The following is a 55359-nucleotide window of genomic DNA, read 5'->3' on the forward strand; positions in this document are numbered from 1 at the left end:
GGGTGCGGGAGGAGATCTGTCGGGTCATGGTGTTGTTACTTTGTATCAATTGAGGGGCGTGGGACGGCCAGGAAGGACGGCGGTCGGAGAAGGTGGGGCGGGCAGGACGAGGATGTTATATTATTCCATAACGCGTCGCCGCCCCTGCTGGAAGTCATGCCACCCAGAACGTCCCGCCAGTTCCTCGACCGCTTCGGCGCCGCCGGCTCGCTGCTGTGCGCGGCGCATTGCGCGGTCCTGCCGGCGCTGCTGGCGCTGGCGCCATCGCTGGGGTTGTCGTTCTGGCTGAGCGACGGCATCGAACAGGCGGTGGTGGTCTTCGTGACCTTCCTCGGCCTGTTCAGCCTGCTCTGGGGATATCGGCGCCACCGGGCGCTGCGCGCGCTGGCGCTGCTCGTCCCCGGGCTGGCGCTGCTCTGGGCCGGGCTGCTGCATGCCGAGCTGCATCATTCGCGGGTGCCGCACGCGGTGGTGATGACCGTCGGCGGCGTGCTGGTGGGCCTGGCCCACCTGATGAACCTGCGCCTCAACCACCGCCACGTGCACGACGCCAGCTGCGCGCATTGAGGGGCGCATGTTAGGCTTTCACTTCACGCGCGGGGGCGCTGTCAAAGCGGCCTCGCCGAACCCGTGTCAGTACGGGGCAATCTGATTTCACACTTGAGGAGTTGACGACATGGGTAAGGGTGACCGCAAGACCGCCAAGGGCAAGCGCTACAACGCCAGCTACGGCAATGCGCGTTCGCATTCGGTGAGCAAGGTGGCCGTGGGCGCAGCTGCGCCGGTCGCCAAGAAGACCGTCGCCAAGGCACCGGCCAAGAAGGCCGTCGCCAAGAAGGCGGTGGCCAAGGCCGGTTGATCCCGGTCCGGCAACAGCGAAAAAGCGGCGCTTGCGCCGCTTTTTTTATTTCACCATGACTCCAGCACCGCATTTCGCTGGACTACGCCCAAGCCCGATACAGCAGGTTTATCAATAACTTAGGCGAGTTCAACATATGCCGGTGCTTTCCGAAACCTGACCCGGCTTCCCCTCTGCTGACCCCTATGAGGCTCCTGGAAACCGGGTCTTTCCGAGGAGTCATCGTGGCAAAAATCAAGCTCACCAAGTCCGCAGTCGATGCGGCACAACCTCAGGCGCAGGCCGTCGAATTCCGGGACACGCTGGTGCCCGGCTTCCTGTGCAAGGTTACGCCAGCAGGCCGCAAGGTGTTCATGCTCCAGTATCGGACGAACGCCGGCGAACGCCGCAAGCCCGCCTTGGGCCTCTATGGGGAACTCACCGTCGAACAAGCCCGTTCCCTTGCCCAGGAGTGGCTGGCCGAGGTCCGTCGGGGTGGTGACCCCGGTGCGGCCAAGACCGCCGCGCGCAAGGCCCCGACCGTCGCTGAACTGTGTGTGAAGTTCATGGAGGACCACTCCAAGCAGCGCAACAAGCCCAGCACGCAGGCCGGCTACCAAAAGTGCATCACCCGTAACATCATCCCGATGCTGGGCCGCATGAAGGTGCAGGACGTGAAACGCCCGGACGTGGCCGGGGCGATGAAGAAGATGGCGCACAAGCCCGCGGACGCGAACCGCACGTTCAGCGTGATGCGCAAGATGTTCAACCTGGCCGAAGTCTGGGGCTACCGGCCGGACGGCACCAACCCGTGCCGCCATGTCCCGATGTACCCCAACGGCAAGGCCACGCACCTCATCAGCGACGAGGAGATGGGCAAGCTGTTCCGGTATCTCGACTATCTGGAAACCGATGGGTTGGGGCTGGATCATGCGATCCTTCCGCTGGCCATCCGGTTGCAATTCGAGTTCGCGGGCCGCCGCTCCGAGATCGTCACCCTGCAATGGGATTGGGTGGATTTGGAGAACCGGCGCGTGGTCTGGCCCGACAGCAAGACCGGCGGCATGTCCAAGCCCTTAAGCGAGGAAGCCTACCGCCTGCTTTCCACCGCGCCGCACCAGGACGGTTGCCCGCACGTGTTCTCGTCCCCGAATCATCCGGGGCAGCACCTGACCACGGGCGAGTATTACAGCGGCTGGACGCGCATCCTCAAGCGCGCCGGCGTGACCCACGTGGGCACGCACGGCATCCGCCACCGTTCGGCCACCGACATCGCTAACTCGGGGATTCCGGTGAAGGTCGGCATGGCGCTGACGGCGCACAAGACCGTGGCAATGTTCATGCGTTACGTCCACACCGAGGACAAACCGGTACGCGAGGCGGCCGAACTGGTGGCGAACCGGCGCAAGGCGATCACCGGGGCGCAGCGCCCGGTAGAGGTGGCAGCATGAGCAGGTTCCAACACATGGCTTCTGCTGCCGGAATTGTCGCGACACTGTCACGACAATTTCAGGGTCCCCTCCTTGGCCGGCTGCGGGACTGGAAAAGTATGCCCGTTTCGGGCATACTTTAGAGGTTGCCTGACATGAATGTCCTCAAGCGCAAGGACTTTGCACGGTGGCAGGCGGGCGAGAAGCTGCCCGATGCCGCCTTGTGCCGGGCGGTTCACGAGATGGAGGCTGGCCTGATTGATGCTGACCTGGGCGGCTTCCTCTACAAAAAGCGGGTGGCCCGTCTTGGTGGCGGCAAGAGCGGCGGTTATCGAACGCTGCTGTCAGCGCGAATCGGTAGCCGCTATGTGTTTCTGCATGGATTCCCAAAAAGCGATAAGGCGAACATCACGCAGGACGAAAGGAAGGCGCTGCAGTTCGCCGGAAAGGTGTTTCTGGAGCTATCGGCAGAGGACTTGATGAAAGCGCTGCAGATAGGCGTTCTATTGGAGGTGTGTTGTGACGAGCAAGCTCATTGAATCCCTGCGCGGCGATCTGGCCGCGCTGCACGATGCCGGCGCGATCGGCAAGGTGACGATGCGCGAGTTCGACGCCATCTGCCCGCCGCCAGTACGGGAGTTCAGCGCGGCCGACATCAAGCGGCTGCGCGAGGAACTGAAGTTCAGCCAGCCGGTGTTCGCACTGCACCTGCACACCACGGCATCCACGGTACGCAAGTGGGAGCAAGGCGACACCCATCCTGCAGGGCCAGCCCTCAAACTGCTCAATGTCATCGCGAACAAGGGGCTGCAGGCAATCCTTTGATCAAGACAAATAGGTCTGCACTTCCCGCAGACATCTGCCTCAAATGAAGTTACGATGTTTAACGGTTGTAAAAACATCTATGGAGGTAACGGGTGGCGGAGACGAGAAACGTGTTTATCAGCCATGTCCATAAGGACGATCATGGACTCCAGAAGCTCAAAGATCTACTGGCTCCGAAGGGTCTGGATGTCAGAGACTCCTCGATTCATACAGGGAAGTTCAACAACGCCACTGATGAGCACTACATAAAGACCCAAATTCTGGCACCTGCGATCAACTGGGCTGGCGTCTTCATTTGCTACGTTTCTCCCCAGACAAAAGATAGCGATTGGGTTAACTGGGAGATTGAATATGCTGCAAAGCAGGGCAAACGCATTGTGGGCGTTTGGGAACATGGTGAAAAAGAATGTGATATTCCCGATGCCTTGAAGGAATACGCTGACGCCTTGGTTGGTTGGAACGGCGATGCAATCATTGATGCGATTAATGGCAAAGACACATGGGAAAAGCCTGATGGTGGTTCCTGCAGCACTGTTCCCCTTAAGCGACACCCCTGCTGATGGCTCGCATTCACTCCTACGTGGTGCGCTACGACAGTGGTTTTGCACCCAATCCGTTTTATGGTCACTGTACGCTAGTAACCTGTAAGCCAGGTATTCGCCGCAGTGCCGAAGTTGGTGACTGGGTCATCGGCAGCGGCAGCAATGCCCATGGCGTGGGTCGAGGTGGACATCTTGTGTACGGCATGCGCGTTACCGAGGTAATGACACTCGACGAATATGCGCTGAATCCCAGGTTTGAATCGAAAAAACCTTTTCGCAACGGAAGCCGGAAGCAAAGTTGTGGAGACAACATCTACTTTAGAGATGGGCCTGAGGCAGCTTGGCAGCAACGAGATTCTTTTCACTCCCGGGAAGACGGAACACTTAATCCTCAGCACGTACAGCGCGACACTGGAGTAAACAGGGTTTTGGTCAGCAATGACTTTGTTTATTTCGGAGGGACGGGGCCAAAGTTCCCTCTAGAACTGCAAGACCGAAATGGTAGACCTCTGTGCAAAAGTGGCATAGGGTTGACTTGCTTTAATGATCCTCAACTGCTTGCCAATCTAGAGAAATGGATACGTAGTTTGGGTGTTGCCGGCTATCAAGGGCCCCCATTCGAATGGCTCACTCTTCGCGGATAATTTGACATGCAAAAAGAAGGATCTCTTCTGCTCTCGGATTATGCAGCAGAAATTGCAGCTACCGATGTGCTCAATCCGACCGATTTTTCCCCAGTTCTTCAAGGTTTATATGGGGAAATAGGCGGAATTATGGCTACGGCAAAAAAGCATATTCGGGAGAAATCCGCCTATCCTGGGTTTAAGAAGGCGGCCGAAGAAGAGTTTGGCGACACTCTCTGGTATCTGGCAGCGCTCTGCAGGCGTATGCAAATTCCCCTTGAAGAGGTTTTTGCCGAGGCAGCGAACCATGGGGATTTTAAGAACGTGGGAGCCGCCAGCGACATGGCCGAGGGCGCGTTGGCTTACATTGCCATGCCAATTGCTGAACCGGGTTCGGTGGATACCACGCTGGTACGTTTAGGTCAGTCAGCCGCAGCATTGTTGGGTAGTTCCCCTACGCATAGTGATCTAGTTTCCTTTGCACGAGCTTATTTGGACGCCATTCGTGCTGCCGAATTGATATTTTCAGAAGTGGCGCGCGGCAATCTTCGGAAAGCTCGCGGGGCCTTTTTAGAGCCACAACCTGCTGATTTAATTGGTCTTGATTTCGATAGCGATTTCGGGGATGAAGAACAACTGCCCAGAAATTTCAAAATTAGAGTCAATCAACGAGGAAGCGGAAAGAGCTATCTTCAATGGAATGGGGTATTTATAGGAGACCCTCTGACTGACAATATTGCTGACCGCGATGGTTATCGATTTCACGACGTCTTCCATTTTTCATATGCGGCCGTACTACATTGGTCACCCGTGATTCGGGCATTGATCAAGCATAAACGAAAAAGCAAGCCGAAGTACGATGAGGAGCAGGATAGTGGTCGAGCCATTGTTGTTGAAGAAGGCCTTACTGCCTGGATTTTTTCTAGAGCAAAGGAATTGAATTTCTTCGAGAAGCAGGAGAAGATTTCTCTGGGAATTCTGAAAACCATTGGTGAATTTGTTAGCGGCTATGAAGTGGAAAAGTGTCCGCTGAAGTTGTGGGAGAAAGCTATCCTTGACGGGTATGCCGTTTTTCGGCAGCTCAAAGAAAATCAGGGAGGTTGGATCATTGGCGACCGTGAACAGCGCACAATCAAATATATGCCGCTGGAGCTTGAGAAATGAAGACTCACCCTTTTGTCGAGGCGGTGGCCTCGCTGCAGTTTGAAAACTGTTTTAACCCGTATTCAGATCGTTGCGAAGTGCATGACCGTCGCGATGCACCTCGGCGCCGAACTGCGGCGCTTTCTGCCATGCTGCGTTGCGCGCTGGAGGAACCGGTCGATGCAATATGGATTGGCCGAGACCTTGGATACCGTGGGGGGCGCCGCACGGGGCTGGCCCTGACTGATGACGTTCACATGACCCATCATGCCAAGCGTTGGGACCTCGATTTAGTTGCAGAACGACCTACCGTAGGAAGCGCAGTGGCTGAGCGAACTGCTGCAGTCATATGGAACATGCTGGAGCACATTGATGCTCGTATCTTCCTTTGGAACGTCTTCCCACTTCATCCGCACGAATCGGGTGATCCGTTTACCAACCGGCAGCACAATGCTCGTGAAAGACGTGCGGGCGAAGAATTGCTGCAGCAACTTATTGACCTATTGCAGCCATCCCGCATCGTTGCCATAGGAAATGACGCTGCCGCAGCAGCTCATCGCATCACGGATACGGTGCCCGTTATTTGTGTGAGGCATCCGAGTTACGGTGGCCAAACACAGTTTCAGGAGCAAATTTCGGAACTCTATGGATACCCACTACGGAATCAATCACTTTTTTGAACGGGCGTTGGCGGTTTCTTTAACCAGTTGCAATCGATGCTGCGAGCCAGCTGATCACATTGTCGCGGATATGGCTAGCGTCCCTTATCATCGATGGCCATCGTGAGGTGAGTGTGAAAGAGCCGAGCGAAGTCCACGTCGGCAAGATCTCCATCGGCGAAGTAGCCTCGATCCTTGGAGAGATTCAACGCCGCTCCCCCCGGTGAAGGGACAGGCAATACCTTGGCGGCTGGGTGAAAGTGTCTGAACAGTTCGTGCTCCGCCTCTACGCCCTCCATGCCCCCGATGAATACTGCCGCAACTAAGTCTTCACGTGACAGCATTTGCTCGCGCATCATCAACAGGCTCGCTTCCCGCTCATTGGGAATCGCTTCGGTATAAACGACATTCTGGAAGTGCTTGTTCTCTTCGGGATAGCGGTCCTCAAAGAATCTACTCTGATACAAGATCACTGACTGGGAGTAGTCCACACCCAAGTCTTCACAGATTGTCCAGATCATCGGCGTAATGGCAGGATGGCCGCCCCAGACAATCTTGTGCCGACGAATCACAGCCATTGCCAACTCTCGTACTGCACATTGGATAAGGAACGGATTAGCCGTTTCATGATAAGTGCCTCGGCCAACAAGCGGCACGCTGGCCGAAAGGAAGATGGCGCTCATGCTCAAGCCACCCAATCTGCAAATTGCCAACCTGCCTCGCTCGACTTGACCCATCGTGCGGAATGGATGTACTGGCCAAGCCAGTCCAAATGTCCTAGCCATCGAGGATGCAAGCCGACGTGATCGTAGACAACGGCGACTGACTGATCAGGTGAATTTGTCGAGGCCTCATGCAGTGTTGTCGATGTAGGAACACCAACCGTGGGATACACCACCACTGCCCGACCATCTGGCAGTCGGATATGAACGGCCCTGTTACTCCCCACTCCGATTACTTGACCACCGATCGTTTGAATGGCATTTCGCAGATTGCTCACAAGATTGACGGAACGCACGGCATGGCTCTGACTGCGGACTTCCTCAAGTTGCAAGCAGATGCGCTCTACCGCCCCGTCGGCCAGACGCCCTGTGCCCGGGTCTACTTCTTCGGGCAATAGTTCTGCCCGGCTTGCAGTAGCTGTGCGCGCAGAAGGTGTGGCATCCGGCCAGCCGACCCGAAGAACGCTGATGCCCTTGGCCAACGCGCGTCCGAACTCCGCGCTCGTCCAGCGACTTTCGAAATAACCTGGCGTGTCGAGCATCACGAGCACATCAGAATCGCAGAGCCGATGCCACAGCATGGTCTGGAAGTCCTCCGCAGGTGGAATGCCGTGCGTGTCGAGGAATACGTCGAAAAGTCGAACTGACAAAGCGTCAAACAGTTGCAAAGCAGCTTCTCGGGCTTCACCTCGGCGGTAGCTCACAAAAACCCGCCGCTGCCGAGGGAGTAATCCTGCACATTCCAGCAATGCGGTCGCAACGCGTTGTGCACCACCTGCTGCATACGCTAGGCAGTTGAGCGGTTGCAACATTGCAGGAATCTCTGCGCTGACTCTACTGACATCCGACGCCACCGGCAGCAATGGGATGCCACGCTCTAACAGCTTTGCAACATTGGCAATAGGAGCATTCTCACCTCCAAAAAAAACTGCGGCGGCTGATCTTTGCTGCGGCGGCTCGAACGATTCGGGACAAATATCCCATCCGACCTCATGACCCAGCCTCAGATTGAACATGCCTACGGCGTGAGCCACGATATTCTCAAGCTCAGAAATCTGAGCAGCACTTGGTGCCCCAAGTATTGCAAGCTGATATAGAGAAGGCATGTTTACCTTAGTCGAATAATTTTTAGAAATCGGGCGAAAGCATCCCACTCAGGCACGATTCCTGTGGGCCTCCAGGCAAATTAATACCGTTGCCATTCTGGAGCCAACAGTCCATCCAAGAATCTAGATCGAACGGAAACAAAAGAATCCTTGCCTACATCATTTCCCCGCACGGCCATATCTTCAATCGCTTCTGCATCATCAAGTTTAATTTCTACCGGAGTCTGTTGATTAATCCGAAGATGGCGTGTTGGGCCTAAAAAACCATCGGCCAAAACTAGTGCCCCATGCTCCTGGGCAGCAAAGAAGAGATCGGCACTATTGGGTGCCCATCCAGCTTTCCCTTTTCCAAGGGACTCCGTGAAATCGCTTTCACTGCCCATTGTGCCGACACTTAAAACATCTATTCGATCCAAGGGTATTTTTAGATAGCGAACAGCTTCTGCCAGTGCGGGGAGAATTGGATTGTTCGCCCAAACACCACCATCAAGAAAAGATTCAGGCGCAACCGGCCCATCCCAGACAGATTCGTCAAAATATGTAGGGGCAGCTGAAGATGCAAGTGCGGCATCGACCGCTGAGATATCTCGAAATGCTGTTCTATCTGGGGTATGGGCTGTGACAATAGCTTCAGCTTGTCCATGTTTGGCTCTTACTGTAGGAATAACGAGCCTGCAGCATGAGGCATCAGTTATTCTCCTATCACCATACACTTTGCACAGTAAATCTCGGAGCGTGGAAGATTCGTGCTTGGATTTCAACCAATGTCGAAGCTTCCTATCTTTTGGGAAAATTAACGGTCCTTGCTCTTGGTAGAATTTCAATATATCGCGCGGAGCTATTCCGAGGGCAAGCCCGATTGCGAGTATTGCACCTGTCGATGTGCCAGCCACTAAATCGAAATGCGATACTAGATTGTTACCGCCACCACTCCTGAGCATGTCATCCCACTTAGCCAAGACGGCGGCAGTAAACGTCCCTCGCAATCCTCCCCCATCAAGAGCAAGAATTCGAAAATTACGCCCCCGTGAAACACTGCGCCGCACGAGCGGCAGAAGCTTTAGCTGATTGACAATGGTTTCTACAATACGTTCGATAGACGTATCGTTCGCAATTTCTCGGTTTGCATTCTCAGATAGTCCATTTTGCAATCTTGAAGGCAAGCTCGGGTTGTCCTTTAGATAACCCGCAATTGCTCCCCCAAATCCTGCAACAACGAAACCTGGCTTTCCGAGTTCTAGCATCGCATCAAGCTCAGTGGGGACCCCTGCTTTGGCCTTATTTATGTCCCACCACTTACCTCCAACGCAGACAACCGCATCCGATCGCTCGGCCATCCAGTCTCGCATTGGAGTTAAATCACTATTGCTTACTCCATCAGCTTCTGCGGGAACTATTTGCACCGCTGCGAATTGGCGTTGGATTTCTATTTCTGCAATTTGTTCATCTGTTTCGGCAAATTTTTGAGCACGAACCAATGTTAAGGCTCCTACCTCACCTCCCGCATGAAGAAAATCTCTCGCGGCATCTTCTAATGGTTTAGACAAGGACGGGTGACTGCCATGAATCACTGAACCTCCCTCGCTAAATATTCGCGATGCTAGTGCCTTCACAAACAAGCATATTTCTTCTTGCCGCTCATCTGGAGCAGATCCTGAGAGGTGAATTCGCACCCCTGCAAGAGGTTGTCTTGGAATCATGCGTTAAACCTGGTTGGCTGGAACGATTAAATTACGAGTAATTTCCCCTGATCTCAATGGCTTTTTCGATCCAGTCCTCAAGGTTTTCCTTGATGTGACTGTACACATTAGTACTGGAGGAATATGGCGGATTGTAAGTTTTTACGATTTCATCCATGGAGACACCATTTATAGTGAATTTTGAAAATGGATTGCTTCCCTTTTCCGCTTGATCTCCGTCGCTATCCTTGAGATTGTGGATGTAGATCCCAAGCACCCCCTTCTTATCCTTCCACGCTTTCTTTATTTCGTAGTTAATCCATTTTCTCCCAGCCGTATTCTCTCCAACAAGAATGATTGCAACCGTCTTTCCTTTTAATTGCTCATCAATCCACTCTTGAATTGCATCATCTCCGCCTGCCTTCACATCTTCCCAGTCGTTATCGGAAGCGGGCTTGTTTCCATCTATAACACCCATGCTTCTGACTTGGGCAGCTCTCCAGTTGTCTGGCTGGTAGTGAAAGCTGTAAAAGGCTCTACGCGTCATTTTTTCTCCTGATGCTTCTTTGCGGCTAAAGATACGATTTCCATCCAAGTCACAATTTACAACAAGTATCTTCATTTGTTGAAATTTGGGGTGACTTGCGTGGGCATCCCCGGCCAAGTGGACATGGCCGGTCGCGCTGTCGTGCGCGTAGCGCATCGAGCCGCCGCACCCTTCGGCCACGGCGTCTCGCCCCCTTCGGGCTTCCATCGTTCCCTCGCTCCGCTTGGCTGACGCCTCCGGCCCGGCTTCCAGATCCGGGCCTGCGCGCTTGCGCTTGCCGTGCGGTCGGCACACAGGGAGGGCCGTTGCCATGTCCAGCCGTCTTCCCTGACTCCATCACCTTGTCAGCGACCGTAGCCCGCTCCCGTAGGCCGTCAAGGCGCGCAGGGCCGTGTCCTCGGCTGCGCCTGCGGGCCGCACCCACCCTGCGCTTGTTTCCTTGACGGCCCCCGTCCGCGCGCTCCTTTGGCCGCGGGCGATGAACTCAGGAAAGACGGTGGCAACAGGGCCAACCGGGTTCCTCGTGCCGACCGCACCGAACAGCCGAAAGGCTGGGCTCCGAATCTAGGAATCCGGTGTGCGGTTTTCTTCAACAGCCTCAGGAGAAAGACCATGCAACTCGCATCCCGCTTCGCTCACCACTCCCCCGCATTGCGCAGCGAAACCCCGCTGTCCGATGACCAGATTCGCAGGGTGGCCCCGTCCATCTTCGCGGACGCTCCGCATGAGAGCCGTTCCGAGCGGTACAGCTACATCCCCACCGCCGCCGTGTTGACCGAGCTTCGCAAGGAGGGTTTCCAGCCCTTCATGGTGTGCCAAACCCGCGTGCGCAACGAAGGCCGGCGCGAGCACACCAAACACATGCTGCGCCTGCGCCACTCCAACCAGATCAACGCCCGCGAAGCCAATGAAATCATCCTGCTGAACTCGCACGACGGCACGAGCAGCTATCAATTACTGGGTGGCATGTTCCGCTTCGTTTGCAGCAATGGCCTTGTCTGCGGCGACACCATGGGCGATGTGCGCGTGCCCCACAAAGGCGACGTGGCCGGGCATGTCATCGAGGGCGCCTATCAGGTGCTAGGTGGCTTCGAGCATGCGCAGGAATCGCGCGAATCCATGCAGGCCATCACGCTGGATGCAGGGGAATCGGAAGTGTTCGCCCGCGCTGCGCTGGCCCTCAAGTACGACGACCCGACCAAGCCCGCGCCCATCACGGAATCGCAAATCCTGATGCCGCGCCGGTTCGATGACCGCCGCCCCGACCTGTGGAGCGTGTTCAACCGCACGCAGGAGAACTTGACCAAGGGCGGATTGGCTGGCCGCGCCGCCAATGGCCGCAGGCAGCGGACCCGGCCCGTGCAGGGCATCGATTCCGACATTCGCCTGAACCGCGCCCTGTGGCTGCTGGCCGATGGCATGCGTCAGCTCAAGGCCTGAACCGTTCCCCCGCCGGAGGGGCGGTTCCCCTCCATTCCCTTGTTTCACTCGATTGGAGATTCACCATGAACGCCGTTACCTACACCGAAGCCCAAGCCCTCGACACCCGCGCCAACGTGCTGCAAGCCGCCGACCCGAGCAAGCACATGATTCTGGTTCCCCTGTCGCGGCTGGTGCTGCGCCCCACGGGCCGCAACGTGCGCAAGACCCCGCGCATGTCCATTCCCGAACTGGCCGCGAGCATCCAGCGCGTGGGCTTGCTGCAAAACCTGATCGTGATTCCCGCTGCCGATGGCGAGCATTACGAGGTGGTGGCCGGTGGTCGCCGCCTTGCGGCCCTCAAGCTGCTGGCGAAGAAACACCGCATCGCCAAGGATTGGCAGGTGCCTTGCCTGCAAGTGGCCGATGGCACGGCCCGTACCGCGAGCCTCACCGAGAACGTGCAGCGCGAAGCCATGCATCCGGCAGACCAGTTTGAAGCGTTTGCGGCATTGGTGGCCGAAGGCCGCCCCATCGAAGACATTGCAGCGGATTTTTCCGTCACGCCGCTGGTGGTGCAGCGCCGCTTGAAGCTGGCGAACGTCTCGCCGCGCCTGATGGCGGACTACAGGGCCGATGCCGTGACGCTCGATCAGTTGATGGCGCTCTCCATCACCGACGATCACGCCGCGCAGGAGCGTGCGTTCTACGATGCGCCGCTGTGGCAACGCAGCCCCTCCGCGCTGCGCGAACGCCTGACCGAGCGCGAGATTGACGCCTACCGCCATCCGCTCGTGCGCTTCGTGGGGCTGGATGCCTACGAGCAGGCAGGCGGCGGAGTTCGCCGTGACCTGTTCGCGGAGGATGACGCGGGCGTGTACCTGAGCGACGCCGCCTTGCTGGAACGGCTGGCGCAAGACAAGCTGGCAGGCATCGCCGCCGAGGTGAAGGCCGAGGGCTGGGCTTGGGCCGATGCCACGCCCGGCATGACCCATGCCGACCTGCACGCCTTTCAGCGTGCGCCGAGGGAGCGGCGCGCACCCAACAAGCGCGAAGCACAGCGCATCGAGAAGCTGCAAGAGAAAATGCGCGCCATTGGCGAAGCCGTGGACGCCGCGATGGATGCCGAGGACGAGGAGAAGGCCGACGCCTTGCAGGAGGAAGGCGAAGCCCTGGGCGAGCAGTTGCAGGCGCTGGAAGAAGGCTTGCGGGGATACGGCGCGAACGTGAAGGCCGCAGCCGGTGCCATTGTGACCATCGACCGCAACGGCGAAGTCGTGATTCATCGCGGGCTGCTGCGCGAGGCCGAAGCTAAGGCGCTGCGCACGCTCGAAAAGCTGCGCCAAGGCTTCAGCGACCCGGACGCCGCGAACGATGACGAAGGCGAGGAAGACGAAGCGCCCAAGACAGCAGCGATTTCCGACCGACTGGCTCAGCGCCTGAGCGCCCATCGCACCGCTGCACTGCAAATCGAGGTAGCCCGGCATCCACAGGTGGCGCTGGCCGCGCTGGTGCATGGCATGGTGCAGACCCTCTTGCAGGGCCGCTACTACGGTCATGATCTACCGCTGGGCGTGCGCCTGACGGTGCAAGACCGGCTGGAAGGCATGGCCCCGGACTGGCCCGATTCACCCGCCGCCGTGGCGCTGCGCGAATTGCAGCAGGCGTGGGGCGGCAAGCTGCCCGACGACAGCGCCGAACTGTTCGCCGCGCTGCTGGCGATGGAGCAAGGCGAACTGGTCAAGCTGCTGGCCGTGTGCGTGGCTTCGACCGTGGACGTGGTGACGCCGCGTGCCACGGTACAGCAGCCGGGCGCGGAACTGGTGCAGGCTGTGGGCCTCGACATGGCCGCATGGTGGAGGCCGACCGCAGAAGGCTACTTCAAGCACGTTCCGAAGGCAGCGATTCTGCAAGCCGTGGGCGAGTTGGTGCCCGAGAGCGTCAACCGGCTGGCGAAGCTCAAGAAGGCCGACATTGCCAGTGAGGCCGAGCGGCTGGTGAACGGCAAGGGCTGGATGCCTGCCATCTTCAAGACGGCAGACGCGCCCGAGGAAGGCCTGCAGGATGCGGCGCAGGACGGCGCGGAAGCAGCCGCCACCGTGACGCATGAACCTGCCGAGGCATTGACCGCCTGACCCACGCCGAAGGCAAGCGCCCCGCCCGGGGCGCTTTGCCGCAGGGAGCCGAACCATGCCCATCATCAACACCACCAGCCGCCCGCGCATGGCGGCAATCTACGCCCCCGGCACCGTGCGCCCCGCCGCTGGCACGGCGAGGGCGACGTGCGCGGCTATCGTCCGCCCTCGGGTTGGACGGCACGCGCCGACCTCACGGACATTCATCCCATCACGGGCCGTGCCTTGGCGCGGGCCGTGTGGTGGATCATCGAGACGAAGGAATAACCGTCGTCGACACCGCGCCCAGGCCGTTCCGCCCTGGGCGCGGTGAACTTCAAAAATCCGGGCGCGGCGGTGGCCGCGCCCGGTGTTGAGAGCCGACAGCCCAATCAGAACGCCGCCGCCTTTGCAGGCCCGGCTGCGGTGTTGGCGCGTTGATACAGATGGCGCGAAGGCGCAATCACACCTTGATCGGGCCAAACATCCCCGTGTAGATCAGCGTTTCCCAAACCTTCTTGATCCCCTGTCCGGTCTCCTGGCTCACGAACAGCGACGATCGCGCGCCATGGGGGGCGCCCAGGAAATACGAGCGCATCGACTCCCATGTCTCCGCGACCTGGGACCAGGTCCAGCACGGAACCTCTTTCTCCAGGATCAAAGGCACTGCGATGGACAGCGGGATCATCTTGTCCATCGGTAAGGGCTCTTCCCAGTTGCACTTGACCAGTATCGGGGTGGCTTCTGGGTTGTAGAACTGCACATCCAGCTTCTCCGCTGTGATGTAAGCAGCGTGGTGGCGAGGAAGGGCTAGAACCGAGTCCAAGACCTCCTGACCATCGCCATAGGGACAGGTGATGAATCCATTGGCGAAGTACCGCGTGTGGTCGAGGCCTTTGTAGCCGCAGCGATCACTCGGTGTGGTGACGGGGTGGCGGCTATCGTGGTTGCGCACCAGTGGGTGCCATGAAGGGTATCTGTCAACCACCGGCCCGAGTTCATCCACGATGTCCTGCAGCGCTTGCTTGCTTCGCGCTCTTTCAGATTCGTCCGCATCCCGGGGGCGCAGGACAAGGTATTTCTCCACTTCTTCGTACCCGGCTTGCGCCGCTTCGTCTGCTCGAAATGCCATGATAGAACCGTCTTTCCTGATTTATGCGCGATGTTGATGAGTTTCGCATAAAATTGATGTTTTGTGCAAATTATGTCTAATTCATGTGGATCGCCAAGGATGGGGGAGGTTTTGCTGGGTTTTGGCGTGTCGACGCTAGCGCCGCCAAGCTCTCGGGCTGCGCCCCGTGCCGACTTCGCTGTCACGGCCATTCGGCTTCGATCCCTTGTATCTTTGAAGTGCGTGTTCGGCAATGCCGTCACGCCCGGACCTGCCAGGGTTCGGGGTTGGCCGCAGCATGTAGCCCGTCATCCCTCGGTGCCACTTGAGCCCGTGCGTGAGTCCTGGGCGCATGCTCGCGCCCGATCTCTGAAAGCCCGAACAGTTGCGTGAACGCCGTTCGCATTTGCAAGGAAGGGACGCGGAGATCATGGCCAATCAAGTTGCAGTCGGTATCGACATCTCCAAGAAGACCATGGATGTAGCCATCGGGCACGAGCAGTCCACGGCCATATTCAGTAACGATGGTGCTGGGCACCAAGCGCTGATCGCAGCGTTGAAGAACCATCCGGTCTCGCTGATCGTGATGGAGGCGACTGGACAGTACCAACTGGCCTGTGCTTGCGCTCTACAAGCTGCGGGATTCGCTGTCATTGTCATCAACCCTCGGCAGGCCCGGGACTTCGCCAAGGCCATGGGGCGATTGGTCAAGACCGACAGCGTGGATGCCAGGATGCTGGCTGAACTGGCGCAGGTGCTGAACCAGCGTCCTGATCGAGATCGCTTCATCAAACCGATGCCAGACCAGGTACAACAACACCTGCATGCACTGGTGCTTCGACGGCGGCAGTTGGTACGCTTGCTGGTCAGCGAGCGCCAACGCAAACACATGGCGCATCCGGAGGTCGTGCAAGATATTGCGGAACTGATGGATATGCTCGCGACGCAGCTTGAGGCGCTGGATCGAAGGATTGCGGAGCATCTGGCTCAATACCAGTCCGATCTGGCCACATTGCTCAAGAGTGTCAAGGGAGTTGGCCCGGCGACGGCTGCGACGCTGATTTCCGAGCTGCCGGAGCTTGGCCAGCTCAAGGCCAAGCAGATCTGCGCGCTGGTAGGTGTCGCACCGATGAACCGGGACTCAGGCCAGGCTCGCGGTAAACGCATCATTTGCGGCGGGAGGGCTACGGTCAGGAGCGCGTTATACATGGCCGCCATCGTTGCCATGCGGCACAACGCCGTGATACGGCGTTGCTATGAGCGCCTGCTGGCGGCTGGCAAGCCGAAGAAGGTTGCCATCGTGGCCTGCATGCGCAAGCTGCTGATCATCATGAATGCCATGGTCAAAACCGGGCGGCCATGGAATGACCAGCCTGCTCCGGCGTGACTTTCTATATGGTGGGCGGTAGTCACCATGCCCGGCCTGCGCACTGCGCCGACTGGCTTCAGATACCGATCGCCATGACCCAGCCCGCCAGCCCGGCCAGCAGCACCACGAGCGCTGGAGGCACGCGACCCACCGTCAGTAGCCCGAACGCAAGCAGCGCCAGCCCAAAATCCGCCTTGCCGTGGATGGCGCTGGTCCACATAGGGTCGTACAGGGCCGACACCAGAATGCCGACCACGCCAGCATTGATGCCTGCCATGGCCGTCTGGATACCCGCGCGGTGGCGTAGCCCTTCCCAGAACGGCAGCGCGCCGACCAGCATGAAGAAGGCCGGGAGGAAAATGATGCCCAGCAGGGCCAGCCCGCCGATCCAGCCATGCAGCGGCCCGTGGGCGACCGCGCCGAGATAGGCCGAGAACGTGAACAGCGGTCCCGGCACTGCCTGCGCCGCGCCGTAGCCGGCGAGGAAGTCAGCGTTGCTGACCATGCCACTGGGCACCACGGTGGCCTGCAGCAGCGGCAGCACGACGTGCCCACCGCCAAAGACCAGCGCACCAGAGCGGTACACCCCTTCCAGCAGCGCGACCGTGGACGAGCCCGTGGCAGCGGCCCACAGGGGCAGCCCGACGAGTGGCACTGCGAACAGCAGCAGCGCCACGATGCCCAGCTTGCGCGAAACCGGGTAGCTGTGGGCCTGGCCGCCGCCAGGTTGCGCGATCTTCAATCTCCACCAGCCCAGGAATCCCGCCGCCGCGATGGCGGCAAGCTGTCCCGCGGCTGAGGGCATGATCATGGTCAGCAGTGCCGCCAGAATGGCCAGGGCGGCACGGGGCCGGTCAGGACACAACGACTTGGCCATGCCCCATACGGCCTGCGCCACGATGGCCACGGCTACCACCTTGAGCCCATGGATCCAGCCGGACTGGGCCAGCCCGTGGTACTCGGCGATGCCAAAGGCGAACAGGATCAGCGCAATCGCCGACGGCAAGGTAAACCCCGCCCAGGCCGCCAGCAGCCCCAACCAGCCCGCGCGGCCCAGCCCCAGCGCCATGCCCACCTGGCTGCTGGCCGGCCCTGGCAGGAACTGGCACAGGGCGACCAGATCGGAATAGCTGCGGTCGTCCAGCCAGCGGCGGCGCTCGACAAACTCCGAGCGGAAATAGCCCAGATGCGCGATCGGTCCACCGAAGGAGGTCAGTCCCAGTTTGAGGAAGGCGCCGAAGACTTCGACGGGTGAGCCACGTGCGGCTGCGGCCTCATGCTGCAAGGTGTTGGTGGAATCTGTCATCTGTGCATCGCCTCCCCGGTGAATTCTCGGATGCGTTCCTTGGCCAGCGCCAAGCCTTCATTGCCCTTGGGTGTAATCGTGTAGAGCTTGCGCACGGTGCGCCCCTCACGCTCTTGGCGGGAGACGAGGTATCCGTCGCGCTCCATCTTGTGCAGCATTGGGTACAGCGTTCCAGGAGACAGGCGGTAGCCGTGGTGGGCTAACTCGTCGATCATCCATTGCCCATAGATCTCCTGCTCGGCCGCGTGGTGCAGCACATGCAGGCGGATCAGCCCTGACAGCAGGTCGTGGTGCTCCATGGCGCGGGGTGTTGGTTGCTCTTTCATATCGAATAACGATAACGAAAGTCGATATTATCACGGCACGCAGATGCCCCGAAGAGGCGCGCCTCTTCGGGCGCGCTTGGGAGGCTTGACTTTCAAGACAGTTGCTCACGTCTTCGCGCCAACGGCGCTGCGCGCTTTGTTTGCCTCCAGGGGAAAGCCCTGCGGGCTATCCCCGCCGCGCAGGCTTGGCGCCCCTGCATACCTCGAACCGGCGGCGCCGGATCGGCCATGCCAGCGCCGACGCGCGCTATGGCGTGTCACTCTTCTTCGCCACAGTCTCCAACTCCTGGCGCACCTGCGCCAGCAGCTGGTCGGCCTGCTGCAGGTCGTCGCAGGCATAGGCCAGGGTCAGCAGCGTGAGCGGGTGCACCTCCATGACCTCGCACAGCTCGGCCAGCTTGTTCAAGGTGGGGCTTTTGAGGTCGCGCTCCAGCGTGCTCATGTAGGTGCGGCTGGACACGTCGGAGAACGCCTCCTGGCTCAATCCACGCGCTTTCCTGATGGTCTTTAGTGCCTCCGACAATGTATGTTTCGCTGCCAACCTTGGATCTCCCCAAAATCCAAGATGACAGCCGATTGCGCCCTATAGGACTACAATCTATAGTGTTCAACTATGCTCGCCTGCCGCTTTCGTGCTTTTACGGAAATCCGTATCTGTGGCTTCTCACAGAAGCGCAAAGCCGCATCCGTGTCTTTCCTCAAACCCGCCGATGCGGTTTTGCGCTTTCACGCTTCGGCGGTTTTGTGCGAATGAGGGGACGCCCATGAACCAGCTCATCACCGAGGACGAGCGCAGGCTGTTGCTGGAACACGGCCAGGCCCGCGCCGCTGGCCGGGCCATCGACCCGCTGCCCGTGGTGCGGCTGTTCACGCCGGACGCACACGCCACCTGGCTGCTGGTATCGCTCGACCCCGCCGACGGCGATACGGCCCATGGCCTGATCGACTTGGGGATCGGCATGCCCGAGCTGTGCGAGATCAAGCTGTCCGACCTCACATCCATCGTCGGGCCGAGCAAACAGCCCGTGATGCGGGACCGGTATTTCCGGGCGGTGCGCCCGTTGTCGGAGTACCTGCGGCTGGCTCAGGAGAATGGTTCCATCCTCGATTGAGCCGTTCGCGCCCAAGCCAAGCCGGGCGCATTGAGACTATTTCGGTCTTGCTCCAGACCCGTCAGGTCTTAGTCCGCACTGTTGCACCAAATCGGTGCCATCGTGACGTAAACGGTCATGATGCCGGCCGTGCCATCGGGCACGGTGGATATCGCAGGAGGCGCGCATGTTCTCGCGCGCCACCGTCGCATTCAGACGATCCATGCAACCCATCGGATGCATTTCGTCTTGACACGCAAGTTACTAAGCTACCAGCTTATTCACGATTGGATGCTAGTTCGATGCGGTGACGTTTGCGTGTGAAACCGGTGACGGCCGTCCTGCTCTACGGGAGCTTGCGTCATGGCCGAACCGCACCACCTCGCGCACTGGTATCCGACTGCCGCCTACCTCTACGTGCTGTGCCTAGACACGCTGGCGCTGGCCTGGGAATACCTGCGCCGCCATCCTGACTACCAGCTCGACTGGCTGCGCCGTGCGCACCGCCCCGATGCTGCGCATCGCTGGGGCATGCGTCTGCTGGAAGACCCAGCCCTGGATGCGCGTGACGCGCATCCGGCCTGGCTCCCCGGCCATGAGGCCGTGGTGCAACTCCACCCCGATGCCGATCCGCCACCGGATGCCGAGCCGTTCGCGTTTTGGCGTATTCCCGGCCACAAGCAACTGTTGCATGACGGCAAGGGACTGGCGCTGATCGCGCGCAGCCCCGGCCATTGCCTGCGCTATGCGCTGGCGCCTGGCCTGGAGGACGGCATGGCCGTGGCCCATGCCTACCGTGGCCGTGGGGCCACCCACGTGCCTGACACGCCAGCACCCATGGCTCGGCCCCGGCCGCCCCCTGCCGCGTTGATGGAGCTGCACACCCTGCAGGCGCTCGATGCGACCCTGGCGGGCGCGTCCTTGCGCGAGGTGGCTGAAGGCCTGTTCGGCGCGGATACCGCGGCCGGTTGGTACAGCGATGGCGGCTTGCGCTCCAAGGTGCGCCGCCTGGTGCGGCGCGGCGATGCGCTGATGCGCGGCGGCTATCGACGCCTAGCACAGCTTGCGCCGCTTGAGAAGGGCCGTTTTGAAGGCCACGCAAAACGACCCTGAGCAGGAGAGCTTCGTTTTCTGAGACTGCCTCCATCCGGTTGCGCTGTGTGGCCGGAGCCCTGCAACCGATGGAGGTTCTCACCATGCGTCCTGCTCCCTTGCGGCCTGCCGCCGCACCCGCAACCACCCCGGCCGCTGCCGCGCAACCGCAGCGTTATCTGACCAACGACGAGGCCGCCGACTACCTGCGGCTGTCGCCGCGCACGCTGGAAAAGCAGCGCGTGCTGGGTGGCGGCCCCAAGTTCCGCAAGTTCGGCCGGCGCGTCATGTACGCCGTGGCCGACCTCGATGCCTGGGCTTCCGAGCGCAGCTTCGAGAGCACGTCCGATCCCGAATACGCCGAGCAGCACTCGGCGGACAGCCGTGCGCGCTGACCGCTGGAGCGCCGGAGGCCATCGCCATGTCCAGCCCCTTGGGGCAAGTTCGGCAGGAACGCGAGCAGCTCGATCTGTTCCGTGCCCTGCCGGGCGACATGGCGCCGCGCGACAGCCAGGACCTGATGGCCTTTCCGTTCTTCTCGCTGGCGAAGTCGCGGCGCACGGAGCCGATCGACTTCCGCGCCAGCGGCATCACGATCCGCGTGGAGGGCACGCAGGAGCATGGCATCGCCACGATCTGGGATGCGGACGTTCTGATCTGGGCCGCCAGCCAGATCGTGGAAGCGCGCGATGCGGGCTTGCGCCCGTCGCGGCTGATGCAGGCCACACCCTACGAGATCCTGCGCTTTATCGGGCGCGGTACGTCGCTGCGCGACTATCAGCGCCTCAAGGCGGCCTTGGATCGCCTGCAGTCCACCACGGTGGCCACGTCGATCCGGGAGACAACCGGAAGGCGGCTGCACCGCTTCTCGTGGATCAACGAGTGGAAGGAGCTGGCCGATGCCCAGGGCACACCCTTGGGGCTGGAGCTGATCCTGCCGGACTGGTTTTACGCGGGCGTCATGGATGCTGCGCTGGTGCTGACCATCGACCCAGCGTATTTCCGGCTGACCGGTGGGATCGAGCGGTGGCTGTACCGACTGGTGCGCAAGCACGGCGGGCGACAGCCTGGCGGCTGGCAGTTCGACTTCCAGCACCTGTACCGCAAGTCGGGCAGCGTGGCGCGGTACTACGACTTCGCCGCCGACCTGCGGGCACTGGTGGCGCGGCAAGCCTTGCCTGGCTACCAGTTGGGCATCGAGTACGTCTCGGGCATTGCCTCGCCGCTGCTGACGTTCCGGCCCGTGCCGTCCACGGCACGGGGATAACTGCTGCGCAGCCTGTGGACGGACTCGTGCTATCAGGCAACAGAGGTATCGTGCTATCAGGCAACGAATCCTCGTGCTATCAGGCAACAAAATCGGCCGCCAAGCCAATGATGGCGCGGGTTTCGGCCTCTCCTAACTTCCCTAACTTAAATTCTCTAACTTTTAGTAGAAGCGCCGCGTCTCGGTGGACAACCACCCAACCGGCGAGCGAAGGGCACGAAAACCAGCAGCGACAGCCGGGCTCTCCAGCAGGGAGGGCCAGGCTATGATCGTCGCGCTGCTCAACCAGAAAGGCGGCGTCGGCAAGACCACGCTCGCCACCCACATCGCCGGCGAGCTGGCGATGCGCGGGCAGTCGGTCATCCTGCTGGATGCCGACCCGCAAGGCTCCGCACTGGACTGGACGCAGCGCCGCAGCCAGCAAGGTTTGCCACGGCTGTTCAGCGCCGTGGGCCTTGCACGCGAAACGCTGCACCAGGAGGCGCCAGAACTCGCCAGGCGGGCTGATCACGTCATCATCGACGGGCCACCGCGCATCGCCGCCTTGGCGCGCTCCGCGCTGATGGCAGCCGAACGCGTGCTGATCCCGGTGCAGCCCAGCCCTTACGACCTGTGGGCCAGCGCCGAGATGGTGGCGCTGATCCGCGAGGCGCAGGTGTTTCGGCCTGCGCTGCGCGCGGCCTTCGTCATCAACCGGCGCGTAAGCACCACCGTGATCGGGCGTGAAGCACGCGGCGCGCTGGCCGATCAGCCACTTCCTGCGCTGCACTCGGAAGTGCATCAGCGCATCGTGTTCGCCGACAGTGTGGCCGCTGGCCGGCTTGCGCGCGAGATGGCGCCAGACAGCGCCGCCGCGCGCGAAATCACTGCGCTGGTCGATGAACTGCTGCGGTGGCCGTCATGAGCAGTCCTGCCAGCAAGCGCACGGGCAAGCGCATCGGCATCGGCATCGGCGCGCGTCCGCCCGCGAATCCGCACGCCGAGGCGTGGATTCGCCAGGGCAGTGCCGATGACCTCCAGAAAGGCGACCTCTACACGGCCCGCCTGACCCTCGACATCACGCCCGCCATGCGGGCGCGCATCAAGGTATCGGCCTTCACGCAAGGCGTGACGGTGGCCGATCTGTTGCGCGCGCTGCTGGAGCGGGAATTCCCGGAGAAGTCCTCATGAACACACCCGCCTCGACGGCTTCGGCACCGCCGTCCATCCCGCCTGTCGGCGTGGCCGACGGCGTGCCGCTGACGCGCGTTGCGCTCGCATACATCGACCAACGCTTCGACCTCTACCTGCGCTTCGGTGATCCTGCTCGCATCATCCGGTTCGACCGCTGGCGCCGCTGCGCGGTGTTCACACCGAACGCGGTTCTATGCCGCATCCGTTGGCAGGCCAACGACTACGGCACGATCCGCTGGCAGCTCATGGTGATGCAGGCTTGCATGCCGATGGATGGCGCGCAGCGCATCCCCGGCGTGCAACCAGGCGCACGCCTGTTGCTGCACGTCGAGGGTGAGCAATCGGTGCGTGCCGTGCTGGCACGCATCGACGCCATTGAGGCGCTGAGCATCGCACCTGCTGGCACTTCGCCCGCGTACTGGCGCACGCTGGGCAACCGGCTCGCGGCGCGCTTGCCGTTGCCCGAATACAGCGCCGAGCGGCACGCCGCCTGGCTGGCCGGGAGGGCGCTGTCATGACCACGATTTCTGTTCCCACTGCTCTCACGCATCCACACTCGCGCCTGCGCGCCCGCCTCATGCTGGCGGGCCTGTCCGCCTGCGGCCTCGCTGCGCTGGCCTGGGCGTCCTTCGTGCATCCACTGCCGCGCCTGACCTACAACCCGTCCGACAGCGTGGCGGTCGGCTGGTATCGCGTCGATCCGCTCGACCATCGCACCAGCTCGCTGCCACGTCCTTTGTCCGTGGGCAGCATCGTGCTGGTGCCGATGCCCGCAGAGGCTGCCGCCCTCGCTGCGCATCGCGGCTACCTGCCGACGCGCATCCCGTTGCTCAAGCGCGTGGGCGCGATGGCGCCGCAAGAGGTGTGTATCGCTGACGGCAAAGTCCGCATCGACGGCGTGCCTTCAGCCGCCGTGCTGCCTGCCGATCGCTGGGGCCGGCCGCTGCCATCCTGGCAGCAGTGCCGTCGCCTTCAGCCTGGCGAGCTGTTCCTGCTCAGCGTGACCAATCCGGCGTCGTTCGACAGCCGGTATTTCGGGCCGGTCAGCGCAGCCGCCGTGATCGGCGTTGCGCGCCCGGTTTGGCTGGAGTCGCGCCCATGATGGCCGCCGATTCGCTGTACGTCGCCATGCATCTCATCGTGCCATCGGGCGTGTCGTTCCGCTGTTCGTCGCCGTGTCGTCGCGCATGCAGTGCGTGTGCATTCGCACCGCACTTCGCGCTGTCTCAGGCGCAGCCGTCCCACGTGCAGGCGTCTTGCCTCGAACACGGCTGGCCTGCGGCCATCGCCGTGTTCGCCGGTGCGCTGGCTGCTGGTGCAGCCTTGCCACCGGGCCGCAATTGCCGGGAGCGGATGCGGGAGGCAAATGCGGAAGGCAAGACAAAAGGACGCGGCACCGGGCCGCGCCCAAAGCCTGTCTGCACATGGGGGTGGCGCGGCACGGAGCGGCTTCGCCACCGTGCCGCGTGGGGCGCGAGGCCCGCGCCAACGCAGGCATGTCCGCGTGCTTTGCACGACAGGACACGCCGTAGCTTGCGGGGAGCGCATCCATGACCGACCACCGCGACGACGATTTCCGCGTGCGTCCCAGCGCCCCGAAGAACCGGGGCAAGGGCCAGGGCCAGAGCTTCGTTTCCAAGGTGCTCAAGCAGGCGGGCAAGGCCAGCGGCGGCAAGTCCTCGATACGCCATTCCGCCGTGTCCGGCGGCCAGCGCGCAGGCCAGCGGCCCGGCTCGCGCCTGGGGCGCGGCCACACGGCGGCGCGTTTCGCCGGGGCGAAGCTGACGCCCATGTCGCGGCGCGTGACCATCAAGACGCTGCTGGTCAATCACCAACGGGCCAGCCCGCAGTCACTCGCCAAGCACCTGCGCTACATCGAGCGCGACGGTGCGGGCCGCGATGGCGAGCCGGGTCTGGCCTACGGGGCGCAGGCCGACGATGCCGACCTTGAAGCCTTGAAGGAACGCTGTGCCGATGACCGGCACCATTTCCGCTTCATCGTCTCGCCCGAGGATGGCGCCGAACTGGACGACCTGCGCACCTACACGCGGCATCTGGTGAACCGCATGGAAGCTGACTTGGGCACGCGGCTGGATTGGGTGGCGGTGGATCACTGGAACACCGACAACCCGCACACCCACCTGATCGTGCGCGGACGCGACGACACCGGCAAAGACCTCATCATCGCGGGCGACTACATCGCCCACGGCTTCCGCCACCGGGCCGCCGAGCTGGCGACGGAATGGCTGGGGCCGCGCACTGAACTGGAGATCCAGCAGACCTTGCAGCGCGAGGTGGAACAAGAGCGGTGGACGAGCCTCGACTGCACGCTGCAACGCGAGGCCGGCGAGGATGGCCGGGTGCAGATCGAACGCTTCAATGAACCAAAGCTGCAACGCCAGCGCCTGCTGTTGATCGGCCGCCTGCAACGCTTGCAGCGCATGGGCCTGGCCGACGAGACGCAGCCCGGCACCTGGGCCGTCCATGCGGATGCCGAGAAGACCTTGCGCGCCCTGGGCGAGCGCGGCGACATCATCCGCACCATGCAGCGGGCCATGAGCGGCCAGCCGCGCGAGCTGGCGGTGTTCGAGCCCGGCGACGACGGCCGCACCGTCATCGGCCGCGTGGCCGCCAAGGGGCTGGCCGACGAGTTGCACGACCGCGGCTATCTGGTCATCGACGGCGTGGACGGCAAGGCCCACTACGTCGCGTTGAACACCCGCGACGAGCTGGCGAACTATCCCACCGGAGCCGTGGTGGAGGTACGCGGTTCCGCCGTGGTGCGGGCGGCCGACAGGAACATCGCCGCGTTGGCGAGCGATGGCCTCTACCGCACCGATCATCACCTGGCGATCGAGCAAGGCCGAGCTGAGCCCGGCCGCGACCCGCAGGAGGTCGTCGCGGCCCACGTCCGCCGGCTGGAAGCCCTGCGCCGGGCCGGCATCGTGGAGCGCGTGGCCGATGGCTTATGGAGGGTGCCGGACGACCTGGCCGAACGTGGCCGCCAGTACGACTCGCAACGGCTGGGCGGCGTGGCCGTAGAGCTGAAATCTCATCTGCCGATTGAGCGGCAGGCACGCGTGATTGGCGCCACTTGGCTCGACCAACAACTGATCGGTGGCGGCAAGGGGCTGGGCGACTCGGGCTTTGGCGGTGACGCCAAGCAAGCCATGCAGCAGCGCGCCGACTTCCTTGAAGAACAGGGGCTGGCCGAGCGGCGGGGACAGCATGTGATCCTCGCCCGGAATCTGCTGGGCACGCTGCGCAATCGAGAACTGGCGCAGGTCGCCAAGGACATTGCCGCCGAAACCGGCCTGGAGCACCGCCCGACCACAGACGGGCAACGTGTAGCAGGTATCTACCGCCGATCCGTCATGCTTGCCAGCGGGCGCTACGCGGTGCTCGATGACGGGATCGGGTTCAACTTGGTGCCGTGGAAGCCTGTGATTGAGCGGCGACTAGGACAGCAACTTGCTGCGACAGTCCGGGGCGATACGGCGGTTTGGCATTTCACGCGGCAGCGCGGGTTAAGCCAGTGATCCACCTCACGACGATGGCTTTTATGGGGTCGTCATGCCTCTCAACTTGCCGCTACGCGCAAAGACAGGTTACAATTCAAGAGCAATTTTCAAATTCACAGCCAACACTATTGGAGTATCGACCAGTGTAACTATCAGTCTCGCAGCGAGCCGTTTCCTAATTTCAATCTTCGCTCGCACGAGGCTGTATGTATGACTGGCTGTGGTTTGCCAGCCCATAGTCTTGGGCTGTTCTCTATTCCGGGATCGGAAAGAGGCATTCGCGCCTAGTCCCGTTCCAGCCTGCGGCCGAGCCTGCACCGGAATAGATCAATGATGAAATCCTTACGTCAGGACTGGTTCTCCAATGTCCGACGCGACCTGTTAGCAGGCGTTGTTGTAGCGCTTGCCCTTATCCCTGAAGCAATCGCTTTCTCGATTATCGCAGGCCTTGATCCCAAGGTCGGCCTGTATGCCTCATTCTGCATAGCCACAGTGATAGCTTTCACTGGCGGTCGCCCTGGCATGATCTCGGCAGCCACAGGCGCGATGGCATTGCTGATGGTCACCCTCGTTAAAGAGCACGGGCTGCAGTACCTGCTCGCTGCCACCGTCTTAACCGGTGTACTCCAGATCATCGCAGGCTGGCTGCAACTGGGCACGCTGATGAGATTTGTTTCACGCTCAGTTATTACTGGCTTCGTAAACGCCTTGGCCATTCTGATCTTCATGGCTCAACTGCCGGAGCTGACGAACGTAAGCTGGCACGTCTATGCCATGACGGTTGCAGGCCTGGGCATCATTTACCTCTTCCCTTACGTTACTAAGGCGATACCGTCGCCGCTTGTCGCCATCGTGGTGCTGACAGCCGTCTCGATCTTACTCGGCCTCGACATTCGCACAGTAGGCGATATGGGGCAGTTGCCCGACAACCTGCCGGTGTTCCTACTGCCCGATGTCCCGTTGAGCTTGGAGACACTCCAGATCATCTTCCCAGTATCTGCAACTTTGGCCGTAGTGGGTTTGTTGGAATCCATGATGACGGCTTCCATCGTCGATGACCTCACCGACACGAGCAGTAACAAAAACCGGGAATGCGTAGGTCAAGGCGTCGCAAATATCGCGAGCGGCTTTCTTGGCGGAATGGCCGGTTGCGCGATGATCGGTCAGTCGGTCATCAATGTGAAATCCGGTGGCCGCGGCCGTCTCTCCACATTGGCCGCTGGCGTATTTCTTCTGCTGATGGTGGTTTTTATCGGTGACTGGGTGGCCCGTATCCCAATGGCAGCACTCGTCGCTGTGATGATCATGGTGTCCATCGGCACCTTTAATTGGGCCTCGATCCGTAACTTGCGAGAGCACCCTAAAAGCTCCAGTGTGGTGATGCTCGCGACTGTCGCTATGACAGTGGGCACCCACGATCTGGCCAAAGGCGTGCTGGTTGGTGTGCTGCTCTCGGGATTTTTCTTCGCCCAAAAGGTCGGTCGGATCTTCCATGCCTCCTCGCACACGGAGGACGAAGGCCGCATGCGCGTTTACACCATTACCGGCCAAGTGTTCTTTGCATCGGCCGAACGCTTCGTCAATTCATTCGACTTCAAGGAAGCCATTGAAAAGGTGCGAATTGACGTCGGCCGCGCCCATTTCTGGGACATCACTGCGGTTAGCGCCTTGGACAAGGTAGTCATCAAATTCCGGCGAGAAGGTACGGAAGTGGAGGTGACTGGCCTGAACGAGGCCAGCGCCACGATGGTGGACAAGTTCGGGATTCACGACAAGGACGGCGCAGCGGACATGCTCGCAGGCCACTAAGAGGAGAGCAAATCATGAAAAACGAAAATAAAGTGCTTGCTTGCGTCGATCAATCACGCTACGCGGTTCATGTGGCCGACTGCGCTGCCTGGGCGGCACGCCGTATTGATGCTCCGCTGGAGCTTCTGCACGTGATCGACAGCCATCCCGAGCGGGCAACGGATGACGATCACAGCGGCGCAATCGGTATCGACGCTCAAGAGAGTCTGTTGGCACATCTGTCTGCAGAAGATGAAGCACACGCCAAGAGCGCGAGGGAGCAAGGCCGGTTGTTTTTGAACCGACTGCGCGAACGCGCAATCTTGGCAGGTGCAGCCCGTGTCGATGTGCGACAGCGCCACGGTTCTCTGGAAGATACGTTAATTGAGCAAGCGCAAGGCTTGCGTTTGCTGGCGTTGGGGCGAAGAGGCAAAGGGGCCAGAACGCACGAAAATGAGCTAGGCCATCACGTCGAAAACATTATTCGCGCTTTAAAGCTTCCGATTCTTACTGTAAGTGAAGAATTCAAGCCTCCTGAGCGCGTCATGATCGCTTTTGATGGCGGCACTGCAATTCGGCGTGGCATGGAGATGTTGTCCAGCAGCCCTTTGCTGCGAGGCTTGCCCATCAGAATTTTGATGTCTGGAAATCAATTTGGCGGTCAAGCCAAATCGCTTGAATGGGCGAAGCAAACTCTGTCGAGAGCGAGCTCTGAAGTGACCGCTTCGCTAGTGCCCGGAGATGCCGGAGCAGTGGTCGAAAAGGCAGTGAAAGAACAGGAAATTGACCTGCTCATTATGGGGGCATTCAGTCACTCGCCACTGCGCGCTCTTCTGTTCGGAAGCAAGACGGCTGAATTACTGCGTTCGTCACACATTCCAATTCTTCTACTGCGTTAAGTCTTGATCAACGCCACTAATTGGCTGTCAGGTTTGAGCCAAACCGATCACCGTCAACCGGCAATACATCTGGATGGGAAGTTTGAAGCGAACTAGTTGATCTGCGCTGCATAAGGCGATTTGTCCCGCTGATAACAACCTGTCCTTTTAGAAGTTTTCAACACATTGGCGGTTCATGACGAGAGTTTGTTGAAAGGCGCGCGTGAGCGGTGGCCACGCGCCTATGGACAGGGAGATTCCTATGGAATTGCGTCATCTACGCTGCTTCTTGGCCGTCGCAGAAGAACTGCACTTCGCACGCGCCGCTGAAAAACTACACATCGAGCAATCGCCGTTATCGCGCACCATTAAAGAACTAGAAGCTGATGTCGGCGAGCAGCTATTCATCCGTACTAGCCGCAGCACTCGATTGACACGGGCAGGGAAGCTTTTCCTCGAGCATGTTCCTCGCATCTTCACGGCCTTACAGCAGGCTCGCGATAGCGTTAAGGCAGCGGCCAATGGCTTTCATGGGCAACTGCGCATCGCTCTGTCTGACGGCATCACGCCTTCACGTTTACCGACGTTACTCGCGCTATGTCGGCAGGAGGAACCCGAAGTCGATTTGCGCCTTTTCGAGGTGCCGCTTTCTCAACAGATCAAGGGGCTACATGACGATCTATACGATGTTGGGTTTGCGCAGTGGAACAAAGTCGGCCAAGGTATCGTAGCCGAGGCGGCGTGGCGTGATGCGTTAATGGTGGCAGTGCCTGCGCGGCATCCATTGCTCAGGTACAAGCGCATTCCGCTTGAAGAGGTTCTGCGTCATCCACTAGTGCTTTGTGATCCTTCGATTTGCGAAGGGCATGCCCGGCAGGTTGACGGCATGCTTCAGCGAGCAGGCCTGGAACCGCTGATTGCAGAACGTGTTGCGTCCTTCGACCTAATGATGGCGCTAGTGGCAGCAGGCTTTGCCTTGGGTTTAGCCGGAGCGCCACATATCACAGGTAGCCGCGAACCCGGCGTAGTCGCCCGTTCGCTGGCAGGGCGAACTCCCATGCTCGTTACGTATGTGCTGTACCGCGAGGACGAGTTCACCGAATCGGTGACACGATTCAAACAGCGCGTCCACGCAATCGACTCTCCCGAAGGGACGGAAAAACCCACGTTTTAAACCCTATCTGCGAGAGGATGTCGGATCATGATTTTGAAGCTGATTGCCCCGTTCTTGCTGGTTGCTGCAATCACCGCCTGCGGCCCATCCGAGCCGTCGAACCAGGAAGCTATTGTGCCGACCGTCGAAGAGCTGGCCGCCGATCCCGAGCGCTTGAAGGAACTGCGCCTCCAGTGCAAGACCGAGCGCCCGACGATGGGCGACGTGCTGTGCAACCGGGTGGCCGAAGCGACGAACAAGCGCTTCTTCGGCGACGGCAAGGTGCCTTACACGCCATCGGAAACGCCGCCGAAGTTCTGACCGTTGGCGGCTTGCCGCATATCCTGTTTTTCTTTCTTAACACGCCGCAGCGCGCTCATGCCTGCGGCGTTTTTATTGGCTTTGTCCCTGCATGAAACCATGCTTTCTGCATCACCTTGCTGCCGATAACGGTCTTTGACCGGCACTGAACCGACACCGATCCTGACGTCTGCGGCACGCCTTCGTGCCGCGTTTTCCACGGGGAATCAGCGCAGGAGAAATCGGAGGCCAAGGTATGCAGGCTCAAGGTGTGTTGTTCGGGCAGATCGCCGCCGTGTTCGGCATCGTGATCGCCGGTGTGTGGGTTGCCACGCAATGGACAGCCGCAGCCTTGGGCTACCAACTACGCCTGGGCTCGCCCTGGTTCGACTTCCACGGCAAGCCGGTCTATTACCCGTGGAAGCTTTTCGAGTGGTGGTTCTTCTTCGATGCCTACGCGCCGCAGGTCTTCGACACCGGCGGCATGATCGCGGCAAGCAGCGGCCTGCTGGCCGTGGCGGTCGCCATCGCCATGTCGGTGTGGCGCTCGCGCCAGGCGCGCAAAGTGACGACCTATGGCTCGGCCCGCTGGGCCGATGCCGCCGACATTCGCAAGGCCGGGCTGACGCAGCCTGCTGGCGTCTTTCTCGGCCAGCATGACGGCCACTACCTGCGGCACGAAGGGCCGGAACACGTCCTGACCTTTGCGCCGACGCGCTCCGGCAAGGGCGTGGGCCTGGTGGTGCCGACGCTGCTGTCCTGGCCGGCATCCGCCGTCATCCATGACATAAAGGGTGAGAACTGGCAGATCACCGCTGGCTGGCGCAGTCGATTCAGCCACTGCCTGCTGTTCAACCCGACCGATGCCAGTTCAGCGGCCTACAACCCGCTGCTGGAAGTAAGGCGCGGCGCGCATGAGGTACGCGACGTGCAGAACATCGCCGATATCCTGGTCGATCCCGAAGGCGCGCTGGAGAAACGCAACCACTGGGAAAAGACCAGCCACGCGCTGCTGGTCGGGGCGATCCTGCATGTGCTGTACGCGGGGGAAGACAAGACGCTGCGCGGCGTCGCCAACTTCCTCAGTGATCCGGCCAGCCCGTTCGAGCTGACCTTGCACCGGATGATGACGACCAAGCACCTGGGCGGTGCCCAGCATCCCGTCGTTGCATCCGCTGCCCGCGAAGTGCTCAACAAGTCGGACAACGAGCGGTCGGGCGTGCTGTCCACCGCCATGTCGTTCCTTGGTCTGTACCGTGATCCGACCGTGGCGGAAGTCACTTCGCGCTGCGACTGGCGCATCGGCGACCTGATCGCAGCAGAGTATCCGGTATCGCTGTATCTGGTAGTGCCGCCTTCCGACATTTCGCGCACCAAGCCGCTGATCCGGCTGATCCTCAACCAGATCGGCCGGCGGCTCACCGAATCGCTCGATGGCAGTGACGGTATCGAGCGCCGGCACAAGCTGCTGCTGATGCTCGATGAGTTCCCGGCGCTTGGCCGTCTGGACTTCTTCGAGACGGCGCTGGCCTTCATGGCGGGCTACGGCATCCGCAGCTTTCTGATCGCGCAGTCGCTCAACCAGATCGACAAGGCGTACGGGCAGAACCATTCGATTCTGGACAACTGCCATGTGCGCGTGACCTTCGCCACCAACGACGAACGAACCGCCAAGCGTATTTCAGAAACTTTGGGCACCGCCACTGAGTTGCGCGCCCAGCGCAACTACGCAGGCCACCGGCTTGCACCGTGGCTGGGGCACCTGATGGTGTCACGCCAGGAAACCGCACGTCCGCTGCTGACGCCGGGCGAAGTGATGCAACTACCGACCGATGAAGCGGTGGTGATGGTGTCCAGCGTCGCACCGATCAAGGCGAAGAAGCTGCGCTACTTCGCCGACGCCAATTTCAAACAACGGGTATTGCCCCCGCCTGTAGTAACGGCTGGCCCCTACGCCGATGTACCGCCTGCACGACCTGACGATTGGAGCGGCCTGGCAATACCCGCGGTTCCTGCGGCACCGGCCACGGCATCCGCCGATGACCTGGAGGCCTTGGGCTCGACTGACGACGGCGGCCCACGCCGCCAGCCCGAACTGTCGGAAGCCATCGCCTATGCCCCCGAGATGGACGCCCCGACCAGCGATCTGTCGCTGCTCGATGACGACGACATGCCCCCGGTGCTTCCCGACCAGCTCGACCCCGCACTGCAACGCACGGCGCGACTGGCTTCTCTCGACCCCAACGACGGAATCAACCTATGAGCCAATACCGATTGAACCTGTTCATTCAGCACGAGCACGCCAAGCGCCTGGACGAGCTAGCCACGAAGAAAGGCGTCTCGAAGTCCAGCATCGTCGCCGCTGCCTTGGCGTCCTGGCTGTCGCCCGATGCTGGCGACCAGCGTGAGGCCGCCATCGCCAAGCGGCTGGATCGTCTGTCGCGGCAGGCCGAGCGTCTGGAGCGTGACCAGAACATCCAGATCGAAACGCTGGCGCTGTTCATCCGCTACTACCTGACCGTCAGTACGCCGGTGCCCGAAGCCCATCAGGATGCGGCTCGCGCTCAGGGCAAGGCTCGTTTCGAGCAGTTCGTCGAACAGTTGGGTCGGCACCTGATGCGTGGCCGCAGCCTGGTGCGCGACGTGGTGGAAGAACTGCACCCCCAAGGTCGTGAGTTCGGCATGCGCATGGACGACGCGGCGGCGTTGGCCGAAGCCCATCAACGCACAGCGGAGCGTGCGTCATGAGTGCCGTTCCACAGACCCCGCCCGATCCACGCTCATCCGCTGAGGCGTCCCAGGATCGCCGCATCCAGATGCTGCGCACGGCGATGGGGCCGGTGATCGCTGCTGCGCTGGAAGACCCGGACGTTGTGGAGGTGATGCTTAACCCCGACCGGACATTGTGGGTGGATCGGCTGTCCTCTGGCCGTGCGCCGCTCGGCGTCGAACTGCCCGAGGCCGATGGCGAACGCATCATCCGCCTGGTGGCCGCCCACGTCGGTGCGGAGGTACATCGCGGCCAACCGCTCTTGACTGCCGAGCTGCCGGAGACGGGCGAACGCTTCGAGGGCATCTTGCCGCCCGCTGCACCTGGCCCGGCCTTTGCGCTGCGCAAGCGTGCCGTGAGCATCATCGGTCTGGATCGCTATGTGGCCGAAGGCATCCTGACTGCTGGGCAGGCCGAGTTTCTGCGTCACGCCGTGCGCGAGCGGCACAACATCCTAATCGCCGGAGGCACCAGTACCGGCAAGACCACGCTGGCCAATGCCTTGCTGGCCGAGATCGCCGCCACCGGCGACCGCGTACTGGTGCTCGAAGACACCATCGAACTGCAATGCGCTGCCCGTGACCATGTGCCGCTGCGCACCCGCGCAGGCGTGGTGTCGATGCAAGAGCTGGTGCGCGCCACGATGCGGCTGCGCCCGGATCGCGTGATCGTCGGCGAAGTGCGCGGCGGCGAAGCGCTGGATCTGGTGAAGGTCTGGGGCACTGGCCACCCCGGTGGCATCGCCACCATCCATGCCGGCTCCGCCTTGGGTGCGCTGCTGCGCCTGGAACAACTGATCCTCGAAGTGGCGGTGCATCCGCCCCGCGCCCTGATCGCCGAGGCGGTCAATGTCGTGATCCACATCGCAGGCCGTGGACGCAAGCGCCACGTCGAAACCATTTCTCGCGTCGTCGGTTTCGACGGCGAGGGCTACCGCCTGGCGGATGCGCTGGAAGCACCGTTCTCCGAGCTTCCGCCGGTTCCTCTTGCAGCCGCTGCCGCTGCGCCTTCCTCGATCCCTGACCAACCTGGAGAACTGCCATGACGCAGATGCACGTTCCTGCTTTCCGCTTTTCCGTAAATCCGCTTTCCCACCTGTCCAGCCTGGCACGACTGCGTAGCCTGGCCCGCCCCGCACGGCAAGGGCTGCTGCTGGCAGCGCTGCTGCTGTTCCTGGCCGGAACCGCGCAGGCGGCCGGTTCCTCGATGCCGTGGGAAGGCCCGCTGCAATCCATTTTGGAGTCGATCCAGGGGCCGGTGGCTCGCATCGTCGCGGTCATCATCATTATTGCGACGGGCCTGGCGCTGGCCTTCGGTGATACCAGCGGTGGCTTCCGCAAGCTGATTCAGATCGTCTTCGGCCTGTCCATCGCCTTCGCGGCTTCGAGCTTCTTCCTGTCGTTCTTTAGCTTCTCCGGCGGGGCCGTCGTATGAGCACGGCCACCGATCTTCCGGGGTTTGAAGTGCCGCTGCATCGCTCACTGACCGAGCCGATCCTGCTGGGCGGTGCGCCGCGCACCGTAGCGATCGCCAACGGCACGCTAGCCGCCGCCGTCGGGCTGGGCCTGCAACTGTGGATTCCCGGCGTGGTGATGTGGATCGTCGGCCATTCGCTGGCGGTTTGGGGGGCGCGTGTCGATCCGCAGTTCATGCAGGTCTTCGCCCGGCACATCAAACACAAGCCGCTGCTGGACGCATAGGGAGAAGCCGACATGCTGAACCTTGCCGAATACCGCCAGCGGCCAGCGCTCTTGGCCGACTGGTTGCCTTGGGCCGGGCTGATCGCGACGGGCGTGGTACTGAACAAGGATGGCTCGTTCCAGCGCACGGCACGCTTTCGCGGGCCGGATCTGGACAGCGCCACGCAAGGCGAACTAATAGCTACATCAGCGCGGCTGAACAACGCACTGCGCCGGCTTGGTTCGGGCTGGGCCTTGTTCATCGAAGCCGAGCGCCGCCCGGCAGCAGGCTATCCACGCTCCGAATTCCCGGAGCCGTTGTCATGGCTGGTGGATGAAGAACGCCGCGCGGCCTTCGAGGAATCCGGCCAGCATTTTGAGAGTGCCTATCACTTCACACTTGCCTATCTTCCACCAGAAGAGTCCCGCGCCCGCGCCGCCAAAATGCTCTATGAGAACCCGCCAGGCGATGGCGTGGACTGGCGTGGGCGGCTGGAAGCCTTCGTGGCGGAAACGGATCGCGTGTTCGACTTGCTCGACGGCGTGATGCCGGAAATCGCCTGGCTCGATGACAGCCAGACACTGAGCTACCTGCACGCCACGGTGTCCATGCGGCGCTACCGCGTCGGTGTGCCCGACGTGCCGTTCCATATCGACGCACTGTTGGCCGACTGCGCCCTGGTCGGTGGTCTGGCGCCCATGCTGGGCGACCAGCACCTGCGCGTGGTGTCGGTGCGAGGCTTTCCGACTTCGACGTGGCCAGGGATTCTGGACGACCTCAACCGCCTGGGCTTTGGCTACCGCTGGAGCACGCGCTTTTTGTGCCTGGACAAAGCTGAGGCGGAAAAAGAACTCGGCCGCCTGCGCCGCCAGTGGTTTGCCAAACGCAAGAACGTCGTCGCGCTGTTGCGCGAAACGATCTTCCAGCAGGAAAGCCCGCTGGTCGATACCGATGCTAGCAACAAGGCGGCCGACGCCGATGCCGCCTTGCAGGAACTGGGCAGCGATCAAGTCGCTTTCGGCTACCTCACCGTCACTGTGACGGTGCTCGATGCCGACCCGGCCGTAGCCGACGAGAAGCTGCGCATGGTGGAGCGCGTCATCCAGGGCCGGGGCTTCGTGACCATCCCCGAGACCCTCAATGCAGTCGATGCCTGGCTGTCGTCCATCCCTGGCAATGCCTATGCCAACGTGCGTCAGCCCATCGTCTCGACGCTGAACCTGGCGCACATGATGCCGCTGTCAGCGGTGTGGGCCGGGCCGGAGAAGAACGCGCATCTGGATGGCCCGCCGTTGATCGTCACCCGCACCGATGGCGCGACGCCTTTTCGCTTGGTCACGCACATCGGCGACGTGGGCCACACGCTGGTCGCCGGGCCGACCGGCATGGGCAAGTCGGTCTTGCTCGCTACGCTGGCGATGCAGTTTCGCCGCTATCCCGGCTCGCGCATCTTCGCCTTCGATATGGGCCGCTCCATGCGTGCCACAATCCTCGGGCTGGGCGGCGAGCATTACGACCTAGGCAATGACGGGGCGATTGCTTTCCAGCCATTGGCCCGCATCGACCAGGAGGGCTACCGCACCTGGGCCGCCGAATGGGTGGAAGGCCGCCTGCTGCATGAAGGTGTCTCCATTGGCCCGGACGAGAAGGCCGCGATCTGGTCGGCACTCGGCAGCCTCGCCGGCGCGCCGGTGGAGCAGCGCACGCTGACGGGCCTCTCGGTGCTGCTGCAATCGAACGCACTGCGCCAGGCGCTCGCGCCCTATGTGCTGGGTGGTGCCCACGGCAAGCTGCTGGACGCCGATTCTGATCGGCTGGGTTCCGGCAGCGTGCAGGGCTTCGAGATGGAAGAGCTGATGCACAGCAAGGCGGCAGTGCTGGCCGTGCTGGGCTACCTGTTCGCCCGCTTCGATGAACGCTTCGACGGCGCGCCCACGCTGTTGATCCTCGATGAAGCCTGGCTGTTCCTCGATGATCCGGTGTTCGCTGCCCGCATCCGCCAGTGGCTCAAAACGCTGCGCAAGAAGAACGTCAGCGTCATCTTCGCCACGCAGTCGCTGGCCGACATCAAGGATTCAAGTATTGCACCGGCAGTGATCGAAAGCTGCGCCAGCCGGATTTTTCTCCCTAACCCACAGGCGACCGAGCCTCAGATCCGCACGATCTACGAGGGCTTCGGCCTCAACAGCCGCCAGATCGAGATCGTGGCGACCGCGCAGCCCAAGCGTGACTACTACTACCAATCGCGCCTGGGCAATCGCCTGTTCGACCTCGACCTGGGGCCAGCAACTTTGGCCTTCGCCGGGGCATCCACTCCGCAAGACCAACGCGACATGGATCGCGTGCTGCTGGACGCAGGCACACCGGGCTTCGCCGGTGCCTGGCTGCGTCATCGTGGCCTCGATTGGGCCGCTGATCTGCTGCCGTCCTCGCCGGCGGCAGCGTCCTTCCTCGCTTCTCAACCCCAGGAGGTTTCACCATGAAAACCCAACCCCGTTTGCGGTCCGTCTCGCTCGCCGCCGTGCTGTCGGCATCGCTGCTGGCCGTGCAGCCTGCATCCGCGCTGACGGTGTTCGACCCGTCCAACTTCGTGCAGAACACGCTGACCGCCGTGCGCACGCTGGAGCAGATCAATAATCAGATCAACCAGCTTCAGAACGAAGCGCAGATGCTGATGAACCAGGCGCGCAATCTGACGAATCTGGACTTCAACATCGTCAATCGCCTGCGCTCGACGCTGGCGACCACCGAGCGGCTGATCGCCGAGGCTCGCGGCCTGGCCTACGACGTGCAGAGCATGGATGCCACCTTCGCCCGGCTGTACCCGGAGCAGTACGCCGCGACCGTCAGCGGCGACCAGATGCTGCGCGACGCGCAGGAACGCTGGAAGAACACCTTGAACGGCCTGCATACCGCGATGCGGATGCAGGCGCAGGTGTCGCAGAACCTGGCGCAAGACGAAAGCGCGCTGTCCGACCTGGTCAGCCAGAGTCAGTCCGCCACCGGCGCACTGCAAGCCATGCAGGCGACCAATCAGCTTCTGGCCTTGCAGGCCAAGCAGTCGATCCAGGCGCAGCAGCTCCAGATCACGCAGGAACGCGCCGCCGCGCTGGAACTGGCACGCCAAGCAGCGGCTGTCGAACGCGGCCGGGAAGTGACGCGCCGCTTCCTAGGCGACGGCACGCCATACACGCCGCAGCGCGTGGATTTCTACGGCAACTGACGGGAGACGGCCATGCGATGCGTTTCCTTGCTGCTGCCCGTGCTGCTGGTCGCTTGCAGCCAGCAGCCGACCGAAGACCTGGCCGCAGCCTTGGCTGCCAATCCCGCGCGGCTCAAGGTTTTGCGTGCGCAGTGTGCAGCCGACCGGGCTACGGCAGGCGAAGACGCTTGCCTGGCTGCGGCTGAAGCCTTCCGGCGGCGCTTCTTCGCCGGTGAAACCGGGCCTGACGAGTTCCACACGCTGGCCGATCTGCCGCCGATCCCACCGAGCTTCGACACACCCATCAGTGACCAGGACGCCATGCCCTTCGAGGGGGACGTGCCATGAATGACGTGACAGTGATCGACCGATTCCTCGCTACCTTCTCGCGCTACATCGACTCGGGCTTTGGGCTGCTGCAGGGCGAAGTCGCGTTCCTGACCGCCACGCTGATCGTCATCGACATGACCATCGCTGGGCTGTACTGGGCGATGAGCCACGCCACCGGCCAGGGCGATGACTTGATCGCAAAACTGCTGCGCAAGGTGCTTTACGTCGGCGCCTTCGCCTACATCATCAACAACTTCAACTGGCTGGCCAGCATCGTCTTCCGCTCGTTCGCGGGCCTGGGCCTAACGGCCAGCGGCTCGACGATGAGCATGGGCGAATTTCTGCAACCGGGCCGCCTGGCCAAGACCGGCATCGACGCGGCAGCGCCGATTCTTGAGCAGATCAGCGACATGGCGGGCTTCCCCGAGGTGTTCGTGAACATGACGCCCATCGTGGTCATGTTCCTGGCCTGGGCCGTGGTGATCCTGTGCTTCTTCGTGCTGGCGATCCAGCTTTTCATCACGTTGATCGAGTTCAAGCTGACCACGCTGGCGGGCTTCGTGCTGGTGCCTTTCGCCTTGTGGAACAAGACCTCGTTCCTCGCCGAAAAGGTGCTGGGCAACGTGGTGTCCTCGGGCATCAAGGTGCTGGTGCTGGCCGTCATCGTTGGCATCGGCTCGGGCCTGTTTGCCGAGTTCCAAGTGCATCCGGCCGAGCCGTCCATCGACCATGCGGTGGTCATCATGCTGGCCTCGCTCACGCTGCTGGCGTTGGGGATCTTCGGGCCGGGCATTGCCACCGGGCTGGTATCCGGTGCACCGCAGCTTGGCGCAGGCGCGATGGCTGGTGCTGCGATTGGTGCCGCAGGCGCGGCGGTTGCCGTAGGTGCCGCAGCCACCGGCGTGGGCGGTGCTGTGATGGCCGGTGCGCGCATGGCACCGGCTGCCGCCAAGCTCGCCGGGTCTGGTGCGCGGGCTGCAACCTCGGCGGCTGGCAGCGCGAAGTCGGCTTTCCAGGCCGGTTCCGCCGCTGCGGGCGGCGGAGCCAAGGGCGCGATGGCCGGGCTGGGCAGTGTTGCCAAGGGCGGCGCACAGGCCGCTGGCCAGCGCGCTGGTGCTGGCATCAAGGCAGCAGCGGCCAAGGCTGCAGCGCCATTCAAAGCAGGCTGGCAAGGCTCTGGTGCCGATGGCGGCTCAGGCGGTGGCACTGCGGGGCCAGCCGCCGCAGGCGATGCCGCTGGCAACACAGCCAACGCGCAAAAACAAGAGCAGCCCGGTTGGGCCAAAAACCTGCAACGCCGCCAACGACTCATCCAGGCCACCACTACGGCCGCGCACACGCTGCGCGGTGGCGACGGCGGCGGTTCGGGCCAAGGCCCGAGCCTGCGGGATTCCGATAGCTGACTTTCAAGGAGAACTCCATGCGATTCAAACGACCGCAGGTGCGCTATGCCGATACGCCGCAGCCTGCCACTCCGTATCAAGCCGCTGCCCAGGTGTGGGACGAGCGCATCGGCTCGGCCCGCGTGCAGGCCAAGAACTGGCGGCTGATGGCCTTCGGCTGCCTGGTGCTCGCATTGCTGATGGCCGGCGGCCTGGTGTGGCGCTCGGCCCAATCCATCGTCACGCCCTATGTCATCGAGGTCGATCAGTCCGGCCAGGTGCGCACCGTGGGCGAAGCGGCCACGCCGTATCGGCCCACCGATGCGCAGACGGCACACCACATCGCGCGCTTCGTGACGCTGGTGCGCTCGCTGTCCATTGACCCCATCGTCGTGCGCCAGAACTGGCTCGATGCTTACGACTACACCACCGATCGTGGCGCGGCGGTGCTCAACGACTATGCGCGGGTGAATGACCCGTTTGCCCGCATCGGCAAGGAATCGGTGACGGTGCAGATCACCAGTGTGGTTCGCGCCAGCGAGGCGTCGTTCAACGTGCGCTGGACAGAGCGCCGCTACGTCAATGGCGCGGCGACCGGGCTGGAGCGATGGACGGCGGTGGTGTCCATCGTGCAGCAGACCCCGCGCACCGAAGAACGCCTGCGCCGCAACCCGCTGGGCATCTACGTCAATGGCTTGTCGTGGAGCCGTGAACTGGATTCTTCTGAAGGAGCCAAACCATGAATGCACGTTTCCGTAAAACCGCATTGCCGGTGATCCTGCTGGCATCGACTGTCCTGTTTGCGGGCTGCGCCACGCAGGGCAAGCCGCCGCCGGTGATCTCGCTCGATGAGCCGGTGCAGGCTCAGCCATTGCCCGAGCCGCCCACGCCCATCGAAGTGGTGGCAGTGCCCGAACCGTTGGCATTGCCCGGACAGTTGAAACCGCTGCCGGACGTTGATGCGACCCCGGCTTCACCGGAGCCTGCCGACGAGAAGGTGCGCGTTTCGCGTGCCAATGCCGAGGCGCGCATTGCGCCGACCCGTGAGGGCTACGTCAATGCGATCCAGGTCTGGCCCTTCACTGACGGCGCGCTGTATCAGGTCTATGCGTCCGTGGGCCGCGTGACCGTGATCGCGCTCCAGCCCGGCGAGGAACTGGTGACGGTCGCTGCGGGCGATACCGTGCGCTGGATCGTGGGCGACACCTCCAGCGGCAGCGGGGCCGATCTGCGCGTCAATGTGCTGGTCAAGCCTATCCGTTCCGGGTTGAAGACCAATCTGGTCATCACCACCAGCCGCAGGACGTACCTGCTGGAACTGACTTCGACCGACAAGGCATGGATGGCGTCCGTGTCCTGGGACTATCCCAAGGATCGAATGCTGGCCTTGCAGCGCCAGGCCCAAGCCGCCAACGCTGCCGCGCCGGTCGATGCAGGCTTGTCGCTGGAGAACATCCGGTTTCGCTATGCAATCAGCGGCAGCAATCCACCGTGGAAGCCGCTGCGCGCCTTCGACGATGGCGAGAAGGTCTATATCCAGTTTCCTGCAGGCATCGCCCAGGGCGAGCTGCCGCCGCTGTTTGTCATCGGCGCGCAGGGCCATGGGCAACTGGTGAACTACCGCTTCCGCTCGCCGTACTACATCGTGGATCGGCTGTTCGGTGCGGCCGAACTGCGCCTAGGGGCCGACAAGGGCGACGTGGTGCGCATCGAGCGCACGGATGGCATTGCTGGGAGGAACTGAGCATGAGCCAGGACGATACCCCCGACCTTGACGCGCCGCAGGCGGACAAGGTGGCACCCGAGGCGGTGGCGCTGCGCGCCCAACCGCGCCCGGTCACGCGCCTGAACCGGCGCACGCTGGCCATCCTCTCCGGCGGGCTGTCGGTCGGCCTGATGGGCGCACTGATCTGGTCGCTGCAACCGCAGCAACGCAGCGCGAGCGAGTCTACCGAGCTGTACAACGTGGATCGCGTGTCCAAGTCGGAAGGGCTGGATGCGCTGCCGACGGACTATTCCAAGCTGCCAGCGCTGCCGCCCGACGTGCCGGAGCTCGGGCCACCGCTGCCGGGCGATTTAGGGCCAGCCATCGTCAATTCGCAGCAGCCAGTTGCCGCCACCTATGCCGCGCCCGGCTACGACCCCAACGATGCGCTACGCAAGGAAGAAGAAGCAGCGGCAGCTTCATCGGTGTTCTTCCGCACGGGTTCCCCGCAGGCTGCGCCCGTGGCGCAGTCGCAGGTCGCTGCCGCGGCAGGCTTCGCTGCCAATGCCGCTTTCGATCCGCTGGCCGCTGGCCCAGCCTCGACGGCGGCCCAGCCTGCTGATCCGACTGCCGTGCAGAACCGGCAAGACCAGAAAGAGGCGTTCCTGACAGGCGGCTCTAGGGAAACCCGTAACTCCGGCAACCTGCAAATGCCCGCATCGCCGTACCAAGTCATGGCAGGAACGGTGATCGCAGGTGCGCTGGTGACGGGCATCAAGTCAGACCTGCCGGGCGACGTGATCGCCACGGTGACGGAGCCGATCTACGACACGGCCACAGGCAAGTTCCTGCTGATCCCGCAGGGTTCGCGCATCCTGGGCAAGTACAACAGCCAGGTCAGCTACGGCCAGAGCCGCGTGCAGGTGGTGTGGAACCGCATCATCCTGCCGGACACGTCTTCGCTCACGCTCGACAACCTGATCGGCACCGACCCGGCGGGCTATGCCGGTCTGGAAGACGACGTGGACTGGCATTGGGATCGGATTTTTGCCGGTGCCGTGCTGACGACGCTGCTGGGCGTCGGTGCCGAACTGGCCGCACCCGAGAACCGCCAGGACGGTGATCGCGTCATCATCGCCGGGCGCGACAGCCTGCAGGACACGGTGAACCAAGTCGGCCAGGAAGTGACCCGGCGCAACCTCAACATCCAACCCACGCTGACCAGCCGTCCCGGCTTGCCAGTGCGCATCATCGTGAACCGCGATCTGGTGCTGCGGCCCTATCAGCCGCTGTTCTTCAACAAGGGGACTTCGCGATGAGCTCGACCAGGAAACTGCGGCTGGGGCCGCTGCCCAAGACCGAAAGCGTCAAGCTGACCTTCGCTTGCTCGGCCAGCTTGAAAGCCGATCTCGACCGCTACGCCGCGCTGCATGCGCAGGCGTATGGCGAGGCGGTCGATGCCTCGACGCTGATCCCGCACATGCTGGAGGCGTTCATGGCGGGGGATCGGGGATTCAGGAAAGGAAACGCCAACAAGTCCTTGCCGCCGAACCCAAGCTGAAGGTGCACCGGAACCAGATTGACCATCACTCGAACGCGCAGCCCAACGCTGCGCGTTCTTCGTTCTGGATAGGCTGCGAGGGAATGGGCTAAAGTGACCGAGCAGGCCTGCCAGTTCTTGGCAATCTCCATCGCTACAACGCGACTCGGCTTGCTTTCTACAGGCTCTTATGTGGCCCCCAGTCCACAACACCGCATCCCCTGCAAGCGGCATAAAACAGAGCTAACCTATTGCCCCATATATGGTTTCAAGCCTCCCGTGTTTTGCACGAAAGGCTTGACGCTGGCCATTTTTTATGCCCGCTTCCCGGCGGGATGTCGCGGCACTTCGGCAGGCACGCTGCCGGCCGCGTCGTTGGCTCCGGCCGTGGCCGGTTTCGTCGCGCCGGGGTGGGCGTTCGTCGCATTCCCGCCCATGCGGGCGGCGATGCGACAGGATGCCGGCTCCCCCGACGAGGAGACCGACATGCGACTTGCCCTGGCGTTGTTCGCCACCCTTTCCACCGCCGTGCTGCCCGAACCGGTGCTGGCATCGGCGGATGCCGCGCTGGCGCGCGTCGTGGCGCAGCGCCTGCGCGGCGATCGTACCGGCGCCTGCCTGGCGGTGGCCGTAGTGGAACGTGGACAGGTCGCACGCGCCTACCAGTGCGCCGACGACCGCGCACCCGTGCGCATCGGCGCAGACAGCGCGTTCGAGATCGGCTCGGTCAGCAAGACCATGACCGCCGCCCTGCTGGCCGATCTGATCCGTCAAGGCAACGGCTCGCTGGAGGATCCGCTTTCGGCGTGGCTGCCGGCGGGCACCAAGGTGCCCGCTTACGAAGGCCAGCCGATCCTGCTGCGCCATGTGGTAACGCATACCTCGGGCCTGCCGGCGCTGCCTCCGGGGCTGGAGCCGGCGGACCCGGACGATCCCTACGCCCGCCTGGATGCCGCCGCCCTGTTGGCATCGCTGGGCGAAGTGCGTCTGGCAGCCGCGCCGGGCAGCGACTTCGAATATTCCAACTACGCCTCGATGCTGCTCTCGTACGCGGTCGCGCGCCGCGCCGGCAGCGACCTGGAAACGCTGCTCGCGCGGCGCCTGTTCGCGCCACTGGGCATGACCGGCGCCTACATCGAGGCGAAGCCGGCGCAGGTGCGCGCCGCGGTCGGGCATCGTCCGGGCGCGGCCGTGCCGGCCTGGCATTTCGCCACCGACCTGGCCGGCGTCGGCGGCGTGCGCGCCACGCTCGAGGACATGGTCCGCTATGCGCAGGCCCAACTGGGCTGGATCGAGGCACCAATCGTGCCCGCCCTGGCGGCGACCCATGCGCCATTGTCGGAGCAGCCGGCGATGGGCATGAACTGGATGCGGGTGCCGGTGAACGGCCGTACCACGTTGATGCATGAAGGCGGCACCGGGGGTTTTTCCTCGTTCGTCGCGCTCGATCCGGAGCGGCAACGCGCAGTGGTGATCCTGTCAGACACCAGCTGGACCGCGACCGGGGGCTTGGGCAGCCTGGGATTGCACCTGGTCGACCCCGCCTTCCCGCTGGGCAAGCCGCGCCGGGAAGTGGCGGCGGCGCCGGAACTGCTGCAGGCGCTGGCCGGCGAATACCAGTTGCAGGGGGCGATGAAAATGGTTCTCCGCCCGCGCGACGGCCGGCTGTACGTGCAGGCCGACGGACAGGCCGAGCAGGCGATGGGCCACGACGATGCCGGCGATTTCCATGCCCTGCAGGTGGACGCCGTATTGCGCCCGCAACGCAGGGCCGACGGCAGCTACGGCTTCGTCTGGTCGCAGATGGGCGCGGAGATTCCCGCCGTACGCGTCGACCTGCAGCGGGCCCCGCCGCCGGTGTTGTCGGCGCAGGCGCTGGAGGCCTACGCCGGCAGCTACCCGCTGATGCCGGGATTCGTGCTGGAAGTGCGTGGTCGCGACGGGCGGCTGCATGCGCAGGCGAGCGGGCAGGGCGAGTTCGCGCTGGATGCGGTGGCGCCCGATGCCTTCGAAGCGCCGGCCTACGGCATCCAGATCCGGTTCCTGCGCGGCGCGGATGGCGGCGTGCGGTCGCTGGAACTGCACCAGGCGGGACAGGTGCTGCGCGGCACGAGACAATGACCGCCTGCCAGGGAACGGAAACGAGGGTCTTTGCATGGCATCCACGCACGTGCCACCCACGGCGCGGGAGGGCCGCTCCGGCGGACCGGACGCGCGGGTGAGCAGCCTTTCCGGCTATTCGCTGCAGCGGCCGCTGCCGGCCGAGGTGATCGTCGGCGGCAGCGCGGCGTGGAGCCGTTACCGTCAGTACCCGGTATTCAGCGCGCCGTGGCTGGCCAGGCGCAGCCTGCTGTTCATGGCCCTGATCGCGCCCCCGGCCCTGCTGCTCGGCGCGGTCGCCGTGGCCGAAGGGCATGGTTACCGTGCCGGTTTGCTGATGTTCGCGCTGCAGTTCACCGGGTTCTCGCTGATGGCCACCGCCGGGCCGGCGTTCGCCACCTGGGTGCGCCATCGCCACTGGAGCGAGGCGCACGAACGCCGTGGCGTGATGATCGCGGTGCTGCTGGGCGTCGTGTCGAGTTTCGTGGTGGACCACTTCGTGTCGGCCGAAGTCATGCGTCTGGTGGCGACCGGTCAGGACGTACCGGCGGGACCACCCGATGGCGCCGGGATCGGCCCGGTGGGGCGCGTGGTGGCGCTGTCGATCAATATCGTCGTGCTGCTGCTGGTCTACGCGCTGTTCGGGGGCGGGCTGGCGCTGCGCGCCTATTTCAGCGAGCGCCGGCGCTGGGACGGGCACCGCCACCGGCAGGAACTGGAGGATGCGCAGCGGCGCGCGCGCGACGCCGACATGCGCCTGGGCGTGCTGCAGGCGCAGGTGGAGCCGCATTTCCTGTTCAACACCCTGGCCTCGGTGCGCGCGCTGGTGCGCCAGGAACCGGCGCAGGCCGAGGCCATGCTGGACGCGCTGGCCGGTTTCCTCCGCACCACCATTCCCCGGCTGCGCGAGGACAGCATCGCGCTGCGCTCCACGCTCGGGCAGCAGCTGGATATCTGCACCACCTACCTGGCGTTGATGCAGCTGCGCATGGGCGGGCGCCTGCAGTACGGCGTGCAGGCCGATGCGTCCCTGCGCGCGCATGCCTTCCCGCCGGCCCTGCTGATCACCCTGGTGGAGAACGCGATCCGGCATGGGCTCGAAGCGCGGCCCGGCGGCGGCTGCATCGATATCGTCGCGGTGCGGCGGGAGGATCGCCTGCAGGTGGAGGTGATCGACGACGGCACCGGCCTGAAACCGGGGCCGGTCGGTGGCGTCGGCCTGGCCAACGTGCGCGAGCAACTGCTGCAGCGGTTCGGTGACCGCGCGCGCCTGCGCCTGCGCTCGCGCGACGGGCAGGGCGTGGTCGCCGGGATCGAGGTGCCATGGGAGAACGGGACGTGAGCGGGGATGCGGCAGTGCGCGCCACCGGGCTGATCGCCGAGGACGAGGCGCCACAGCGGCGGGCGCTGCACGAACAGCTGCGGCAGGCGTGGCCGGAACTGCAACTGATGGGCGTCTGCGAGGACGGCGAGGCGGCGCTGGAGGCGGTCGCGCGGCACCGGCCCGATGTCGCGTTCCTGGACATCCGCATGCCGGGCGTCAGCGGCCTGGAGGTGGCCCGCGCGGTGGCTGCGCAGGGCGGGCTGGTGGTGTTCACCACCGCCTATGACGACTACGCCGTGCGCGCCTTCGAGACCGGCGCCATCGACTACCTGCTCAAGCCCGTGCAGCCCGCACGACTGGAGCAGGCGGTGGCGCGGGTGCGGGCGCGCCTGACGCAGGCATGCCGCCCCGATGTGCGGACCCTGATCGACGATCTGGAATCGCGGCTGCGGCCGCGCGGCGAACGCCTGATCCGCTGGATCAGCGCCAGCGTCGGCGACAGCGTCAGCATGACGGGCATCGACGAGGTGCTGTATTTCCAGGCGCAGGACAAATACCTGAAGGTGGTCACCGCCGACGGCGAAGTGCTGATCCGCACCCCGCTCAAGGAACTGCTAACCGGCCTGGACCCGGACGAGTTCTGGCAGGTGCACCGCGGGGTGGTGGTGCGGGTGGCGGCGATCGAACGGCTGCGCCGCGACGAGCTGGGGCGGACGACGATCCGGTTGAAGCAGCGCCCGGAGGCACTGCCGGTCAGCGCCGCCTTCCTGCATCGCTTCCGCGGCATGTAGCGGGAAAGCGGCGCCGGCTCAGCGCGCCGGCTGGCGCAGCGCCTGCAGCAGGGCTCGCGGATCACCATCGTTGGGCGCGGCGGTGATGCCGGTCAGCCGCGCCAGCAGCGGGTAGACGTCGACATTGTCGAAACGCGGCAGCACCGCCCCCTGCCGGAACGAGGGGCCGCGGGCGACGAACACCGCTTGCATCGACGGCAGCGACGGATCGTAGCCGTGCGAGCCGCGGTTGCCTGGCGAACGCCGGGCGACGGCATCGCGGGTCAGTGCGTCCCAGCCTTCGTGCATCTGGCAGACGATGGGCGGGACGCGCGGGTGGGTGCCGTAGTGCCAGCGCGCCGGCAGCTGTTCCTTGCGCCAGCAGTCGTAGTGCGCATGCGCGCCGAGCAGCGCCTTTTCCGCTTCCCGCTCGCGGCCCGGCTGCGGGGCGAAGCCGACCGACTGGCCGACCGATACCTCGCGCGCGATCTCCGGCGCGACCATGTCCTCGGTGGCGATCACCTGGCCGTCCGGGACGCTGGCCATGCCATGGTCGGACACGACGATCACGTTGGTGCTGTCGAGCAGGCCGTCGCGGCGCATGCCGTCCAGCAGCTGACCGATGGCCGCGTCCACTTCGCGCAGCGCGGCCGCGTACTCGGGCGAATCCGGACCATGGTTGTGCCCGGCCTGGTCCACCTGCTCCATGTAGGCGGCGACCAGGCGCGGCTTGCGGCCGCCGGGCGCGCCTTCCAGCCAGGACAGCACCCGCTGCATGCGTTCGGGCAGGGGCACGCTCTCGTCGTAGGCATGCCACTGGCTGGCTTGCACGCCCTGGATGGCGGCCTCGCTGCCCGGCCAGGACCAGGTGGCGCTCCGGTAACCGGCCTTTTCCACGCCCACCCAGATCGGTTCGCCGCCCCACCAGGCCGGATTCGTCACCGTGTCGCGGTCGTGCAGGCTGAAACGTCCCAGATCCTCGGCGCTCATGCTGTTGTGGATGATGCCGTGGTGGTCCGGACGCAGGCCGGTGACCAGGGTGTAGTGGTTGGGGAAGGTGAGCGAGGGATAGGACGGCGACATGCCGACCGCACGCACGCCTTCGCGCGCCAGGCGGGCGAGGTTGGGGCTATGGCCGCGCCCGACCATGTCCGCGCGCAGGCCGTCGATGGACAGCAGCAGGACGGTGGGCGGCGCCGTGGCGGCGGCTGCGGGAGTGGACGGGGCGGGGCCGGTCGAGGCGCAGGCAGCGAGCAGGCTGGCGCCGAGCAGCGCGAGGGAAGTGCGGAACGGAATCATGCGCCCATGATAGTCCCGGCCCGATGACAGCTGGCATGCAGCAACGGGCGGCAAGCGATGGCCGCGTGGTCCGTCGCGCCGCGCGACCTAACCGAAGTTGCGCGAACGCCTTCGAGGGAGCGCCGTGGCAGCGGATGCTGGCGCCACGATGTCGGCATCCAGTAGGGCGGCGGCGCCCGTGCGAAGACCGCAGCGATGTCGCCGCGGGCGATGGTGCGCCGTCGCGTTCAATCGAACAGCGAGGGCGCCGCCATCTCCTCGTCCAGGGCGCCTTCCAGCCGCAGCAGGGCGGCCTTGGTCGGCAGGCCACCGCCGAAACCGGTCAACGTGCCGTCGTTGCCGATCACCCGGTGGCAGGGCAGCACGATCGGCAGCGGATTGCGGCCGTTGGCCGCGCCGACGGCGCGGGTCGCGGTGGGGCGGCCGATGCGCTGCGCCAGTTGCCGGTAGCTCCAGGTGGCGCCGAACGGGATCTCGGCCAGCGCATGCCAGACCTGCAACTGGAACTCGGTGCCGACCGGCGCCAGCGCCAGGTCGAAACCGCGCCGCCTGCCGTGCAGGTAGTCCAGCAGTTGCCGGCGCGGTTCGGCGACGGCGTCCGGATCGTGCTGCCACCCTTCGCGGCCCTTGGCGTCGTGGCGGTTGCGCGCGAACAGGATGTGGCGCAGGCCGGCGGCATCGGCGGCGACGGTGAGCGGGCCGATGGGCGTGTCGAAGCGGTCGTAGTAGAGGGTCATTGCGTGGGTTCCTCGTTCGGTTCTGCGGCCAGGTGCCACAGATGGAGTACGGCGTAGGCGCGCCACGGGCGCCATGCCTGCGAGCGGGCCTCGGTGGCGCGTTCGCCCAGGCGCTGGCCTTCGCCCAGCACCTGCTGCAGCACCAGGTCGCCGGCGGGAAAGGCGTCGGGCATGCCCATCGCGCGCAAGGCCATGTAATGCGCGGTCCAAGGGCCGATGCCGGGCAGGGCGGTGGCCTGCCGGACGAACTGCTCCAGCGTCTGCGCGCGGCTGAACTCCAGCCGGCCCTCGACGCAGGCCAGCGCCACCGCGCGCAGCGTGGCCGCGCGGGTACGCGGCAGGCCGATGCTTTCCAGCGGCGCCTCGGCCAATGCCGCGGGCGTGGGGAATTGCCGGTCCAGGCCCTCGGGCATATCCGGCAGGCCATGTCCGAACCGGTCGACCAGCCGCCGCGCCAGCGTGGTGGCCGTGGCCACGCTGACCTGCTGGCCCAGCACGGCGCGCGCGGCGACTTCGAAGCCGTCCCAGCCGCCGGGAATGCGCAGGCCCGGGCGCCGGGCGATGCCGCGCGCCAGCAGCGGTTCGTGCGCCAGGCAGGCATGTACGGTGGCCAGGTCGGCGTCCAGGTCGAATACGCGCCGCACCTTCGCCACGATCGCCGGGATCGCGCGTGCGTCGGTGGTGCCCAGTTGCAGGCGCAGCTCTGGGCGTTTGGCATCGGCGCTGACCCGGATCAGGCTGGCGCGGCCGCCGGCGACGATCACGCGCTGGTAGCTGTCGGCGTCGATGCGCTCGATGCCGGGAATCGCGCGTTTGCGCAGGAAGCCGAGCATCGCCGGAAAATCCAGCGGCGGCCGGTAGGCCAGGCGCAGCACCGGCTCGCCGCCGGCCACCGCGCCGTGGCGCTTGCGCAGCGCGCTCGGCGGCATGCCGCAGCCGGCCAGGAAGGCGTCGTTGAAGCGGCGCAGGCTGTTGAAGCCGGCCGCCAGCGCCACTTCGGTCACCGGCAGGTGGGTTTCGGTCAACAGCTGCTTGGCCAGCAGCAGGCGGCGGGTGGCGTGCAGCTGCGCCGGGGTGGCGCCCAGCCGCGCCACGAACAGCCGCTGCAGCTGGCGCGCGCTCAGTTCCATCGCCTCGGCCAGCGCGGCGGCCGGCTGGTCCTGCAGAATGCCTTCGTCCAGCAGCGCCAGCGCCCGGTGCAGGGTGTGGTCCTGCATGTAGCTGGCGTCTTCCGGCGACAGTTCTGGCCGGCAGCGCAGGCAGGGGCGGTAGCCGGCCGCGGCTGCTGCGGCGGCGGTGGGGTAGTAGCTGACGTTGTCGCGGCGCGGCGGCGGCGCCGGGCATACCGGCCGGCAGTAGATGCCGGTGCTGCGCACGGCGGTGAAGAACAGCCCGTCGAAGCGCGCATCGCGGGCCAGGCGCGCCTGTTCGCATTGTTCGTGGCTGGGCAGGGCGGGACTGTTCATGGCGCCCAGTCTAGGCCGGTCGGCGGATGCGGACTGGCCATTTCCGGACATCAATGCATATGACGGATCGTCAGTTCAGGGGGCATTGCGGCGCGGGCGGCGATGCGCACTAGACTGTCCGTTCCCCGGCGCCCGCGCCGCCCCACGGATCCGATCGTTGTCCATGTTGCCCAGATTCTGGTGGTCGCCTCTGTTGTGCCTCGGGCTGCTGGCCTGCAACCGCGGTGACCAGGGCAAGCCGGTCGCGGCGGCCGATCCGGCTGCGGCGCTGGCCGCCGACGGCGACCACATGGTGTCGATCAACGCCGCCGACGCGCCGCCGCCGCCGGCGCCGGTGAAACCGGCCCGCGACAAGGCCTGGCCGGACGTGGCGCTGGAGAACGGCAAGGCCTGGGTCAGCTGCGACACCGATTACACCGGCGAGGCCGGCGATGGCGCCGCGCTGGAGGCGCTGGACCGCAAGACCCTGGACGCCGCGCTGGCGCCTTGCCGCGAGCGCGGGCTGGTGCGGGTGCGCTACGCCGGCAAGATCAACCCGTCCTTCGCCGCGATGGTCTCGCGCCTGGCGGTGGTGGCCGATGCGATGAAGATCGGCAAGCGTGTGCTCGACCTGGATTCCAGTGGCGGCCAGGTGGAAGCGGCGATCGTCGCCGGCGACAGCATCGGCGAAGCCGGCTGGACCATCTGGGTGCGCGAAGGCTCCATCTGCCACAGCGCCTGCGTGTTCGTGCTGGCTGCCGGCGACAACCGCCTGATCTCCGGCAAGGTCGGCATCCACCGGATGATGCGCATCAGCTCCACCGCCACCTCGCGCGCCGAACTAAACAAGGAACTGCACGAGGTCTACGACAACGTGAAGGATTACCTGCAGCGCAACGGCGTGGCGGTGGGCGTGGCCGACCTGATGATGACCGTGCCCAACCGTAGCCTGCGCCTGCTCACCCGCGAGGAGCTCAAGCAGTACGGGCTGGACGGCACCAACGCGGTGCAGGACGACCTGGAGCGGATCAAGCAGATGCGCAAGTGCGGCGACGATTTCGTGCGCCGCAAGGATGCGTTCCTGGTCGCCTTCGACCGCCAGTGCAAGGTCGAGGGCGCCGACCTGGAAACCGTCACCACCTGCGGGCAGGCGCTCAAGGAACATTTCGGTTTCCCCGACGACACCTGCCCGGACGAGAGCCCGCTGTCGGAGATCGACACCGCGCTGCTGGAAATGCCGACCGACGCCGCGCCCCTGCCGGTAATGGCGCCGGCGGCGGTGGGCGTGGAGCCGCGCCGCGGTGGCCTGTGACGGAGCGGCCGGCGATCCCCGCCGTGCATGATCCGGATCAAGGTCGGCGCCCGCCGCGGGCCGTAGGCTGTACCGGACACCGAATGCGGAGGCCGAAGATGCGTGTTGTCGATGTACTGGTGGTGGGCGCGGGCCCGGCCGGGCTGTGCCTGGCGCGCGGGCTGGCCGATACGGGGCTGTCGGTGACGCTGGTCGAACTGCAGCCGGCCGCGGCGCTGGCCGAACCGGCCTTCGACGGCCGCGAGATCGCGCTGACCCACGCCTCGCGGCAGATCATGCGCGGGCTCGGCCTGTGGGAGCGGCTCGATCCGGCGCAGGTTTCGCCGCTGCGCAGCGCCCGGGTCATGGACGGCACTTCCCGGTTCGCGCTCGGCTTCGCCGCCGGCACGGAGGACGTGGACGAGCTGGGCTGGCTGGTCCCCAACCACCTGATCCGCCGCGCCGCCTGGGAAGCGGTGCAGGGGCAGGCGGGGCTGGAGCTTGTCGACGGTGCAAAGGTGACCGCGATCGAGACCGGCGAGGCGGCCAATACCGTGGTCCTTGACGATGGACGCCGCCTGTCGGCGCGGCTGGTGGTGGCCGCCGACAGCCGCTTCTCGGCGACCCGGCGGATGATGGGCATCGGCGCGCGCATGCGCGACTTCGGCAAGTCGATGCTGGTGTGCCGGCTCGGCCACGAGCGGCCGCACCATCATGCCGCCTGGGAGTGGTTCGGCTACGGCCGCACGCTGGCGATGCTGCCCCTGCCGGGCGACCAGTGCTCGGCGGTGATCACCCTGCCGCCGCAGGGCATCCAGGAACTGATGGCGATGGACGATGCGGCGTTCGGCCACGCCGTCACCGGCTTCTTCGAACAGCGCCTGGGGCGGATGCGGCCGGTGGGCACGCGCCATGTCTATCCGCTGGTGGGCGTGTACGCGCACCGGTTCGCCGCGCACCGCTACGCGCTGGCCGGTGATGCCGCGGTGGGCATGCATCCGGTCACCGCGCACGGGTTCAACTTCGGCCTGCAGAGCCAGCAGCGGCTGGTGAAGGAGATCGCCACTGCGGCCAGCCGCGGCGGCGACATCGGCGCGTCCGCGGTGCTGGACCGCTACGAACGCGGGCACCGGCTGGCGACGCGGCCGCTCTACGAGGCGACCAATGCCATCGCCGCGCTGTACAACGACAGCCGCCTGCCGGCCCGCCTGCTGCGCGGCGCCGCGCTGCGCGCCGCGCACGGCGTGGCGCCTTTCCGGAAGATGATCGCCGCGCACCTGACCCAGCGCGCCAGTCCCTGAGCTACCCGCACGGGTAGGAGCGGCTTCAGCCGCGATGGGGCTTTCCCATTGCGCCCCGCGCGGGGTGCACGCAGGCGATGGGGTTGCATGGAAAGCCCCATCGCGGCTGAAGCCGCTCTTACGCGGCGGCCAGTACCCGGATGCGTACCGCGCCCAGCTCAACCTGCTGGCCCGCGCGGATCTTGCAGGCCTTGCGCAGTTCGACCTCGCCGTCGACGCGGACCTGGCCTTCGCCGATGATCATCTTGGCCTCGCCGCCGCTGGACACCAGGTCGGTCAGCTTGAGCAGCTGCTTCAGTTCCACGTACTCGCGGTCCAGTTCGAAATCGATGGTCTGCATGGGGAGGCCGGCAGGGAAAGAGGGCGATTATCGCGCGCTGGCGCTCAGTCCTGCTCGAACCGGCGCAATTCCTCGATCACCGCCTGCGCCTGGCGCAGGCTGTAGCCGCTGACCGCCTCCTCGGCGCGGCGCGCCAGCCCCGGGCGCTTCGACGTCCGCGTCCAGCGGTACAGCGCGGCGGTGCCGAGCCAGCCGAGCGCGCCGATGCCGGCGCTGGCCCACAGCCAGCCGGATGCGCCTTGCGGGGTGGGCAACCCGGCAAGGCCGGCCAGGGCGACCAGCCCCACCCCCCACATCACCCACCACGGCCAGCCGGCGAGCATGCCGTTGAGCACATGGAACCGGCGCAGCCGCCCCAGTCGATTCTCCAGCTGCAGCACCGGCGCGCCGTAGTCGAGCTGCCGCAGCCTGCCCAGGGCGATGCCGGCCAGCACCGCGGTGAGCAGGCCGAAGCCGTGCACGGCGATGCCGGCGGCCAGGTAGCCGGGGCTGCCGGGGTTGCGCTGCCAGCAGGCGATGCCCAGCAGCGCCAAACCGATGCCCAGCGCCAGCTGCAGCCATTGCCCGCGCCGCAGCGGGGCCAGGCTGTCGTGCAGGCGCCGGCCGGCGCGTTCGCGCAGCCGCTGCAGCTCCAGCGCCTGCTGGCGTTCCAGCTGCCTGCCCAGTTGCTGCCACAGGTCCTTCAGTTCGACGGTTTCCATCGCATGGCTCCTCACAGTTCGTTGCGCAGCCGCGCCTTGAGGCGGCCGATCTTGGTGGCGACATTGGTTTCGCTGAGTCCCAGCACCTCGGCGATCTCGCGCTGCGGGCGTTCTTCCAGGTAGAGCAGCATCAGCGCGCGTTCCAGCGGCGGCAGGGCGTGGATGAAGCGGTACAGCCGTCCGAGCTGCCGGCTGCGCTCGGGGTCGTGCGGGGCCGGGTCGGGCAGGGCGTCGAGGCCGTCTTCGGCGGCTGCGGCCAGCCCGGGAGCGCGCATCCGCCCGCGCAGCTGCGAGATCGCCACGTTCAGCGCGATGCGGTACATCCACGTGGAAAACGCCCGCGACGGGTCGTAGGAAGGCCACGCCCGCCACAGCTGGACGGCGATTTCCTGCATCAGGTCCTCGCGGTCCTCGCGCTGCCGCGCATAGCTGCCGGCCACCTTGGCGAGGATGCCGCGGTGCCGTTCCAGCAGGTCGGCGAAAGGGACGGGGTCAGGTGGCATGGGCGGATCGGCAGGGGAGTTGCCGGGTGATTCGCCGGCCGTGGCGGAATATCACACCTGAACGGACTCCCATCGGCGCTTTCGACAGCGGGCCCGCCAGGGCGCACAATATGCCCCCTTGCGCCCGCCCCATTCGCGGCGGTGCCCCCGGAGTTCCCCAATGTCCCAAGAATCCCCCGCGCCGCTGCTGTTCGCAGATCTCGGCCTCTCAGAGCCTGTGATGAAAGCGGTCGCCGACGTCGGTTACGAGACCCCGTCGCCGATCCAGGCCGCCACCATCCCGGCGATGCTGGAAGGCCGCGACGTGCTCGGCCAGGCGCAGACCGGTACCGGCAAGACCGGCGCCTTCGCGCTGCCGGTGCTGTCCAACATCGATCTTTCCGCCACCCGGCCGCAGGTGCTGGTGCTGGCCCCGACCCGCGAGCTGGCCATCCAGGTCGCCGAGGCGTTCCAGACCTATTCGGCCTCGATGCCGGGCTTCCGCGTGCTGCCGGTGTACGGCGGCCAGCCGTACGGCCAGCAGCTGTCGGCCCTGCGCCGCGGCGTGCATGTCGTGGTCGGCACCCCCGGCCGCGTCATCGACCACCTGGACCGCGGCACGCTGGACCTGTCCGAGCTGAAGACGCTGGTGCTGGACGAAGCCGACGAAATGCTGCGCATGGGCTTCATCGACGACGTCGAAGCGGTGCTCAAGAAGCTGCCGGAAAGCCGCCAGGTCGCGCTGTTCTCGGCCACCATGCCGCCGCAGATCCGCCGCATCGCCCAGACCTACCTGCGCGATCCGGTGGAAGTGACCATCGCCTCCAAGACCACCACCTCGGCCAACATCCGCCAGCGCTACTGGTGGGTGGCGGGCATGCACAAGCTGGACGCGCTGACCCGCATCCTGGAAGTGGAAACCTTCGACGCGATGATCA

59 protein-coding genes and 1 pseudogene (1 of these 60 only partly in view) are annotated in these 55359 nt (G+C 64.0%); 45 read left to right on the forward strand and 15 right to left on the reverse strand.

Going from position 1 to position 55359, the window contains the following annotated elements:
- The first annotated feature begins 156 nt into the window (after positions 1–156).
- The 9 genes from CQ393_RS14100 (at position 157) to CQ393_RS14140 (ending at position 6081) form a co-directional block, all read left to right on the forward strand.
- Entirely contained in the window at positions 157–567 is a 411-nt protein-coding gene (locus tag CQ393_RS14100) for a MerC domain-containing protein (RefSeq protein ID WP_153192305.1), read from the forward strand.
- A gap of 109 nt (positions 568–676) precedes the next feature.
- A complete protein-coding gene (locus CQ393_RS14105) occupies positions 677–859 on the forward strand; it encodes a 30S ribosomal protein THX (protein ID WP_153192307.1) in 183 nt (60 codons plus the stop codon).
- 224 nt (positions 860–1083) lie between these two features.
- Entirely contained in the window at positions 1084–2289 is a 1206-nt protein-coding gene (locus CQ393_RS14110) for a site-specific integrase (RefSeq protein ID WP_019043429.1), read from the forward strand.
- Positions 2290–2423: 134 nt separating this feature from the next.
- Positions 2424–2807, forward strand: a complete 384-nt coding sequence (locus tag CQ393_RS14115) for a type II toxin-antitoxin system RelE/ParE family toxin (RefSeq protein ID WP_019043430.1) — start codon at positions 2424–2426, stop codon at positions 2805–2807.
- The gene (locus CQ393_RS14120) at positions 2788–3093 is read left to right on the forward strand and encodes a DNA-binding transcriptional regulator (RefSeq protein WP_019043431.1); all 306 of its coding nucleotides are present in this window, start codon (positions 2788–2790) and stop codon (positions 3091–3093) included. Before CQ393_RS14115 ends, CQ393_RS14120 begins: the two co-directional genes overlap by 20 nt.
- 110 nt (positions 3094–3203) lie before the next feature.
- Entirely contained in the window at positions 3204–3653 is a 450-nt protein-coding gene (locus CQ393_RS14125) for a TIR domain-containing protein (protein ID WP_236509469.1), read from the forward strand.
- On the forward strand, positions 3653–4279 hold the full coding sequence (locus CQ393_RS14130) for a hypothetical protein (RefSeq protein WP_080375559.1): 627 nt from the start codon (positions 3653–3655) through the stop codon (positions 4277–4279). Before CQ393_RS14125 ends, CQ393_RS14130 begins: the two co-directional genes overlap by 1 nt.
- Positions 4280–4285: 6 nt before the next feature.
- A complete protein-coding gene (locus CQ393_RS14135) occupies positions 4286–5422 on the forward strand; it encodes a nucleoside triphosphate pyrophosphohydrolase family protein (protein ID WP_029158621.1) in 1137 nt (378 codons plus the stop codon).
- Entirely contained in the window at positions 5419–6081 is a 663-nt protein-coding gene (locus tag CQ393_RS14140) for a uracil-DNA glycosylase (RefSeq protein ID WP_060446450.1), read from the forward strand. Before CQ393_RS14135 ends, CQ393_RS14140 begins: the two co-directional genes overlap by 4 nt.
- A 74-nt stretch (positions 6082–6155) precedes the next feature.
- Here CQ393_RS14140 and CQ393_RS14145 read toward each other — a convergent pair whose 3' ends face one another.
- The 4 genes from CQ393_RS14145 to CQ393_RS18265 form a co-directional block, all read right to left on the reverse strand.
- Positions 6156–6743, reverse strand: a complete 588-nt coding sequence (locus CQ393_RS14145; RefSeq protein ID WP_019043436.1) for a hypothetical protein — start codon at positions 6741–6743, stop codon at positions 6156–6158.
- Between the two features lie 2 nt (positions 6744–6745).
- Entirely contained in the window at positions 6746–7888 is a 1143-nt protein-coding gene (locus tag CQ393_RS14150; RefSeq protein ID WP_080375558.1) for a toll/interleukin-1 receptor domain-containing protein, read from the reverse strand.
- Between the two features lie 80 nt (positions 7889–7968).
- On the reverse strand, positions 7969–9588 hold the full coding sequence (locus CQ393_RS14155) for a CBASS cGAMP-activated phospholipase (protein ID WP_072270846.1): 1620 nt from the start codon (positions 9586–9588) through the stop codon (positions 7969–7971).
- Between the two features lie 31 nt (positions 9589–9619).
- Positions 9620–10426: a TIR domain-containing protein gene (locus tag CQ393_RS18265; RefSeq protein WP_019043439.1), complete on the reverse strand. Its 807-nt coding sequence runs from the start codon at positions 10424–10426 to the stop codon at positions 9620–9622.
- A 300-nt stretch (positions 10427–10726) separates the two neighbouring features.
- Here CQ393_RS18265 and CQ393_RS14165 point away from each other — a divergent pair, with 300 nt between their 5' ends.
- The 3 genes and pseudogenes from CQ393_RS14165 to CQ393_RS18270 all read left to right on the forward strand — a co-directional run bounded on the left by CQ393_RS14165 (position 10727) and on the right by CQ393_RS18270 (position 13935).
- On the forward strand, positions 10727–11554 hold the full coding sequence (locus CQ393_RS14165; protein WP_024570161.1) for a DUF932 domain-containing protein: 828 nt from the start codon (positions 10727–10729) through the stop codon (positions 11552–11554).
- A 65-nt stretch (positions 11555–11619) separates the two neighbouring features.
- Complete coding sequence (locus CQ393_RS14170; protein WP_019043441.1) at positions 11620–13668, forward strand: ParB N-terminal domain-containing protein; 2049 nt, start codon at positions 11620–11622, stop codon at positions 13666–13668.
- 61 nt (positions 13669–13729) lie between these two features.
- A pseudogene (locus tag CQ393_RS18270) lies at positions 13730–13935 on the forward strand (hypothetical protein).
- 175 nt (positions 13936–14110) lie between these two features.
- Here CQ393_RS18270 and CQ393_RS14180 read toward each other — a convergent pair.
- Entirely contained in the window at positions 14111–14779 is a 669-nt protein-coding gene (locus tag CQ393_RS14180; RefSeq protein WP_019043442.1) for a hypothetical protein, read from the reverse strand.
- A 409-nt stretch (positions 14780–15188) separates the two neighbouring features.
- Here CQ393_RS14180 and CQ393_RS14185 point away from each other — a divergent pair, with 409 nt between their 5' ends.
- On the forward strand, positions 15189–16145 hold the full coding sequence (locus CQ393_RS14185; protein WP_024570162.1) for an IS110 family transposase: 957 nt from the start codon (positions 15189–15191) through the stop codon (positions 16143–16145).
- Positions 16146–16203: 58 nt separating this feature from the next.
- Here CQ393_RS14185 and chrA read toward each other — a convergent pair whose 3' ends face one another.
- From chrA to CQ393_RS14200, 3 genes are all read right to left on the reverse strand, one after another.
- Positions 16204–17433, reverse strand: coding sequence for a chromate efflux transporter (chrA, locus tag CQ393_RS14190; protein ID WP_019043444.1), 1230 nt, complete (start codon positions 17431–17433; stop codon positions 16204–16206).
- Complete coding sequence (locus tag CQ393_RS14195) at positions 17430–17732, reverse strand: PadR family transcriptional regulator (protein WP_019043445.1); 303 nt, start codon at positions 17730–17732, stop codon at positions 17430–17432. The genes chrA and CQ393_RS14195 overlap by 4 nt, the downstream gene beginning before the upstream one ends.
- A 274-nt stretch (positions 17733–18006) precedes the next feature.
- Positions 18007–18300: a helix-turn-helix transcriptional regulator gene (locus CQ393_RS14200; RefSeq protein ID WP_024570163.1), complete on the reverse strand. Its 294-nt coding sequence runs from the start codon at positions 18298–18300 to the stop codon at positions 18007–18009.
- A gap of 223 nt (positions 18301–18523) precedes the next feature.
- Between CQ393_RS14200 and CQ393_RS14205 the strand changes: the two genes are divergently transcribed.
- From CQ393_RS14205 to CQ393_RS14265, 13 genes are all read left to right on the forward strand, one after another.
- A complete protein-coding gene (locus CQ393_RS14205; RefSeq protein ID WP_019043447.1) occupies positions 18524–18871 on the forward strand; it encodes a DUF2958 domain-containing protein in 348 nt (115 codons plus the stop codon).
- A 342-nt stretch (positions 18872–19213) separates the two neighbouring features.
- Positions 19214–19963 carry a DUF2285 domain-containing protein gene (locus CQ393_RS14210; protein WP_019043448.1) on the forward strand — a complete coding sequence of 250 codons (750 nt, stop codon included), beginning with the start codon at positions 19214–19216 and terminating at the stop codon, positions 19961–19963.
- Positions 19964–20046: 83 nt separating this feature from the next.
- Positions 20047–20337, forward strand: coding sequence for a helix-turn-helix domain-containing protein (locus tag CQ393_RS14215; RefSeq protein WP_024570164.1), 291 nt, complete (start codon positions 20047–20049; stop codon positions 20335–20337).
- Between the two features lie 26 nt (positions 20338–20363).
- Complete coding sequence (locus tag CQ393_RS14220) at positions 20364–21209, forward strand: replication initiator protein A (protein ID WP_019043450.1); 846 nt, start codon at positions 20364–20366, stop codon at positions 21207–21209.
- A 265-nt stretch (positions 21210–21474) separates the two neighbouring features.
- Positions 21475–22113 carry a ParA family partition ATPase gene (gene parA, locus CQ393_RS14225; protein ID WP_019043451.1) on the forward strand — a complete coding sequence of 213 codons (639 nt, stop codon included), beginning with the start codon at positions 21475–21477 and terminating at the stop codon, positions 22111–22113.
- A complete protein-coding gene (locus CQ393_RS14230) occupies positions 22110–22379 on the forward strand; it encodes a hypothetical protein (RefSeq protein ID WP_019043452.1) in 270 nt (89 codons plus the stop codon). The genes parA and CQ393_RS14230 overlap by 4 nt, the downstream gene beginning before the upstream one ends.
- The gene (locus CQ393_RS14235; protein WP_019043453.1) at positions 22376–22900 is read left to right on the forward strand and encodes a DUF2840 domain-containing protein; all 525 of its coding nucleotides are present in this window, start codon (positions 22376–22378) and stop codon (positions 22898–22900) included. Before CQ393_RS14230 ends, CQ393_RS14235 begins: the two co-directional genes overlap by 4 nt.
- On the forward strand, positions 22897–23484 hold the full coding sequence (locus tag CQ393_RS14240; protein WP_019043454.1) for a S26 family signal peptidase: 588 nt from the start codon (positions 22897–22899) through the stop codon (positions 23482–23484). Before CQ393_RS14235 ends, CQ393_RS14240 begins: the two co-directional genes overlap by 4 nt.
- Positions 23485–23932: 448 nt before the next feature.
- Entirely contained in the window at positions 23933–25921 is a 1989-nt protein-coding gene (locus CQ393_RS14245; RefSeq protein ID WP_019043455.1) for a relaxase/mobilization nuclease and DUF3363 domain-containing protein, read from the forward strand.
- A gap of 312 nt (positions 25922–26233) precedes the next feature.
- Complete coding sequence (locus tag CQ393_RS14250) at positions 26234–27712, forward strand: SulP family inorganic anion transporter (RefSeq protein ID WP_019043456.1); 1479 nt, start codon at positions 26234–26236, stop codon at positions 27710–27712.
- 14 nt (positions 27713–27726) lie between these two features.
- The gene (locus tag CQ393_RS14255; RefSeq protein WP_019043457.1) at positions 27727–28590 is read left to right on the forward strand and encodes a universal stress protein; all 864 of its coding nucleotides are present in this window, start codon (positions 27727–27729) and stop codon (positions 28588–28590) included.
- 241 nt (positions 28591–28831) lie between these two features.
- Entirely contained in the window at positions 28832–29743 is a 912-nt protein-coding gene (locus tag CQ393_RS14260; protein WP_023083103.1) for a LysR substrate-binding domain-containing protein, read from the forward strand.
- Positions 29744–29776: 33 nt separating this feature from the next.
- Positions 29777–30043, forward strand: coding sequence for an EexN family lipoprotein (locus tag CQ393_RS14265; protein ID WP_024570447.1), 267 nt, complete (start codon positions 29777–29779; stop codon positions 30041–30043).
- On the opposite strand, the gene CQ393_RS14270 is transcribed toward CQ393_RS14265, so the two are convergent.
- Complete coding sequence (locus CQ393_RS14270; protein WP_127913711.1) at positions 30010–30243, reverse strand: hypothetical protein; 234 nt, start codon at positions 30241–30243, stop codon at positions 30010–30012. The two genes, CQ393_RS14265 and CQ393_RS14270, sit on opposite strands and share 34 nt — an antisense overlap.
- A 35-nt stretch (positions 30244–30278) precedes the next feature.
- Here CQ393_RS14270 and CQ393_RS14275 point away from each other — a divergent pair, with 35 nt between their 5' ends.
- From CQ393_RS14275 to CQ393_RS14350, 16 genes are all read left to right on the forward strand, one after another.
- A complete protein-coding gene (locus tag CQ393_RS14275) occupies positions 30279–32285 on the forward strand; it encodes a conjugal transfer protein TraG (protein ID WP_019043460.1) in 2007 nt (668 codons plus the stop codon).
- Positions 32282–32770 (forward strand): hypothetical protein, encoded by a 489-nt coding sequence (locus CQ393_RS14280; protein WP_023083102.1) that lies wholly within the window; start codon positions 32282–32284, stop codon positions 32768–32770. The genes CQ393_RS14275 and CQ393_RS14280 overlap by 4 nt, the downstream gene beginning before the upstream one ends.
- Positions 32767–33837 (forward strand): P-type conjugative transfer ATPase TrbB, encoded by a 1071-nt coding sequence (gene trbB, locus CQ393_RS14285; protein ID WP_019043462.1) that lies wholly within the window; start codon positions 32767–32769, stop codon positions 33835–33837. The genes CQ393_RS14280 and trbB overlap by 4 nt, the downstream gene beginning before the upstream one ends.
- A complete protein-coding gene (locus tag CQ393_RS14290) occupies positions 33834–34226 on the forward strand; it encodes a TrbC/VirB2 family protein (protein ID WP_019043463.1) in 393 nt (130 codons plus the stop codon). The genes trbB and CQ393_RS14290 overlap by 4 nt, the downstream gene beginning before the upstream one ends.
- On the forward strand, positions 34223–34492 hold the full coding sequence (locus CQ393_RS14295; RefSeq protein WP_019043464.1) for a VirB3 family type IV secretion system protein: 270 nt from the start codon (positions 34223–34225) through the stop codon (positions 34490–34492). Before CQ393_RS14290 ends, CQ393_RS14295 begins: the two co-directional genes overlap by 4 nt.
- A 12-nt stretch (positions 34493–34504) precedes the next feature.
- Positions 34505–36955 carry a conjugal transfer protein TrbE gene (trbE, locus tag CQ393_RS14300; protein WP_019043465.1) on the forward strand — a complete coding sequence of 817 codons (2451 nt, stop codon included), beginning with the start codon at positions 34505–34507 and terminating at the stop codon, positions 36953–36955.
- Positions 36952–37695 (forward strand): P-type conjugative transfer protein TrbJ, encoded by a 744-nt coding sequence (gene trbJ / locus CQ393_RS14305; RefSeq protein ID WP_023083101.1) that lies wholly within the window; start codon positions 36952–36954, stop codon positions 37693–37695. The genes trbE and trbJ overlap by 4 nt, the downstream gene beginning before the upstream one ends.
- 12 nt (positions 37696–37707) lie before the next feature.
- Positions 37708–38022, forward strand: coding sequence for a hypothetical protein (locus tag CQ393_RS14310; RefSeq protein ID WP_023083100.1), 315 nt, complete (start codon positions 37708–37710; stop codon positions 38020–38022).
- Positions 38019–39407 (forward strand): P-type conjugative transfer protein TrbL, encoded by a 1389-nt coding sequence (gene trbL / locus CQ393_RS14315; RefSeq protein ID WP_019043468.1) that lies wholly within the window; start codon positions 38019–38021, stop codon positions 39405–39407. Before CQ393_RS14310 ends, trbL begins: the two co-directional genes overlap by 4 nt.
- Positions 39408–39424: 17 nt before the next feature.
- A complete protein-coding gene (trbF, locus tag CQ393_RS14320; RefSeq protein ID WP_019043469.1) occupies positions 39425–40129 on the forward strand; it encodes a conjugal transfer protein TrbF in 705 nt (234 codons plus the stop codon).
- Positions 40126–41130: a P-type conjugative transfer protein TrbG gene (gene trbG, locus CQ393_RS14325; protein ID WP_023083099.1), complete on the forward strand. Its 1005-nt coding sequence runs from the start codon at positions 40126–40128 to the stop codon at positions 41128–41130. Before trbF ends, trbG begins: the two co-directional genes overlap by 4 nt.
- Positions 41131–41132: 2 nt before the next feature.
- Positions 41133–42410: a TrbI/VirB10 family protein gene (locus CQ393_RS14330; RefSeq protein WP_019043471.1), complete on the forward strand. Its 1278-nt coding sequence runs from the start codon at positions 41133–41135 to the stop codon at positions 42408–42410.
- Entirely contained in the window at positions 42407–42652 is a 246-nt protein-coding gene (locus CQ393_RS14335) for a DUF2274 domain-containing protein (protein ID WP_019043472.1), read from the forward strand. Before CQ393_RS14330 ends, CQ393_RS14335 begins: the two co-directional genes overlap by 4 nt.
- Positions 42653–43117: 465 nt before the next feature.
- Positions 43118–44752: a serine hydrolase gene (locus CQ393_RS14340; RefSeq protein WP_194269678.1), complete on the forward strand. Its 1635-nt coding sequence runs from the start codon at positions 43118–43120 to the stop codon at positions 44750–44752.
- 97 nt (positions 44753–44849) lie between these two features.
- Positions 44850–46073, forward strand: a complete 1224-nt coding sequence (locus CQ393_RS14345; RefSeq protein WP_343199982.1) for a histidine kinase — start codon at positions 44850–44852, stop codon at positions 46071–46073.
- Entirely contained in the window at positions 46070–46846 is a 777-nt protein-coding gene (locus CQ393_RS14350) for a LytTR family DNA-binding domain-containing protein (protein WP_343199983.1), read from the forward strand. Before CQ393_RS14345 ends, CQ393_RS14350 begins: the two co-directional genes overlap by 4 nt.
- A gap of 18 nt (positions 46847–46864) precedes the next feature.
- Here CQ393_RS14350 and CQ393_RS14355 read toward each other — a convergent pair whose 3' ends face one another.
- The 3 genes from CQ393_RS14355 to CQ393_RS14365 all read right to left on the reverse strand — a co-directional run bounded on the left by CQ393_RS14355 (position 46865) and on the right by CQ393_RS14365 (position 50327).
- Positions 46865–48124 carry an ectonucleotide pyrophosphatase/phosphodiesterase gene (locus CQ393_RS14355; protein ID WP_153192316.1) on the reverse strand — a complete coding sequence of 420 codons (1260 nt, stop codon included), beginning with the start codon at positions 48122–48124 and terminating at the stop codon, positions 46865–46867.
- Positions 48125–48351: 227 nt separating this feature from the next.
- Entirely contained in the window at positions 48352–48861 is a 510-nt protein-coding gene (locus CQ393_RS14360; RefSeq protein ID WP_153192318.1) for a methylated-DNA--[protein]-cysteine S-methyltransferase, read from the reverse strand.
- Positions 48858–50327, reverse strand: a complete 1470-nt coding sequence (locus CQ393_RS14365; RefSeq protein WP_228114575.1) for a DNA-3-methyladenine glycosylase 2 — start codon at positions 50325–50327, stop codon at positions 48858–48860. The genes CQ393_RS14360 and CQ393_RS14365 overlap by 4 nt, the downstream gene beginning before the upstream one ends.
- A 163-nt stretch (positions 50328–50490) precedes the next feature.
- Here CQ393_RS14365 and CQ393_RS14370 point away from each other — a divergent pair, with 163 nt between their 5' ends.
- Together CQ393_RS14370 and ubiM are read left to right on the forward strand one after the other, a co-directional pair.
- Positions 50491–51618, forward strand: a complete 1128-nt coding sequence (locus CQ393_RS14370) for a hypothetical protein (RefSeq protein ID WP_153192322.1) — start codon at positions 50491–50493, stop codon at positions 51616–51618.
- Between the two features lie 98 nt (positions 51619–51716).
- Positions 51717–52898, forward strand: coding sequence for a 5-demethoxyubiquinol-8 5-hydroxylase UbiM (ubiM, locus tag CQ393_RS14375; RefSeq protein WP_153192324.1), 1182 nt, complete (start codon positions 51717–51719; stop codon positions 52896–52898).
- A 118-nt stretch (positions 52899–53016) separates the two neighbouring features.
- On the opposite strand, the gene CQ393_RS14380 is transcribed toward ubiM, so the two are convergent.
- From CQ393_RS14380 to CQ393_RS14390, 3 genes are read right to left on the reverse strand one after another with little or no spacing between them, the layout of a single operon-like run.
- Positions 53017–53238: an RNA-binding S4 domain-containing protein gene (locus tag CQ393_RS14380; protein ID WP_153192326.1), complete on the reverse strand. Its 222-nt coding sequence runs from the start codon at positions 53236–53238 to the stop codon at positions 53017–53019.
- 44 nt (positions 53239–53282) lie between these two features.
- Complete coding sequence (locus CQ393_RS14385; RefSeq protein WP_153192328.1) at positions 53283–53939, reverse strand: serine/threonine protein kinase; 657 nt, start codon at positions 53937–53939, stop codon at positions 53283–53285.
- Between the two features lie 11 nt (positions 53940–53950).
- A complete protein-coding gene (locus CQ393_RS14390; protein ID WP_153192330.1) occupies positions 53951–54442 on the reverse strand; it encodes a sigma-70 family RNA polymerase sigma factor in 492 nt (163 codons plus the stop codon).
- A gap of 160 nt (positions 54443–54602) precedes the next feature.
- On the opposite strand from CQ393_RS14390, the gene CQ393_RS14395 reads away from it, so the two are divergent.
- Positions 54603–55359, forward strand: the start of a protein-coding gene (locus tag CQ393_RS14395) for a DEAD/DEAH box helicase (RefSeq protein ID WP_153192332.1). Its footprint extends 1181 nt past the window's final position; 757 of the gene's 1938 nt are visible here — the first part of the coding sequence; its start codon is at positions 54603–54605; its stop codon lies beyond the right edge, outside the window.

This window comes from Stenotrophomonas sp. MYb238, from assembly GCF_009496535.1.
Classification (GTDB): Bacteria; Pseudomonadota; Gammaproteobacteria; order Xanthomonadales; family Xanthomonadaceae; genus Stenotrophomonas.

Excerpts from the sequence above, each read along its gene's own strand:
- CQ393_RS14290 (WP_019043463.1), top strand. The coding sequence starts at position 33,834 with ATGACGCAGATGCACGTTCCTGCTTTCCGCTTTTCCGTAAATCCGCTT.
- CQ393_RS14105 (WP_153192307.1), top strand. The coding sequence starts at position 677 with ATGGGTAAGGGTGACCGCAAGACCGCCAAGGGCAAGCGCTACAACGCC.
- CQ393_RS14245 (WP_019043455.1), top strand. The coding sequence starts at position 23,933 with ATGACCGACCACCGCGACGACGATTTCCGCGTGCGTCCCAGCGCCCCG.
- CQ393_RS18265 (WP_019043439.1), bottom strand. The coding sequence starts at position 10,426 with ATGGCAACGGCCCTCCCTGTGTGCCGACCGCACGGCAAGCGCAAGCGC.
- trbG (WP_023083099.1), top strand. The coding sequence starts at position 40,126 with ATGAATGCACGTTTCCGTAAAACCGCATTGCCGGTGATCCTGCTGGCA.
- CQ393_RS14100 (WP_153192305.1), top strand. The coding sequence starts at position 157 with ATGCCACCCAGAACGTCCCGCCAGTTCCTCGACCGCTTCGGCGCCGCC.
- CQ393_RS14365 (WP_228114575.1), bottom strand. The coding sequence starts at position 50,327 with ATGAACAGTCCCGCCCTGCCCAGCCACGAACAATGCGAACAGGCGCGC.
- parA (WP_019043451.1), top strand. The coding sequence starts at position 21,475 with ATGATCGTCGCGCTGCTCAACCAGAAAGGCGGCGTCGGCAAGACCACG.
- CQ393_RS14250 (WP_019043456.1), top strand. The coding sequence starts at position 26,234 with ATGATGAAATCCTTACGTCAGGACTGGTTCTCCAATGTCCGACGCGAC.
- ubiM (WP_153192324.1), top strand. The coding sequence starts at position 51,717 with ATGCGTGTTGTCGATGTACTGGTGGTGGGCGCGGGCCCGGCCGGGCTG.
- CQ393_RS14155 (WP_072270846.1), bottom strand. The coding sequence starts at position 9,588 with ATGATTCCAAGACAACCTCTTGCAGGGGTGCGAATTCACCTCTCAGGA.
- CQ393_RS14180 (WP_019043442.1), bottom strand. The coding sequence starts at position 14,779 with ATGGCATTTCGAGCAGACGAAGCGGCGCAAGCCGGGTACGAAGAAGTG.
- chrA (WP_019043444.1), bottom strand. The coding sequence starts at position 17,433 with ATGACAGATTCCACCAACACCTTGCAGCATGAGGCCGCAGCCGCACGT.
- CQ393_RS14195 (WP_019043445.1), bottom strand. The coding sequence starts at position 17,732 with ATGGAGCACCACGACCTGCTGTCAGGGCTGATCCGCCTGCATGTGCTG.
- CQ393_RS14275 (WP_019043460.1), top strand. The coding sequence starts at position 30,279 with ATGCAGGCTCAAGGTGTGTTGTTCGGGCAGATCGCCGCCGTGTTCGGC.
- CQ393_RS14340 (WP_194269678.1), top strand. The coding sequence starts at position 43,118 with ATGCGACTTGCCCTGGCGTTGTTCGCCACCCTTTCCACCGCCGTGCTG.
- CQ393_RS14215 (WP_024570164.1), top strand. The coding sequence starts at position 20,047 with ATGCGTCCTGCTCCCTTGCGGCCTGCCGCCGCACCCGCAACCACCCCG.
- CQ393_RS14360 (WP_153192318.1), bottom strand. The coding sequence starts at position 48,861 with ATGACCCTCTACTACGACCGCTTCGACACGCCCATCGGCCCGCTCACC.
- CQ393_RS14205 (WP_019043447.1), top strand. The coding sequence starts at position 18,524 with ATGAACCAGCTCATCACCGAGGACGAGCGCAGGCTGTTGCTGGAACAC.
- CQ393_RS14310 (WP_023083100.1), top strand. The coding sequence starts at position 37,708 with ATGCGATGCGTTTCCTTGCTGCTGCCCGTGCTGCTGGTCGCTTGCAGC.
- CQ393_RS14185 (WP_024570162.1), top strand. The coding sequence starts at position 15,189 with ATGGCCAATCAAGTTGCAGTCGGTATCGACATCTCCAAGAAGACCATG.
- trbE (WP_019043465.1), top strand. The coding sequence starts at position 34,505 with ATGCTGAACCTTGCCGAATACCGCCAGCGGCCAGCGCTCTTGGCCGAC.
- CQ393_RS14115 (WP_019043430.1), top strand. The coding sequence starts at position 2,424 with ATGAATGTCCTCAAGCGCAAGGACTTTGCACGGTGGCAGGCGGGCGAG.
- CQ393_RS14355 (WP_153192316.1), bottom strand. The coding sequence starts at position 48,124 with ATGATTCCGTTCCGCACTTCCCTCGCGCTGCTCGGCGCCAGCCTGCTC.
- CQ393_RS14260 (WP_023083103.1), top strand. The coding sequence starts at position 28,832 with ATGGAATTGCGTCATCTACGCTGCTTCTTGGCCGTCGCAGAAGAACTG.
- CQ393_RS14380 (WP_153192326.1), bottom strand. The coding sequence starts at position 53,238 with ATGCAGACCATCGATTTCGAACTGGACCGCGAGTACGTGGAACTGAAG.
- CQ393_RS14370 (WP_153192322.1), top strand. The coding sequence starts at position 50,491 with ATGTTGCCCAGATTCTGGTGGTCGCCTCTGTTGTGCCTCGGGCTGCTG.
- CQ393_RS14140 (WP_060446450.1), top strand. The coding sequence starts at position 5,419 with ATGAAGACTCACCCTTTTGTCGAGGCGGTGGCCTCGCTGCAGTTTGAA.
- trbL (WP_019043468.1), top strand. The coding sequence starts at position 38,019 with ATGAATGACGTGACAGTGATCGACCGATTCCTCGCTACCTTCTCGCGC.
- trbF (WP_019043469.1), top strand. The coding sequence starts at position 39,425 with ATGCGATTCAAACGACCGCAGGTGCGCTATGCCGATACGCCGCAGCCT.
- CQ393_RS14255 (WP_019043457.1), top strand. The coding sequence starts at position 27,727 with ATGAAAAACGAAAATAAAGTGCTTGCTTGCGTCGATCAATCACGCTAC.
- CQ393_RS14130 (WP_080375559.1), top strand. The coding sequence starts at position 3,653 with ATGGCTCGCATTCACTCCTACGTGGTGCGCTACGACAGTGGTTTTGCA.
- CQ393_RS14170 (WP_019043441.1), top strand. The coding sequence starts at position 11,620 with ATGAACGCCGTTACCTACACCGAAGCCCAAGCCCTCGACACCCGCGCC.
- CQ393_RS14235 (WP_019043453.1), top strand. The coding sequence starts at position 22,376 with ATGAACACACCCGCCTCGACGGCTTCGGCACCGCCGTCCATCCCGCCT.
- CQ393_RS14145 (WP_019043436.1), bottom strand. The coding sequence starts at position 6,743 with ATGAGCGCCATCTTCCTTTCGGCCAGCGTGCCGCTTGTTGGCCGAGGC.
- CQ393_RS14385 (WP_153192328.1), bottom strand. The coding sequence starts at position 53,939 with ATGGAAACCGTCGAACTGAAGGACCTGTGGCAGCAACTGGGCAGGCAG.
- CQ393_RS14210 (WP_019043448.1), top strand. The coding sequence starts at position 19,214 with ATGGCCGAACCGCACCACCTCGCGCACTGGTATCCGACTGCCGCCTAC.
- CQ393_RS14295 (WP_019043464.1), top strand. The coding sequence starts at position 34,223 with ATGAGCACGGCCACCGATCTTCCGGGGTTTGAAGTGCCGCTGCATCGC.
- CQ393_RS14135 (WP_029158621.1), top strand. The coding sequence starts at position 4,286 with ATGCAAAAAGAAGGATCTCTTCTGCTCTCGGATTATGCAGCAGAAATT.
- CQ393_RS14280 (WP_023083102.1), top strand. The coding sequence starts at position 32,282 with ATGAGCCAATACCGATTGAACCTGTTCATTCAGCACGAGCACGCCAAG.
- CQ393_RS14150 (WP_080375558.1), bottom strand. The coding sequence starts at position 7,888 with ATGCCTTCTCTATATCAGCTTGCAATACTTGGGGCACCAAGTGCTGCT.
- CQ393_RS14230 (WP_019043452.1), top strand. The coding sequence starts at position 22,110 with ATGAGCAGTCCTGCCAGCAAGCGCACGGGCAAGCGCATCGGCATCGGC.
- CQ393_RS14165 (WP_024570161.1), top strand. The coding sequence starts at position 10,727 with ATGCAACTCGCATCCCGCTTCGCTCACCACTCCCCCGCATTGCGCAGC.
- trbJ (WP_023083101.1), top strand. The coding sequence starts at position 36,952 with ATGAAAACCCAACCCCGTTTGCGGTCCGTCTCGCTCGCCGCCGTGCTG.
- CQ393_RS14220 (WP_019043450.1), top strand. The coding sequence starts at position 20,364 with ATGTCCAGCCCCTTGGGGCAAGTTCGGCAGGAACGCGAGCAGCTCGAT.
- CQ393_RS14330 (WP_019043471.1), top strand. The coding sequence starts at position 41,133 with ATGAGCCAGGACGATACCCCCGACCTTGACGCGCCGCAGGCGGACAAG.
- CQ393_RS14335 (WP_019043472.1), top strand. The coding sequence starts at position 42,407 with ATGAGCTCGACCAGGAAACTGCGGCTGGGGCCGCTGCCCAAGACCGAA.
- CQ393_RS14240 (WP_019043454.1), top strand. The coding sequence starts at position 22,897 with ATGACCACGATTTCTGTTCCCACTGCTCTCACGCATCCACACTCGCGC.
- trbB (WP_019043462.1), top strand. The coding sequence starts at position 32,767 with ATGAGTGCCGTTCCACAGACCCCGCCCGATCCACGCTCATCCGCTGAG.
- CQ393_RS14390 (WP_153192330.1), bottom strand. The coding sequence starts at position 54,442 with ATGCCACCTGACCCCGTCCCTTTCGCCGACCTGCTGGAACGGCACCGC.